General features: G+C 63.0%; 55 protein-coding genes and 5 pseudogenes (2 of these 60 only partly in view). 38 read left to right on the top strand and 22 right to left on the bottom strand.

The features are described from left to right. The 13 genes in view from XH80_RS36225 to XH80_RS36165 are tightly spaced (at most 56 nt apart) and all read left to right on the top strand, a layout consistent with a single transcriptional unit that may run on beyond the window. Positions 1-2,013, top strand: partial view of an FdhF/YdeP family oxidoreductase gene (locus tag XH80_RS36225; RefSeq protein ID WP_271602737.1) — the 3' portion only. It extends 282 nt beyond the left edge of the window; 2,013 of the gene's 2,295 nt are visible here — the last part of the coding sequence; its start codon lies off the left edge, out of view; it ends in the stop codon at positions 2,011-2,013. Positions 2,014-2,041: 28 nt separating this feature from the next. Next, positions 2,042-2,695 (top strand): cytochrome c3 family protein, encoded by a 654-nt coding sequence (locus XH80_RS36220; protein ID WP_271602736.1) that lies wholly within the window; start codon positions 2,042-2,044, stop codon positions 2,693-2,695. Beyond that, a complete protein-coding gene (locus tag XH80_RS36215; protein ID WP_271602735.1) occupies positions 2,683-5,517 on the top strand; it encodes a 4Fe-4S dicluster domain-containing protein in 2,835 nt (944 codons plus the stop codon). The genes XH80_RS36220 and XH80_RS36215 overlap by 13 nt, the downstream gene beginning before the upstream one ends. 2 nt (positions 5,518-5,519) lie before the next feature. Continuing rightward, a complete protein-coding gene (gene nrfD / locus XH80_RS36210) occupies positions 5,520-6,887 on the top strand; it encodes an NrfD/PsrC family molybdoenzyme membrane anchor subunit (RefSeq protein WP_271602734.1) in 1,368 nt (455 codons plus the stop codon). Next, on the top strand, positions 6,884-7,402 hold the full coding sequence (locus XH80_RS36205; RefSeq protein WP_271602733.1) for a DUF3341 domain-containing protein: 519 nt from the start codon (positions 6,884-6,886) through the stop codon (positions 7,400-7,402). Before nrfD ends, XH80_RS36205 begins: the two co-directional genes overlap by 4 nt. Positions 7,403-7,404: 2 nt before the next feature. Further along, the gene (locus tag XH80_RS36200) at positions 7,405-7,929 is read left to right on the top strand and encodes a c-type cytochrome (protein WP_271602797.1); all 525 of its coding nucleotides are present in this window, start codon (positions 7,405-7,407) and stop codon (positions 7,927-7,929) included. Beyond that, a complete protein-coding gene (locus tag XH80_RS36195; RefSeq protein ID WP_271602732.1) occupies positions 7,926-8,996 on the top strand; it encodes a hypothetical protein in 1,071 nt (356 codons plus the stop codon). Before XH80_RS36200 ends, XH80_RS36195 begins: the two co-directional genes overlap by 4 nt. After that, entirely contained in the window at positions 8,986-9,390 is a 405-nt protein-coding gene (locus XH80_RS36190) for a hypothetical protein (RefSeq protein WP_271602731.1), read from the top strand. Before XH80_RS36195 ends, XH80_RS36190 begins: the two co-directional genes overlap by 11 nt. Before the next feature lie 56 nt (positions 9,391-9,446). Further along, on the top strand, positions 9,447-10,160 hold the full coding sequence (locus XH80_RS36185; protein WP_271602730.1) for an SCO family protein: 714 nt from the start codon (positions 9,447-9,449) through the stop codon (positions 10,158-10,160). Next, positions 10,157-11,098 carry a cytochrome c oxidase subunit II gene (gene coxB, locus XH80_RS36180; RefSeq protein WP_271602729.1) on the top strand — a complete coding sequence of 314 codons (942 nt, stop codon included), beginning with the start codon at positions 10,157-10,159 and terminating at the stop codon, positions 11,096-11,098. Before XH80_RS36185 ends, coxB begins: the two co-directional genes overlap by 4 nt. Beyond that, entirely contained in the window at positions 11,091-12,764 is a 1,674-nt protein-coding gene (locus tag XH80_RS36175) for a cytochrome c oxidase subunit I (protein WP_271602728.1), read from the top strand. Before coxB ends, XH80_RS36175 begins: the two co-directional genes overlap by 8 nt. Further along, positions 12,761-13,405 (top strand): cytochrome c oxidase subunit 3, encoded by a 645-nt coding sequence (locus tag XH80_RS36170; RefSeq protein ID WP_271602727.1) that lies wholly within the window; start codon positions 12,761-12,763, stop codon positions 13,403-13,405. Before XH80_RS36175 ends, XH80_RS36170 begins: the two co-directional genes overlap by 4 nt. Further along, positions 13,402-13,701, top strand: coding sequence for a cytochrome C oxidase subunit IV family protein (locus XH80_RS36165; RefSeq protein ID WP_271602726.1), 300 nt, complete (start codon positions 13,402-13,404; stop codon positions 13,699-13,701). The genes XH80_RS36170 and XH80_RS36165 overlap by 4 nt, the downstream gene beginning before the upstream one ends. A 526-nt stretch (positions 13,702-14,227) precedes the next feature. Here the strand turns inward: XH80_RS36165 and XH80_RS36160 are convergent. Both XH80_RS36160 and XH80_RS36155 read right to left on the bottom strand, forming a co-directional pair. Then, positions 14,228-14,776, bottom strand: a pseudogene (locus XH80_RS36160) (ATP dependent DNA ligase); the annotation flags it as partial. A 79-nt stretch (positions 14,777-14,855) separates the two neighbouring features. Next, positions 14,856-15,242: an exonuclease domain-containing protein gene (locus XH80_RS36155; protein WP_271602725.1), complete on the bottom strand. Its 387-nt coding sequence runs from the start codon at positions 15,240-15,242 to the stop codon at positions 14,856-14,858. A gap of 216 nt (positions 15,243-15,458) precedes the next feature. On the opposite strand from XH80_RS36155, the gene ku (XH80_RS36150) reads away from it, so the two are divergent. The 3 genes and pseudogenes from ku (XH80_RS36150) to XH80_RS36140 all read left to right on the top strand — a co-directional run bounded on the left by ku (XH80_RS36150) (position 15,459) and on the right by XH80_RS36140 (position 17,319). After that, a complete protein-coding gene (gene ku / locus XH80_RS36150; RefSeq protein WP_271602724.1) occupies positions 15,459-16,388 on the top strand; it encodes a non-homologous end joining protein Ku in 930 nt (309 codons plus the stop codon). Next, a complete protein-coding gene (locus tag XH80_RS36145; RefSeq protein WP_271602723.1) occupies positions 16,385-16,720 on the top strand; it encodes a hypothetical protein in 336 nt (111 codons plus the stop codon). Before ku (XH80_RS36150) ends, XH80_RS36145 begins: the two co-directional genes overlap by 4 nt. Continuing rightward, a pseudogene (locus XH80_RS36140) lies at positions 16,721-17,319 on the top strand (HAD family hydrolase). It abuts the gene before it with no gap. Between the two features lie 56 nt (positions 17,320-17,375). Here XH80_RS36140 and XH80_RS36135 read toward each other — a convergent pair. From XH80_RS36135 to XH80_RS36125, 3 genes are all read right to left on the bottom strand, one after another. After that, positions 17,376-17,543: a hypothetical protein gene (locus XH80_RS36135; RefSeq protein ID WP_271602722.1), complete on the bottom strand. Its 168-nt coding sequence runs from the start codon at positions 17,541-17,543 to the stop codon at positions 17,376-17,378. 131 nt (positions 17,544-17,674) lie between these two features. Next, a complete protein-coding gene (locus XH80_RS36130; protein ID WP_271602721.1) occupies positions 17,675-17,977 on the bottom strand; it encodes a sensor histidine kinase in 303 nt (100 codons plus the stop codon). 279 nt (positions 17,978-18,256) lie between these two features. Then, positions 18,257-18,793: an RsbRD N-terminal domain-containing protein gene (locus XH80_RS36125; RefSeq protein ID WP_271602720.1), complete on the bottom strand. Its 537-nt coding sequence runs from the start codon at positions 18,791-18,793 to the stop codon at positions 18,257-18,259. A 400-nt stretch (positions 18,794-19,193) separates the two neighbouring features. Here XH80_RS36125 and XH80_RS36120 point away from each other — a divergent pair, with 400 nt between their 5' ends. The 3 genes from XH80_RS36120 to XH80_RS36110 all read left to right on the top strand — a co-directional run bounded on the left by XH80_RS36120 (position 19,194) and on the right by XH80_RS36110 (position 20,536). After that, a complete protein-coding gene (locus tag XH80_RS36120) occupies positions 19,194-19,427 on the top strand; it encodes a hypothetical protein (RefSeq protein WP_271602719.1) in 234 nt (77 codons plus the stop codon). A 341-nt stretch (positions 19,428-19,768) separates the two neighbouring features. Next, a complete protein-coding gene (locus tag XH80_RS36115) occupies positions 19,769-19,960 on the top strand; it encodes a hypothetical protein (protein ID WP_271602718.1) in 192 nt (63 codons plus the stop codon). Positions 19,961-20,293: 333 nt separating this feature from the next. Next, positions 20,294-20,536, top strand: coding sequence for a hypothetical protein (locus XH80_RS36110; protein ID WP_271602717.1), 243 nt, complete (start codon positions 20,294-20,296; stop codon positions 20,534-20,536). 274 nt (positions 20,537-20,810) lie between these two features. On the opposite strand, the gene XH80_RS36105 is transcribed toward XH80_RS36110, so the two are convergent. After that, positions 20,811-21,074 carry a hypothetical protein gene (locus XH80_RS36105; protein WP_271602716.1) on the bottom strand — a complete coding sequence of 88 codons (264 nt, stop codon included), beginning with the start codon at positions 21,072-21,074 and terminating at the stop codon, positions 20,811-20,813. 125 nt (positions 21,075-21,199) lie between these two features. Then, a pseudogene (locus XH80_RS36100) lies at positions 21,200-21,571 on the bottom strand (SOS response-associated peptidase family protein); the annotation flags it as partial. A gap of 103 nt (positions 21,572-21,674) precedes the next feature. On the opposite strand from XH80_RS36100, the pseudogene XH80_RS36095 reads away from it, so the two are divergent. From XH80_RS36095 to XH80_RS36070, 6 genes and pseudogenes are all read left to right on the top strand, one after another. Then, a pseudogene (locus XH80_RS36095) lies at positions 21,675-21,839 on the top strand (SOS response-associated peptidase); the annotation flags it as partial. Between the two features lie 88 nt (positions 21,840-21,927). After that, positions 21,928-22,067, top strand: a pseudogene (locus XH80_RS44155) (DUF3606 domain-containing protein); the annotation flags it as partial. A 191-nt stretch (positions 22,068-22,258) separates the two neighbouring features. Continuing rightward, on the top strand, positions 22,259-24,100 hold the full coding sequence (locus XH80_RS36085) for a glycoside hydrolase family 15 protein (protein ID WP_442869197.1): 1,842 nt from the start codon (positions 22,259-22,261) through the stop codon (positions 24,098-24,100). Beyond that, positions 24,097-24,969: a glucose 1-dehydrogenase gene (locus XH80_RS36080; protein ID WP_271602715.1), complete on the top strand. Its 873-nt coding sequence runs from the start codon at positions 24,097-24,099 to the stop codon at positions 24,967-24,969. The genes XH80_RS36085 and XH80_RS36080 overlap by 4 nt, the downstream gene beginning before the upstream one ends. Before the next feature lie 127 nt (positions 24,970-25,096). Next, positions 25,097-25,240, top strand: coding sequence for a hypothetical protein (locus XH80_RS36075; protein WP_271602714.1), 144 nt, complete (start codon positions 25,097-25,099; stop codon positions 25,238-25,240). A gap of 1,278 nt (positions 25,241-26,518) precedes the next feature. After that, entirely contained in the window at positions 26,519-27,961 is a 1,443-nt protein-coding gene (locus tag XH80_RS36070; RefSeq protein WP_271602713.1) for a DUF2254 family protein, read from the top strand. Positions 27,962-27,965: 4 nt separating this feature from the next. On the opposite strand, the gene cax is transcribed toward XH80_RS36070, so the two are convergent. Beyond that, positions 27,966-29,042 carry a calcium/proton exchanger gene (gene cax / locus XH80_RS36065; protein ID WP_271602712.1) on the bottom strand — a complete coding sequence of 359 codons (1,077 nt, stop codon included), beginning with the start codon at positions 29,040-29,042 and terminating at the stop codon, positions 27,966-27,968. Positions 29,043-29,435: 393 nt separating this feature from the next. Between cax and XH80_RS36060 the strand changes: the two genes are divergently transcribed. Next, positions 29,436-31,829 (top strand): membrane-bound PQQ-dependent dehydrogenase, glucose/quinate/shikimate family, encoded by a 2,394-nt coding sequence (locus tag XH80_RS36060; RefSeq protein ID WP_271602711.1) that lies wholly within the window; start codon positions 29,436-29,438, stop codon positions 31,827-31,829. Here XH80_RS36060 and XH80_RS36055 read toward each other — a convergent pair. Next, on the bottom strand, positions 31,824-32,372 hold the full coding sequence (locus XH80_RS36055) for a DUF488 domain-containing protein (protein ID WP_271602795.1): 549 nt from the start codon (positions 32,370-32,372) through the stop codon (positions 31,824-31,826). The two genes, XH80_RS36060 and XH80_RS36055, sit on opposite strands and share 6 nt — an antisense overlap. A gap of 215 nt (positions 32,373-32,587) precedes the next feature. Between XH80_RS36055 and XH80_RS36050 the strand changes: the two genes are divergently transcribed. Further along, positions 32,588-32,803, top strand: a complete 216-nt coding sequence (locus tag XH80_RS36050; protein ID WP_271602710.1) for a DUF2945 domain-containing protein — start codon at positions 32,588-32,590, stop codon at positions 32,801-32,803. Between the two features lie 24 nt (positions 32,804-32,827). Next, positions 32,828-34,582 (top strand): molybdopterin-dependent oxidoreductase, encoded by a 1,755-nt coding sequence (locus XH80_RS36045; protein ID WP_271602709.1) that lies wholly within the window; start codon positions 32,828-32,830, stop codon positions 34,580-34,582. A gap of 373 nt (positions 34,583-34,955) precedes the next feature. Here the strand turns inward: XH80_RS36045 and XH80_RS36040 are convergent, their stop codons facing one another. From XH80_RS36040 to XH80_RS36020, 5 genes are all read right to left on the bottom strand, one after another. Continuing rightward, entirely contained in the window at positions 34,956-36,161 is a 1,206-nt protein-coding gene (locus XH80_RS36040) for an ABC transporter substrate-binding protein (RefSeq protein WP_271602708.1), read from the bottom strand. A gap of 97 nt (positions 36,162-36,258) precedes the next feature. Beyond that, positions 36,259-36,957, bottom strand: a complete 699-nt coding sequence (locus XH80_RS36035) for an ABC transporter ATP-binding protein (RefSeq protein WP_271602707.1) — start codon at positions 36,955-36,957, stop codon at positions 36,259-36,261. Continuing rightward, positions 36,954-38,801, bottom strand: a complete 1,848-nt coding sequence (locus tag XH80_RS36030; protein WP_271602706.1) for a branched-chain amino acid ABC transporter ATP-binding protein/permease — start codon at positions 38,799-38,801, stop codon at positions 36,954-36,956. The genes XH80_RS36035 and XH80_RS36030 overlap by 4 nt, the downstream gene beginning before the upstream one ends. An 11-nt stretch (positions 38,802-38,812) precedes the next feature. Beyond that, positions 38,813-39,688, bottom strand: a complete 876-nt coding sequence (locus tag XH80_RS36025; protein WP_271602705.1) for a branched-chain amino acid ABC transporter permease — start codon at positions 39,686-39,688, stop codon at positions 38,813-38,815. Between the two features lie 99 nt (positions 39,689-39,787). Further along, positions 39,788-41,122, bottom strand: coding sequence for a substrate-binding protein (locus tag XH80_RS36020; RefSeq protein WP_271602704.1), 1,335 nt, complete (start codon positions 41,120-41,122; stop codon positions 39,788-39,790). A 251-nt stretch (positions 41,123-41,373) separates the two neighbouring features. On the opposite strand from XH80_RS36020, the gene XH80_RS36015 reads away from it, so the two are divergent. Together XH80_RS36015 and XH80_RS36010 are read left to right on the top strand one after the other, a co-directional pair. After that, complete coding sequence (locus XH80_RS36015; protein ID WP_271602703.1) at positions 41,374-41,988, top strand: hypothetical protein; 615 nt, start codon at positions 41,374-41,376, stop codon at positions 41,986-41,988. Between the two features lie 109 nt (positions 41,989-42,097). Then, complete coding sequence (locus tag XH80_RS36010; protein WP_271602702.1) at positions 42,098-42,589, top strand: MarR family winged helix-turn-helix transcriptional regulator; 492 nt, start codon at positions 42,098-42,100, stop codon at positions 42,587-42,589. Between the two features lie 151 nt (positions 42,590-42,740). On the opposite strand, the gene XH80_RS36005 is transcribed toward XH80_RS36010, so the two are convergent. From XH80_RS36005 to XH80_RS35990, 4 genes are all read right to left on the bottom strand, one after another. Next, the gene (locus XH80_RS36005) at positions 42,741-42,932 is read right to left on the bottom strand and encodes a hypothetical protein (RefSeq protein ID WP_271602701.1); all 192 of its coding nucleotides are present in this window, start codon (positions 42,930-42,932) and stop codon (positions 42,741-42,743) included. A 162-nt stretch (positions 42,933-43,094) separates the two neighbouring features. Further along, complete coding sequence (locus tag XH80_RS36000; RefSeq protein WP_271602700.1) at positions 43,095-43,331, bottom strand: hypothetical protein; 237 nt, start codon at positions 43,329-43,331, stop codon at positions 43,095-43,097. A 573-nt stretch (positions 43,332-43,904) separates the two neighbouring features. Beyond that, entirely contained in the window at positions 43,905-44,483 is a 579-nt protein-coding gene (locus tag XH80_RS35995; RefSeq protein ID WP_271602699.1) for a hypothetical protein, read from the bottom strand. Between the two features lie 190 nt (positions 44,484-44,673). Further along, positions 44,674-45,807, bottom strand: coding sequence for a DUF2235 domain-containing protein (locus XH80_RS35990; protein ID WP_271602698.1), 1,134 nt, complete (start codon positions 45,805-45,807; stop codon positions 44,674-44,676). A 342-nt stretch (positions 45,808-46,149) separates the two neighbouring features. On the opposite strand from XH80_RS35990, the gene XH80_RS35985 reads away from it, so the two are divergent. Genes XH80_RS35985 through XH80_RS35970 form a run of 4 tightly spaced genes read left to right on the top strand, consistent with a single transcriptional unit; the run spans position 46,150 to position 50,500 of the window. Continuing rightward, positions 46,150-47,208 carry a ComEC/Rec2 family competence protein gene (locus XH80_RS35985; RefSeq protein ID WP_271602697.1) on the top strand — a complete coding sequence of 353 codons (1,059 nt, stop codon included), beginning with the start codon at positions 46,150-46,152 and terminating at the stop codon, positions 47,206-47,208. A gap of 2 nt (positions 47,209-47,210) precedes the next feature. Then, entirely contained in the window at positions 47,211-47,828 is a 618-nt protein-coding gene (locus tag XH80_RS35980) for a hypothetical protein (RefSeq protein WP_271602696.1), read from the top strand. Between the two features lie 10 nt (positions 47,829-47,838). Further along, complete coding sequence (locus XH80_RS35975) at positions 47,839-48,516, top strand: AbiU2 domain-containing protein (RefSeq protein ID WP_271602695.1); 678 nt, start codon at positions 47,839-47,841, stop codon at positions 48,514-48,516. 46 nt (positions 48,517-48,562) lie between these two features. Further along, positions 48,563-50,500: a hypothetical protein gene (locus tag XH80_RS35970; RefSeq protein WP_271602694.1), complete on the top strand. Its 1,938-nt coding sequence runs from the start codon at positions 48,563-48,565 to the stop codon at positions 50,498-50,500. Between the two features lie 12 nt (positions 50,501-50,512). On the opposite strand, the gene ku (XH80_RS35965) is transcribed toward XH80_RS35970, so the two are convergent. Then, positions 50,513-51,439 carry a non-homologous end joining protein Ku gene (gene ku / locus XH80_RS35965; protein ID WP_271602693.1) on the bottom strand — a complete coding sequence of 309 codons (927 nt, stop codon included), beginning with the start codon at positions 51,437-51,439 and terminating at the stop codon, positions 50,513-50,515. A 138-nt stretch (positions 51,440-51,577) separates the two neighbouring features. Between ku (XH80_RS35965) and XH80_RS35960 the strand changes: the two genes are divergently transcribed. Genes XH80_RS35960 through XH80_RS35950 form a run of 3 tightly spaced genes read left to right on the top strand, consistent with a single transcriptional unit; the run spans position 51,578 to position 53,131 of the window. Beyond that, positions 51,578-51,973 (top strand): hypothetical protein, encoded by a 396-nt coding sequence (locus XH80_RS35960; protein ID WP_271602794.1) that lies wholly within the window; start codon positions 51,578-51,580, stop codon positions 51,971-51,973. Between the two features lie 25 nt (positions 51,974-51,998). Further along, positions 51,999-52,448: a hypothetical protein gene (locus XH80_RS35955; protein ID WP_271602692.1), complete on the top strand. Its 450-nt coding sequence runs from the start codon at positions 51,999-52,001 to the stop codon at positions 52,446-52,448. A 2-nt stretch (positions 52,449-52,450) separates the two neighbouring features. Beyond that, on the top strand, positions 52,451-53,131 hold the full coding sequence (locus XH80_RS35950) for an SOS response-associated peptidase family protein (RefSeq protein WP_271602691.1): 681 nt from the start codon (positions 52,451-52,453) through the stop codon (positions 53,129-53,131). A gap of 146 nt (positions 53,132-53,277) precedes the next feature. On the opposite strand, the gene XH80_RS35945 is transcribed toward XH80_RS35950, so the two are convergent. Then, positions 53,278-53,793 (bottom strand): hypothetical protein, encoded by a 516-nt coding sequence (locus tag XH80_RS35945; protein WP_271602690.1) that lies wholly within the window; start codon positions 53,791-53,793, stop codon positions 53,278-53,280. Between XH80_RS35945 and XH80_RS35940 the strand changes: the two genes are divergently transcribed. Further along, on the top strand, positions 53,792-53,950 hold the full coding sequence (locus XH80_RS35940) for a hypothetical protein (protein WP_271602689.1): 159 nt from the start codon (positions 53,792-53,794) through the stop codon (positions 53,948-53,950). The two genes, XH80_RS35945 and XH80_RS35940, sit on opposite strands and share 2 nt — an antisense overlap. 181 nt (positions 53,951-54,131) lie before the next feature. Here XH80_RS35940 and XH80_RS35935 read toward each other — a convergent pair whose 3' ends face one another. Together XH80_RS35935 and XH80_RS35930 are read right to left on the bottom strand one after the other, a co-directional pair. After that, a complete protein-coding gene (locus XH80_RS35935) occupies positions 54,132-54,602 on the bottom strand; it encodes a hypothetical protein (protein WP_271602688.1) in 471 nt (156 codons plus the stop codon). Between the two features lie 234 nt (positions 54,603-54,836). Then, on the bottom strand, positions 54,837-56,365 hold the 3' portion of the coding sequence (locus XH80_RS35930; RefSeq protein ID WP_271602687.1) for a hypothetical protein. The gene runs 826 nt beyond the window's last position; 1,529 of the gene's 2,355 nt are visible here — the last part of the coding sequence; the start codon falls outside the window, past its right edge; it ends in the stop codon at positions 54,837-54,839.

The raw sequence follows: 56,365 nt of genomic DNA, 5'->3' as shown, positions 1-56,365 counted from the left end.
TTCTTTGCCGAACACACGGTGAGCGACCTGCTCGCCTGGAGCGATTACGACCTCGAGCAGCAGGGCCGGCTGACGCATCCGCTGCGCTACGACAGCGCGACCGACAAATACGTCGCCTGCTCCTGGGATGAAGCCTTTCAGGCGATCGGGACGCAATTGAAGGCGCTCGATCCCAAGTCGGTGGTGTTCTACTCGTCGGGCCGCGCCAGCCTGGAGACATCCTATCTCTACGCCCTGTTCGCGCGCGTCTACGGCAACAACAACCTGCCGGACAGTTCGAACATGTGCCACGAGACGACGTCGGTCGCGCTCAAGAAGCTGATCGGCGCCGGGGTCGGGACCGTCGTGTTCGACGACCTCAGCAATTGCGATGCGATGTTCTTCTTCGGCCAGAACACCGGATCGAACAGCCCGCGCTTCCTGCATCCGCTGCAGGACGCGGCCAAGCGCGGGGTGCAGATCATCACCTTCAATCCGGTTCGCGAGAAGGGCCTGGAGTTCTTCGTCAATCCGCAAAGCCCGACCGAAATGCTGACGGGTCACAGCACCCAGATCAGCAGCCAGTATCACCAGGTGAAAGTCGGCGGCGATATCGCGGTCATCGTCGGCATCTGCAAGCACGTCTTCGCCGCCGACGATGCGGCCAAACAACAGGGCAAACGCGTCATCGATGCGCCCTTCGTCGAACAGCACACCCAGGGCTTCGATGCGTTCGAGGCCAAGGTCCGGGCAACTCCGTGGAGCGAGATCGAAACTGCCTCCGGTCTCAGCCGGGAGGTCATCGAAGGTGCCGCCCAGGTCTATGTCGAGGCCGACCGCGTCATCGGGATCTACGGCATGGGGCTGACCCAGCACGTGCACGGCTTCCAGAACGTCGCCATGCTGGTCAACATGCTGCTGCTGAAAGGCAATATCGGCCGCGACGGCACCGGGATCTCGCCGGTGCGCGGGCATTCGAACGTGCAGGGCCAGCGCACGGTCGGCATCTCGGAAAAGCCCGAACTGGTTCCGCTCGACAAATACGCCAAGCAGTTCGGGTTCGAGCCGCCGCGCGACAAGGGCATGAACACGGTGGAGACCTGCGAGGGTGTGCTCGCCGGCAAGGTCAAGGCCTTCGTCGGATTGGGCGGCAACTTCGTGCGTGCGATTCCCGAACGCGCCAAGATGGAGCAGGCCTGGCGCGACCTCGAGCTGACGGTGCAGATCGCGACCAAGCTCAACCGCAGCCACCTGATCCATGGCAAGGCCGCCTATCTGCTGCCTTGCCTCGGCCGCACCGAGGAAGACGTCCAGGCGAGCGGGCGGCAGGCCGTCACCATGGAGGACACGTTCAGCTGCATCCAGGGCTCGATCGGGCTGCGCAAACCGGCGAGCGAGCATCTCAGATCCGAGGTCGCGATCGTGGCGGGTCTTGCCAAGGCGACGCTGCGGCCCTACCCGAAGCTGACCTGGGATGCGTGGGTCGGCAATTACGACCTGATCCGCAACGAGATCGCCGAAACCTATCCGGACGAATTCCACGATTTCAACGCGCGGATGTTCACGCCGGGCGGCTTCTACCGCGGCAACTCGGCCCGCGAACGGATCTGGAAGACCGAAAGCGGCAAGGCTGAGTTCACCGTGCCGGACACGCTGACCTCGACCGGCTTTTCCGATGCGCCCGGCCGCTACCGGCTGCTGACCATGCGCAGCAACGACCAGTTCAACACGACCATCTACGGCTACAGCGACCGCCTGCGCGGCATCGAGGGTACGCGGGACGTGCTCCTGATGAATCCGGACGAGATCGCGCGCGCCGGCCTGCAGGACGGCCAGATGGTCTCGCTGGTCAGCGACGCCGAGGACGGCGTCGCGCGCGAAGTGGGACCGCTCAAGGTGACCCCGTTCAAGCTGCCGGACGGCTGCGTCGGCGCCTACTACCCGGAAATGAATCCGCTGATCCCGCTGTCGCACCACGACAAGCACTCCAAGACGCCGGCGGCAAAATCGGTCCCGGTTCGCATTCGCGCGTGACGGCACAGCTACGGCAGGGGGCCGACGGATGCAGCTTTTTCGTCCCGGCGCGAACACGATCGCCATGCTGGTGATCGCGGCGATTGGAGCAACTCCGGTGCTGGCCGTCGGCCTGTCCTATCAATTGATGCGCTCGCCCTATGCGACCGACCAGAACGTCACGCGGAACCAGCCCGTGCCGTTCAGCCACGAGCATCATGTCTCAGGGCTCGGGCTCGACTGCCGCTATTGTCACACCTCGGTCGAGAAGGCGCGCTTTGCCGGCATGCCGCCGACCGAGACCTGCATGACCTGCCATTCGCAGATCTGGACCAACGCGCGGATGCTGGCGCCGGTGCGCGAGAGCCTCGCCAAAGGCCAGCCGATCGCATGGACGCGCGTCCACCGGCTGCCGGACTACGTCTATTTCGATCATTCGGTTCACGTCGCCAAGGGCGTCGGCTGCACGACCTGCCATGGCGAGGTCGGACAGATGCGGCTGATGCGGCAAGCGGCGCCGCTGACGATGCAATGGTGCCTCGACTGCCATCGCAACCCCGCGCCGCATTTGCGTCCCGCCGAGGCGGTGTTCGACCCCAACTGGCACGCCCCGAAGGACCAGGCCGAGGCCGGCGCGAGGCTCGCCGCCACCTATCACATCCACACAGACCATCTGAAGGACTGCACGATATGCCACCGCTGACCGAACTGCCGACGCGGCCCGAACCGGCGCGGCGCAGCAAGCTCAACCGGCGCCAGGCCCTCAGCCTGCTCGCGACCGGCATGGCCAGCAGCCTCGCGGCCTGCAGCAAGCCGGACCAGCAGATCCTCCCCTATGTCCGGATGCCGGAACGGATCGTTCCCGGCGAGCCGCTGAAATTCGCGACGACGCTCGGACTTGCCGGACTAGGGCGCGGCGTCATCGTCACCGCGATCGACGGACGGCCGATCAAGGTGGAAGGCAATCCGCGCCATCCCGGCAGTCTCGGCGCCACCGACGTGTTCGCCGAGGCCGCGGTGCTGTCGCTCTACGATCCGGACCGCTCGCGCACCATCCTTCATGACGGCGCCATTGCGTCGCGCGAAGCGCTGCAAGGTGCGCTGGCAAGCCAGCTCGCCGACGCCCGCAATCGTCAGGGCGACGGCCTGCGGCTATTGACCGGCCGCACCACATCGCCGACCGCGCTCCGCCAGATCGATGCCCTGCTCCAGGCGTTCCCCGCCGCGGCGTGGCACGCCTACGACCCGACCGACGACGACAACGCGCGCCAGGGCAGCCAGCTCGCGCATGGCCGGCCGCTTCGCGGCGTCGCCGACCTCGCCAAGGCGCGCGTGATCGCTGCGCTGGATGCCGATCCGATCGGGCACGGGCCCGACCAGATCCGGCACGGCCGCGGCTTCGCCGAAGGCCGAAGCGATGCCAACAGCTTCTCGCGTCTCTATTGCCTCGAAAGCGGCTTCACGCTGACAGGCGCCAAGGCCGACCAGCGGCTGGCACTGCGACCCGAGGCCATCGAACGCTTCGCGATGAGTCTGGCGGGGGAGCTCGGTGAAGCTCGAGGGGCAACGGAGCTCCCCGAGCGCGAGCGCGCGCTGCTGCGCAAGATGTCGACGGACCTCAGCGCCCACAAGGGCGCAGCGCTCGTCATGGCGGGACCGACGCTGTCGAAGGAGATCCATGCGCTGGTTCACTGGATCAACGCGCAGATCGATGCACCAGTCCGTCTCATCGAGCCGATCGATCGCACGCCGTCGGGCCAGCAGGCCGCCACCCTCGAACAGCTCGCGGGCGATCTCGCGGCGGGGCGCGTGCGCCAGCTTGTCATCGTCGGCGCGAACCCTGTTTATGACGCGCCGGCCGATCTGCAATTCGGGGCGCGGCTGCAGCAGGCGCCGTTCCGTTTGCATATGGGCGACTATGTCGACGAGACGGCGGCACTCGCAACCTGGCATGTTCCGCAGCATCATGCGCTCGAAGCCTGGTCGGATCTGCGCGCCAGCGACGGCACCGCGAGCATCGTCCAGCCGCTGATCCGGCCGCTCTACGGCAGCCACGGCGTTCACGAGCTGCTGGCCTGGCTCGCCGGGGAGCAGGATGCGAGCGCCTACGACCTGGTGCGGCAGACCTGGCAAAGCGCGGCCACCGGCGATTTCGAGGCGTGGTGGAAGCAGGCGCTGCACGACGGCGTCATCGCCGGGCCCGGCGCCGCCGCCGTCAGCGCGGCCCCGCAACTACTGCCGATGCCGGGCGGCGACGCGCAGGACACGCACGCCGGCGGCATGACCCTGGTCCTGCGTTCCGATCCCTGCCTGTGGGACGGCTCCTTCGCCAACAACGCCTGGCTGCAGGAGTGCCCCAAGCCGCTGACCAAGCAGGTCTGGGGCAATGCGCTCGCGCTGCATCCCGACGACGCGGCAAGGCTCGGCATCGCCTCCGGCGATATCGTCACGATCGGCGCCGGCGACCGAACGCTCGACGTGCCGGTTCTGACCGAACCGGGGGCCGCCGCCGGCGTCGGCACGCTCACGCTCGGCGGAGGCCGGCACAGCGCGGGCGCGATCGGCAATGGCGTCGGCGCCAATGCCTATGCGCTGCGAAGCGCCGACAATCGCTGGCGCATTGCGGGCGTCTCGGTCACGCGAACCGGCCGCCGGGAGCCGATCCTCACGACGCAGAACGTGGTGCGGACGCCGGACGACGTTCGCGAACTCTATCCGCTGTACGAGCTCGGCCATACGCCGGCCGCGGCAGCCTCGGACGACCCGCCGAGCCTGATGCCGCGAACCATCCAGTCGAGCGACGGCCATGCCTGGGCGATGGTGATCGATACGTCGGTCTGCATCGGCTGCAATGCCTGCGTGGTGTCGTGCCAGGCCGAGAATAACGTTCCGGTCGTGGGACCGGAGCAGATCGCGATGGGACGCGACATGCACTGGATGCGCGTCGATGTCTACGATCACGGGGCCGCGAACGGGAGGCCACTCGGCTTCCAGCCGGTCCCCTGCATGCACTGCGAGCATGCGCCGTGCGAGCCGGTCTGCCCGGTCGCGGCCTCCGTGCACGATCACGAGGGCCTCAACGGGCAGGTCTACAATCGCTGCATCGGGACCCGCTTCTGCGAGGCGAATTGCCCGTACAAGGTCCGGCGCTTCAATTTCTTCGGCTACGCCGACGGCGAGGAGTACGCCAATCTCGGCGCGGACTCCTATCGCGGGCAGAAGAATCCGGAAGTGACCGTTCGCGCCCGCGGCGTGATGGAAAAGTGCACGTATTGCGTCCAGCGGATCAGCGGCGCGCGGCGCAGCGCGGAGCGCGACAATCGTACGCTCGGTCCCGACGAGGTGCGTACCGCCTGCCAGAACGCCTGCCCGACGCGCGCCATCAGCTTTGGCGACCTCAACCACACCGATGCCGAGATCAATCGCGATAAGGCCGATCCGCGCCACTATGCCCTGCTCGGGCATCTCGGCACGCGGCCGCGGACCACTTATCTGGCCGACCTGCGCAATCCCGCGGAGGAGTAGACATGAGCCAAGTCCTCGTGCCGCAGCAGCCGCCCGCGCATCGCTGGATTTCGGCGGAGCGCGCCGACGACGTCGCGATCACCCAGGCCATCGCTGACCCCCTGTTCACCGGATTCGGCAAACGGTGGTGGCTCGCGCTGCTCGCCACCGCGCCGTTCGTGCTCTGGCTGCTGGTCGCGATCGTCTGGCTGTTCTACCGCGGCATCGGCATCTGGGGCGTCAACTCCACCATCGTGTGGGGCGTGGCCATCGCCAATTACGTCTGGTGGATCGGCATCGGCAACGCCGGCACGCTGATTTCGGCGATGCTGCTGCTGACCAGGCAGCGATGGCGAGCCTCGATCAACCGCTTTGCGGAAGCCATGACGCTGTTCGCGGTCGCGATCGCCGGGCTGATGCCGATCATTCATCTCGGCCGGCCGATCTATGCCTACTGGCTTGCGCCCTATCCGAACACGATGGCGCTGTGGCCGCAATGGCGCAGCGCGCTGGTCTGGGACTTCTGGGCCATCGTCAGCTATCTGCTGTTCTCGATCCTGTTCTGGTACGTCAGCCTGATCCCCGACCTCGCCACCCTGCGCGACCGCGCGCCGCGGCGAGGGGCCCAGCTCGTCTACGGCGCATTCGCGCTGGGCTGGCGCGGCTCGGCGCGGGAATGGTCGCGGCTCCAGACGCTGCACAGCACGATGGCGGCGCTCGGCGTGCCGCTGGTCTGTTCGGTCCATTCGATCGTCGGCCTCGATTTCGCCGCGAGCCTCATGCCCGGCTGGCAGGAGAGCATCTTCCCGCCCTATTTCGTGGTCGGCGCGATGTATTCGGGCTTCGCGATGGTCGTCGTGCTCGCCGCCGCGATCCGCTGGGGGCTCGGTCTTGAGGCGATCATCACGCCCCGGCATTTCGACGCAATGGCCCGCATCCTGCTGATGGCCTCCATCGTGATGTTTTATTCCTACGCGACCGAATGGTTCATGGGCTGGTATGGCGGCGAGCATGCCGACCGCGCTGTGGTCCACTTCGAATTCACCGGCACCTATGCGCCGCTGTACTGGGCGCTCCTGACCTGCAACTGCCTCGTGCCGCAGCTGCTGTGGTGGCCGTTCGCGAGACGGTCGCTGCCGGTGCTCATCCTTGTCGCCATCGCGATCAACATCGGAATGTGGCTCGAGCGCATCCTGATCGTCTGGAACACGCTGTCACACGGCTACATGCCCGCGCTGTGGCGCAGCTTCCATTTCACGTTCTGGGACTGGAGCTTTCTGATCGCGCCGCTCGGCTTCTTCGCCTTCCTGTTCCTGCTCTTCATGCGGCTGATCCCGAGCGTGTCGATGTTCGACATGCGCGAACTGGCCCACGAGGAGGCCGCCGCATGACCGCGACCCTGGTGGCGCAGTTCCTCGACGCCGAAACACTGCAAGCGGCCTTGCGGCGCGTGAAGAGCACGGGCCATGCCGCACTGGACGCCTTCACGCCCTACCCGATCGAAGGGCTGGCGGAACAGCTCGGCCTCGATCGCTCGCGGATAAGGGTGGCGATGCTGATCGGCGGGCTTGCGACCGCCGCTTTCGCGTTCGGCCTGCAATGGTACAGCGCCGTGATCGACTATCCGATCGACAGCGGGGGCCGGCCGCTCAATTCCTGGCAGGTGTTCCTGCTGGTCCCCTTCGAGGTTGGCGTGTTTGCCGCCGCCCTCACCGGCGTGATCGCCTTTCTGCGGTCGTGCCGCCTGCCGCGGCTGCACGATGCCCTGTTCGAAATCCCGGGCTTCGAGCGCGCGACCCAGGATCGCTACATCCTGGTCGCCGCCTCCGAAGCCGATCCCAGCGATTTGCGGACGGTACTCACCGAGGCCGGCGCGGTCGTGGTGACGGAGCTGCGCGCGCCATGACGATCCGCCGGCTGCTCTGCTTGATGATGCTGCCCGCCGCGCTCGGTGGCTGCGGCGACCACTCGATGACGCAGCAGAACCGCTACGGCACGTTTACGAAGGCGGCGCTGTTCAGGGACGGCACCGAGGCCCAGGTCCCGCCACAGGGCGCGGTCGCGCAGGGCGAGCTCGATCGCGCGCGGCAGGTCGCGACGCCGCCGCCCGTCGACATGGCGCTGCTGGCGCGCGGCCGCGAGCGTTTCGGCATCTACTGTTCGCCCTGCCACGGACTCTCCGGCCATGGTGACGGCATGATCGTGCAGCGCGGCTTTCCCGCCCCGCCGTCGTTTCATTCGACCCGGCTGCGCGCCGCCGACGCCCGGCACTTCCTCGACGTGATCACCAACGGTTACGGCGCGATGTATTCCTATGCCGCGCGCGTCGAGCCGCGCGACCGCTGGGCCATCATCGCCTATATCCGCGCGCTTCAGCAGTCGCAGCGGACCGATATGACCGAGGTCCCGCAGCTGAGGAGCAAGCTGCCATGATCGCGGCATCGCATAGGCAGACTCTGTCGGCATTCGGCAACCGGCATGCGGCGGCCGGGCTTGCGCTGCTGACGCTCACGGCCGCGCTGGTGCTCGTTCTCGGGCGCCTGGCTATTTATCCACCCCTGCTGCAGGGCTGGCTGCTGGCGTTCGCCATCTGGAGCTGCGCCCCGGTCGGCAGCATGAATTTGCTGCTGATCCACCGCCTGACCGGCGGGGTCTGGGGCATTGCCGCTGCACCGGTCCTGCGTCCGCTCGCCGCCATGATGCCGCTCGTTGCCATCGCCTTCGTTCCGGTGCTCGCCACACTGCCGGCAGTCTATCCTTGGGCTGCGGATCCCGGCGAGATCAAGCCGGATGTCGCGGCCTGGTATCTGAGTCAGGCATCCTTCATCCTGCGCGCGGTGGTCACGCTGGCGGGATGGTCGGTTCTTGCGCTGATCTTTGCGTCCGGCTTCGGCGGGAGGCTATTGGCCGGGCTCGGCCTCGCCTTCTTCGGGCTCACCATCAGCATGGTCGCGATCGACTGGTTCCTGTCGGTCGAGCCGCATTACGTGTCCACCGCCTTCGCATCGATGATCGCGATCCAGCAGTTGCTGGCGGCGCTCGCCGTGCTGGGCGTCGTCGGGATCGCCAATGTCGCAGGCCGGGCGAGGAGCGATATCGGCAAGCTGCTGATGGCCACGCTGCTGGGCGTCGTCTATATCAACTACATGACTTTCGTGGTCGCCTGGTATGGCGATCTGCCGCACAAGGCGGCGTGGTTCCTCAAGCGCGGCAGCGACACATGGGCTGCGGTGCTGATCGCAACCTTCGTTATTGGCGCGGTTCTGCCGTTCACGATGCTTCTGCTCGCGGGCGTACGCGCCAGCCGTGCCGGCCTGCGTGCCGTCAGTGTTCTCCTGCTGCTCGGGACCGGCCTGCACTTCGCCTGGCTGATCCTGCCCGCGTTTGCCCGGCAACCCGCCGTCGCCCTGGCCGGCCTTGGTTCGCTCGTCATCCTGACCGCGTCTTCCATGCTGTTCGGTCGAGGCCTCGCATTCGGAGGCGGGCGCCATGCCGGTTGAGGAGATGGGACATCGCGCGCTGCCGCAGCCGCCCGACGTCGACAACCGCGTTGTGCTGGCGGTCGTCGGCGGCTTCCTGCTGTTCGTGACGGCCGCGATTGCGGGCGTCCTGCTGTTTCTGAACGCGCAGGTGCCGAGCGCCTTCTTCCCGCGCGTGGAGCGGCGGTTTCCGGCGCCGGCGTTGCAGACATCCCCGCAGGTCGACCTCGCGCGCTTCGAGGCCGAGCAGCAGGCCCGGCTCTCCGGCTATGCCTGGGTCGATCGCGATCACAAACAGGCGCGCATCCCGATCGATCAGGCGATGGAGCTCGTCGCCGGCCGTGGCCCGCATGCCTATGATGCGATCGGGGATCGCGACGCTCAACCGCCCCCTGCCAACGGAGGCAAGCCATGAGGCGGGCTCTCCTCGTTCTGTCGCTGGTGCTGTGGCCAGCGCTCGCGCGGGCCGGATTGACCGAGCAGGAGATCGGGCGCGTCGCCTTCGATCCGCGAGCCGATGCGCATGTCCCGCTCGCCTTGCAATTCACCGGTCTCGACGGTCGTCCCGTGTCGATCGTCGATGCGATCGCCGGGCGTCCGACGCTGCTGATCCCGGCCGACTTCACCTGCCGGCAGATATGCGGGCCGGCGCTGACGATCGCCAGCTCTGCGTTGCAGCAGAGCGGGCTCGCCGCGGGTCGCGACTACAGCCTCGTCATCGTCGGGATCGATCCGCGCGACAGCCGCGATGACGCGCGGCGCTTCACCGAGGGGCAGATCGGACAGGCCGGGACCTCCGTCCTGACCGGATCACACGAGGCTGTTCGCACGCTGCTCGACAGCATCGGTTATCATATCGCGTTCGACCGCAGCCGCGACGCCATTTCTCATCCAGCCGCGTTCGTCACGCTCGCACCGGACGGCCACGTCGTCCGCTCGCTCTCCAGCCTCGCGCTGCAGCCCGCCGATCTGCGCCTCGCGCTGCTCGAGGCCGGCGACGGACGCATCGGCGGACTCCCCGGCCGGATCGCGCTGCTGTGCTATGGCTTCGATGCGGTGCACGGCATCTATACCAGTAGGATCGCCACGATCCTGCAGCTGATGGGGGCCGCGACGGTCGCCGCGATGGCGGGGCTGATCGGGCTGCTGCTGGTGCGCGGCAAACGCCGCGGAGCTTCGGCATGAACTCGTTGTTCAGCCTGCCCGAGGCCAGCACGCACGCCGTCGCGGTGGATCACATCTTCTACCTCTTGCTGGTGCTGTCCGGAGCGACTGTGGCGCTGGTGTTCGGGCTGATCCTGCTGTTCGCCGTGCGCTACCGGCGCGGATCGAAGGCGAAGCGCGGCCCGATGCCGGAGATTCTCGGCCGCGAGCTCGAGATCGGCTGGACGCTCGCGACGCTCCTCACCTTCGCCTTCCTGTTCTGGTGGGCCTCCTCCGCCGACCTCAGCAGCCTCGCGGCACCGCCGCATGCGCTGGAGATCCACGTGGTCGCCAAGCAGTGGATGTGGAAGACGCAGCACGCGAACGGGGCCCGCGAGATCAACGCGCTGCACGTGCCGCTGCACCAGCCGGTGCATCTGCTGATGAGTTCGCAGGACGTGATCCACTCCTTCTTCGTGCCCGCGTTCCGCGTCAAGCAGGACGTGGTGCCCGGCCGGGACACCGACATCTGGTTCGAGGCGAGCAAGACCGGCACCTTCCCGCTGCTCTGCGCCGAATATTGCGGCACCAACCATTCGGCGATGCGCGGCGAGATCGTCGTCATGCGGCCGGAGGATTATGCCAAATGGCTGACCCACCAGCCGGAAGGCGACGACCTCGCCCATGAAGGCGCCAAACTGTTCGTCTCGCAGGGCTGCTCGGGCTGCCATGCCGCCTCCTCCAACGTTCACGCACCGCGCCTTGCCGGCCTCTATGGTCGCGCGGTCCAGCTCGCCGACGGGCGCACCGTCACCGCCGACGATGCCTATCTCCGCGACTCCATCCTGCAGCCGAAGCGCGACGTCGTCGCCGGCTTCGAGCCGATCATGCCGAGCTTCAAGGGGCTGCTCGACGACGGCGAGATACAGAGTCTGACCGCCTTTATCCGCTCACTCGGGGAGGAGCCGCCCAATGACTGATGCCCTGCTCGCCGGAGAGCTGCCGCTGCCGCCGCGCCCGGATTATCTGCGCCACGGCTCGACCGTCTGGTCCTGGCTTTCGACCACCGACCACAAGCGCATCGCGATCCTCTATGCGGTGACCATCACCATCTTCTTCTTCCTCGGCGGCGCCGCGATAACCGCCGTGCGGCTCGAACTGTTCCAGCCCAATGGCTGGCTGATGACCTCGGACAGCTACAACAAGCTGTTCTCGTTCCACGGCATCATCATGGTCTGGTTCTTCCTGGTGCCGTCGATCCCCAACACTTTCGGCAACTTCCTGCTGCCGCTGATGATCGGGGCGCCGGACGTCGCCTTCCCGCGCCTCAATCTGTTCAGCTGGTACCTCACCATCGCGGCCGGCGCGTTCACCGTCTACGCCCTCGTCGCCGGCGGCGTCGACACCGGCTGGACGTTCTACGCGCCCTATTCCTCGATATTCTCCAACACCCACGTGTTCGCGGCGGCCGCCGGCGTGTTCGTGGTCGGCTTCGCCAGCATTGCCACCGGCGTCAACTTCATCGCCACCACCCACATGCTGCGCGCGCCGGGCATGACCTGGTTCCGGCTGCCGCTGTTCGTGTGGGCGATCTACGCGACGTCGCTGATCATGGTGCTCGCAACGCCCGTGCTCGCGATCTCGCTGCTGCTGGTGATCGCCGAGCGGGTCTTCGGCTTGCCGATCTTCGATCCCACGCGCGGCGGTGATCCGATCCTGTTCCAGCACCTGTTCTGGTTCTACTCGCATCCGGCGGTCTACATCATGGTGCTGCCGGCCATGGGCGTGGTGTCCGAGATCATCCCCTGCTTCGCGCGGCGGCGGATCTTCGGCTACGACTTCATGGTCTATGCCATGCTCGCGATCGCCGGCATCGGCTTCTTCGTCTGGGGACACCACATGTTCGTCTCCGGCCAGTCGCCGCTGGCGAGCCTGGTGTTCTCATTCCTCTCCTTCATCATCGCCGTGCCGTCGGCCATCAAGGTGTTCAACTGGACGGCCTCGCTCTATCGCGGGCAGATCAGCTTCGAATCCCCGATGCTGTATGCGCTCGGCTTCGTCGGACTGTTCACCACCGGCGGCCTCTCCGGGCTGTTCCTCGCCTCGATCCCGGTCGACGTCCACGTCACCGACACCTATTTCGTGGTCGCCCATTTCCACTACATCATGGTCGGCGGCTCGGTTTCGGCGTTCTTCGCCGGCCTGCATTTCTGGTGGCCGAAGGTGACGGGCCGGCTCTATCCCGAGAGCTGGGCGAAATTCGCCGCGATCCTGATGTATGCCGGCTTCAACATGACGTTCCTGCCGCAATTCTTCGTGGGCTATCTCGGCATGCCCCGGCGCTATCACACCTATCCGGCGGAATTCCAGATCTACAACGTGATGTCGTCCGCCGGCGCCGCAGTGCTCGCTGTCGCCTATCTGCTGCCGCTCGGCTATCTGACCTGGTCGCTGTTCTACGGCGGCAAGGCCGCCAGGAATCCGTGGGGCGCGACGGGCCTTGAGTGGACCACGAGCTCGCCGCCGCCGCCGAAGAATTTCGACTGGCAGCCACGGGTCGACCGGGCGCCCTACGACTATCACACCGAGGGCATGTCGGCGGGGACCGATCCGCCGGAAATGCAGAACGCGAGAGAGACGCAATGAGTGACGAAACCGCATCGCTGCGCGAGCCCTGGCTCGATTTCGCCCGCCAGCGCGAGGCCGGCAAGTTCGGCATCTGGGTGTTCCTCGCCAGCGAGACGCTGTTCTTCGGCGCCCTGATGCTGACCTACATGGTCTGCCGGATCGAGCATCCGGAGGCGTTTGTCGCGGCCGGCCGCGAGACGAACATCTGGTACGGCACGATCAACACCGCGGTGCTGCTGACCAGCAGCCTGACCATGGCGGTCGCCGCGCAAGGCGCGGAGAGCTACGCGCGGCTGCGGCGGCTGGTGATCGCGTGCCTGATGCTGACTGCGCTGCTCGGCCTCGCCTTCATCGTCATCAAGGGCTTCGAATATAAGGAAGACATGGACAAGCATCTGGTCCCGGGGGCGGGATTTGCGCTACCGGAGCGAGCAGCGCAGCTGTTCTATGGATTTTATTGGCTGGTCACGTCGGTCCACGCCATCCACCTGTCGATCGGCATTGCGCTGGTCGGCCGCCTGGTCTGGGTGTTGCTCCGCCGCGAGCTTCCGGTGACGGAGAATCCTGAGATCGAGGTCACCGCGCTGTATTGGCATCTGGTCGACATCGTCTGGATCTTCCTCTATCCGCTGATCTATCTGCCGGGACGTTCGTCATGAGCGAGCCAGCCAATTCGGGTCCTACTGTCCGCCGCCTGTGGACGCGCAATCTGGTGATCTGGGCCGCCCTGATGGCGCTGCTGCTGCTCAGCCTCGTCGGCGCCTACATTCCCATGGGGCGGATCACGACCGCGAGCGGCATCGTCATCGCGATCGCCAAATCGATGCTCGTGGTCCTGCTGTTCATGGAGCTGGCCTCTGCCAAGCCGCTGATCCGGCTCGCCGCGATCGCCGGACTGGTGTTCCTGACCGCGATGTTCGCATTGACCTTGTCCGACATCCTCGCTCGTCCCTGAACTTTGGCAGCGAGCTGCGCGCGCGATCTCGTTCTCGCGGCGCGATTCGCCGGAGTTTTGCCAGATCGCTCCACCCGCTTGCCCGAGAGGGCGCAGGGAAGGCCGCGATCAAGACGACCTCGAGATTGCCCCTCAGGAATAAGCCGGGATGAGCGACGGAATATTCCTCTCATGTAATGAGAGCGCACTCGCCCAAATCATGTTTGAGCCTTAGCACCCGCGTCCGGCGCGTGCTTCGGTGCTATCCCGAGATGCAATTTTGTTTACAAGAAAGAGCCGCCATGAGCGTTAGTGTGCAACTTCACTATCTGCCCCTCTTCTGAACAGCAGTCTAAGGCATCCTTGACTCGACCTGTTTCAAAAGATCAAGCTGATCGACAGTTCCGCTATGGGTCTTGGGTGCGTGCAAACGGTTAGGTCGGCACGCGGCCACACAGCCAGGGTCACTAGCGGCGTTCGACCGTAATCCGTGCTATGTCCGCATGATGCGTGGAAGCCGACATCAGTGAGGCTATCAACAGGCTGTTCAAAGGTCTTCGCGCAGCCCTTTGAAGAACGGGTGCCGAACCTTCCCCTCGGCCGACTTCGCGCGATACTCGACCTCGGCCTTCAGCTTGGGCTCGACCCAGACGCCTTTGTGCGCGACCCGCTTCGCGAATGCCTGCGTCTTCCGGACGAGCGGCTCCAGACGTCTCCGAAGCTCCGCGGTGGAGGCCTTGTCGAAACCGTGGTCGACCTTGCCCGCGTAGACGAGGTCGTCACCGTTGCGACGGCCGACGTAGAGGCCGTCCCACTTCGAGCCGTCCAGGGCGAAGCCGGCGATGGTCAGCGTCTCCCGCTGGGCGCAGGTCTTCTTCACCCAGTTGTTGCCGCGGCCGCTGGCGTAGGTGCTGTCGCGGACCTTCGAGACCACTCCCTCAAGTCCGAGCTTGCATGCGTGGGCGAACATCTCGGCGCCCTCGATCTCGAAGCTTTCGCTGAACTGGACATCGATCCCAGCGATGATCTTCTTGAGCTCTGCCTTCCGCTGGTGGAGAGGAAGCTTCCTCAAGTCGCGGCCGTTCAGGTAGAGCAGCCCCAAGCCATGCCCTCGAAGACCGGCCAGTACCGTTCGGCGAATTTGCGATCGAAAGCGGAGTTGTGGGCGATCGTGATCACGCCGTCTTCGACGAAGGCCAAGACCGCGTATCGTCGATCCTGTGACCGGCCACCATCTCGTCGGTGATGCCGGTCAGGGCCGTCACCTCGGCCGAGATGGGACCACTGGGCTCGTTGAAGGCGGAGAAGACATCCCTGACGCCGACGATGCGGCCGTCAGCCAAGTAGTCGAACTTGACCATACCGAGCTCGATGATTTCGTCCTTGCGGTGATCGAGGCCGGTCGTTTCGGTGTCGAGCAGGACGCCGGTCTTGACCTCCTGCCCGTTGGCCGGGGGTGTACGTCGGTCTCGCGACCAGGCGCCGCAGAACGCGGTAGTCCGCCGACCGGCCCAGTGCGTCGGCCATCGCGGCCAAGTCCGCCGCGTCCAAAAACGTTGCATCTCGGAGGGGCTGCGGCAGCACATTCATCGGCCCGACAATACCGACCAAAACCTCCACGAGGTACCCGAAAAACAGGCGATTCACGACGTTTTCGGACGCACCCGGGCGCGCTGCGGGCGGCTGACCAATTTTCCTGTTGGTCGGCGCGACGCATGTCGGAACCGGCAGGCCCCGTTCGTCTTGAATCCAGCACCGTCACCCGGAGTACCGCGTTCATGGCCCCCCGCGCCAACTGGAAAGGCTTCCTTCGACTATCCCTCGTCACTTGCCCGGTGGCCCTTTATCCGGCCACGTCCGAATCTGAGAAGATCTCGTTCAACCAGCTGAACCGGGCGACCGGCCACCGGATCAAGTACCTCAAGGTCGATGCCGACACCGGCGACGAGGTCGCCACCGAGGACATCGTGAAGGGCTACAAGGTCGACACGGACACCTTCATCGAAGTCACGAAGGAAGAACTCGAGAACGTCGCCCTGGAATCGACGCGTACCATCGAGATCGACGAGTTCGTCGACAAGACCGACATCGACCCGCGCTATCTAATCCGTCCCTACTACCTCCGTCCGGACGGCAAGGTCGGTCACGACGCCTTCGCGGTGATCCGCGAAACCATCCGCGAGATGGACAAGGTCGCGATCGGCCGCGTAGTGCTGACGAACCGTGAGCACATCATCGCGCTGGAGCCACTGGACAAGGGCCTGATGGGGACGCTGCTGCGCTACCCCTACGAAGTCCGCGATCCGAAGGAGTATTTCGACGAGATCGATGACGTCAAGGTCACCAAGGATATGCTCGATCTGGCGAGACACATCGTCGAGCAGAAGGCCGGCAATTTCGAACCGGACAAGTTCGAGGACCAGTACGAAACCGCCCTTGTCGAGCTCATCAACCAGAAGCGGGCCGGCAAGCCAATCACCCCGAAGGAGCGCCCGCGCGGCGAGAACGTCGTCGACCTGATGGACGCGCTGCGCAAGAGCGTCGGCGGTGCCGCGGCGGACACCAAGGCCCAGAAGAAGCCGGCCAAGAAGTCGAAGAAGGCGGCGGCCGGCCAGAAGGAAATGCTGATGCCGATCGCCGGCAAGAAGCCCGCGAAGGAAGCGGCTGCGAAGAAGCCGGCCGGAGCGGCCCGGCGGAAGTCGGCGTGAAGCATCCGGTGACACCGGACGGCCGCTACTTCGTCGTTCGCGGCCGGCTTTGGCGGATGTCCAACCCCGGCATCGGCGAGGACGAACGATCGAAGCTGACGAAGCGGCTCATGACGGCCAGGCGGGCTGTCCGGGACGCCAAGGCGCAGGAAGATCCGAAGGCCGAGGCGGCGGCCCATCGTGCCGTGGACCTTGCCAAGAGAGCGCTCGGTGAGCGAGGCCCCGTCTGGTGGGACGATGGTTCGCCCGACCTCAACCGCCACATGGTGAAGAACACGACCTACGCCGACTGGTATGCGAAGACAGGGCGGTCCGGCCCCGGAGGATCCTGAATGCTCAAAGCCGCCATCTTCGACGTGGACGGAACCCTTCTCGACTCGGTCGATCTCCACGCGCTCGCCTGGCACGAAGCCATGGTGAAGTTCGGTCACGACGTCAGCTTCGAGCAGGCGCGGAGCCAGATCGGCAAGGGCGGCGACAAGCTGATTCCGCACTTCCTCACGGCCGACGCGCAGCGCGACCACGGCAGGCAGATGGAGGAATGGCGCGGCAAGCGCTTCAAGAGCGAATATCTGCCGCTGGTGCGTCCCTTCTCCGCGGTCCCGGACCTGCTGCAAAGTAGCTTGATATCGCCGGCATCGCGGACCTGGTCGACGTCACGACCAGTTCGGACGACGTAAAGGAATCCAAGCCGGCACCCGACATCTTCGAGGTCGCTCTGGGCAAGCTCGGCATCGGAGGCGCAGATGCCGTGGCGATCGGCGACACACCCTACGACGCCGAGGCAGCGGGCAAGGCCGGCATCCGGACGATCGGCGTGCTCTGCGGCGGGTTTACCGAAGCAACGCTGCGGCAAGCCGGATGCGTCGAAGTCCGCCCCGGGCCGGCAACGCTGCTGGCCTGCTTCGCGGATTCAGCCCTCGCGAAGTAGCCGCCCGATCGAGCCGACGGCTTCGCGTCGGTGCCGGTATCTCCGGCACTGGAGAGCTAGGCGGTATGGCCTGGATCGACGTCTTTCGGCATGTTCTTTTCCTGCTGCGGGGTCATCTTCGTCGGGCTTTCCTTGCCGGGCTCGCCGCGAGGCCCCAACTGCTCGCGCTGCAGGTCTTCTTCCGAGAAATCGGGTTCGCGGCCGTTGATCGGTTGGTCAGGCATGTCTTTTCCTTGGCAACAGGGCGCAATCAGACACCTCGTGCCGAACCGAAGTGGGCGGATGTCTGTGACTGGCAAGAAAGGCCGGAGGAAATCGTTCCTCGATCCGGGCCCCGACAGTCGGATATGCGATGTCAGGTTCTTGGGAGCCGAAAGGTGAAGGTCGTCCCGGCGACTTCAGTCGAAGTCACGGCGATCGTGCCGCCGTGCGCCTCCGCGATCAGCCTCGAAATGTACAGTCCCAATCCTAGATGCGGGTGCCTTCCGGGCCCCTCCACCTGGCCGCGCGTCCATGACTCGAAGATGGTCTTTTGGACGTCGGGAGGAATCGGCGAGCCGGAATTGTGGACGCTGATCTCCACGAACGCCGGATCGTGGCCGGCGATCGACCCAGTGACTGGTCTGGAAGTGTCACCGTACTGGATGGCGTTCGACATGAGGTTCGACAACGCCTAGCCGAGGCGCCCGGCATCCCAAAGTCCGTTCGGATCGCCTTCGATCGTGACGTCGATAATCCGGTTGTGGTGGACGCTGCGCAGCTCGTCGGCGATCGTCTCGCTCAAGACGGCCAGATCGGTTTGGGATCTCGAGACCGGGATCTCCGTGCCGAAGGACGAGCGCGTGAGATCCAGGAGATCGTCCAGGATGCGCGTCGCCCGATCGGTCGATTTGATGAGATCGGAGACGACCTTCGCCTGCTTGGCGGGATCCGCGCCTCACGACCTTTCTATCCAGCGCGCCCCCATAGATGCGGCGCTCAAAGGGTTGCGGAGGTCGTGTCCGAGAACGCCGAGGAACAGGTTCCGCGAATTGTTGATGGTGGTCGTGTAGTGCGCGACCGTTTCCGCCACGACCTGGTCGATCGCTTCGTTGAAGCGGGTAAGGTCGACGACGTCCGCCTCGACCAGCGGCGCACGTGCCGTCCATTGTTTGACCACGCTCGCCCGCAACGCCCGATATTCCGAAACCATTTGATCGATGTCGAATCCATCCGCGAGACGCAGCGCGGCATGAATTTCCGCGGCGCTTTGGCGGAAGGATCCGTTCTTGTCTCCATGTCCTCGCGCCTTGTCGAACTGTTCAGCGGGTGTCTGCTGGGACTCGAGATCCGCGGAAACAAACTTCAGGATGTCGACGACATGATCCTGAAGGGCGAGTTTCGACATCCCGTCGCTCGCCGGCGACCGTGTCCGGGCGAATTCGATCCACTCCCTGACGATGGCGGCCTCGTTCTGCCGGATGAAGTTCGCCAACCTCAAATGTCCCGCCGGCTGTCGCTCTTGACCCACCAAAAAAGGCCTCCGGAGTCACCTCTCTGACGAGACGGTAAAAGCCAATAGTTCGCTCTGCATGCGAACGAACAGACGACGGATCCGTTCCTGTCTCTCCGCAGGCACCAGCGATCGTTGGTCTTTCCCATAAGGGTTCTATCGCGATCGTGCCGCTCGGGCGCCCTCGCGCCGTCACGTCAGCGACAGCCGCCGGACGGGTCTCCATGGGCCTCCGATGTACTCCCAGATCAGCAGACCTGGAACTGAAGGATTGCGATGTGCTACCTTTCCGTTCGCAGCGTGTCATGAGCAATATCGACACACAGGAGGTGACCCGGCGTGTACGCTCCGGATTAGTTCACACTCGCAGGCATTCGTCCCGATGATCTACAATTTTTCGATCCGCGATGCCCATGGCGGCCTCCCGGAAGCTGTTGGCTGCATGATGTTGCCCAATTATGATGCGGCTCGGGAGTTCGGCAACGCCGTAGTCTGGGACATGCTGTTCGGCAATTCCGACCCGCACTTCGACTGCACGATGTCTGTGGTCGAGAACGAGCGGGTCGTTTGCTGTACGCCGATTTTCGAAGTGAAGCGGAAATGTCCGGCAGGGTAAGTTCCCAGTCAAATCGCCCACAAATGGCTCGCCGAGCGGCCTTTATGGGCGCACACTATGGGCGTCACAGCCCGGATCGTGGCATTCACCTATGATGAGAACGCCGGTTGCGCTCCCGCCTTCCCGCTGAGGAAAGGAGCGCACCGTGAAAGAACGGCGTCATTTCACGCAAAAGTCGTCGCCTGAAAATCGGCTGGCTTTGTTCGCCAAGCCCCGCGCGAGAAGGCTTCGCCTCCTGGACTTGGAGCAGGGCAGAACGAACTGCTCTGCGAGGCCCACCAAGCCGAGACGACGGCGCGCCTCGGCGATTGGGTCCGCCTTCAGGCGGCGAAGTCGCATCCATGATCGATTTTCAAGCGGCTATCGAAAAGCTGCGAACGGATGCCGCAGAGGCCGCGGTCATCCGCGACTCGGCCGCAGATGGCCCTAAGCGCGCGGTGTTTGATCGTCTCCAGGAACATCTCAACCGCCTTGCCGACGAAGTCGAGCGGGCAATGAAGTCCGGAGCCGTCGGCAGCACCGAAAAATCTTGATGGTCGGCGACGTATAGCCAGTTTGTGAATTGGCCCGCTCAGGTCCAGCGAATTGACGAGGAAGCCGATTTCAAATTTCGCGCTGCAAACTTATTAAATGATGCGGCACAAAGGCGCCGTAGGTGCGTTGATTAGCCATCGCCGCCCTGCCCTTGGCTTTTATCGGTGATGCGAACGCCTGGTAGCGCTCCCGCCCCTTCTAGCTGAAGGAGCGCGCCATGGGCACGCGGCGACGTTTCAAACAGCTTTTATCCCTAAATGAACGTCTTGAGCAGGAAGAGAAAAGCTTATGCGCAGTGCCCAGCAGTTGGAGACTGCAATGCATGTCGATGAATGGATTTCTTCACCCGGCCTGCAGGCGCCCCTTTGAGCGAAAAACCGCCACCGGTCGTGATCCATGTCGAGAACCCGACTGCGTTTTCGGGCAAGGGAAGCGTAATCATCCTCGAGCTGGTGGATGAAGCTGCTGCTCTGAGAGTCGCGCGCAAGATCGCCGAAGAAACCGGCCGTCGCGTGACGGTACGCAATGCCGATCTCTTGCTGATTGGCATCATTCCCGCCGTCGCCACTCATTGAGGTTGATTGCCGTGAAAGTGGGCGGTGGCTATCTTGCAACTATGTCCGACTCAGAAATTGCGCGATTTCGCGCCCGTGCCGAAGAATGCCGCTCTCAAGCCGAACGGTCGGTGAGACAGACCGATAAAGACGCTTGGCTAAAGATGGCCGGCGAGTGGGACCAACTGGCGCAAGACGCCGAGCAATTGCGTGACAAGTAAGGCAGCCCGCTGACCCGGACATCGGCGACCGGCGGCTTGATGGTAATCTCCTGGTCATCCGCACGTCTTCGCGATCATTCGGCTGGACACTCCGGACAGGTATCGCCGATCGAATCCAGCACTTCGCGCACCTTGGCGACCGCCTGAGCCGGAGACAAGCCGTCAGGCGGTTCCTGGCCGGCGATTTTCAAAGCATGCTCGCGCGCATGGGGGTCAGCCCTGTCCTTGGCCCAGCCATGCTCCTCGCATTCGTGGATGGCGCCGGCCTCCTGCAGCACGTCGATCGCCCAGCCGCGCAGCGTCCGGATCGCCGGCCATCGTTCTTTCGTCATCGGCATCGAGATCACTCCTGCCGGACGAATCCTTCGGCCCACCCGATCGTTCCCGGCGGTTAGCACCGGTCAGGGCTTCGCCGTTGGCGGGGCTTCCGCGTGTCCACCTCTTCCGTGGCCTGTGAAGTACCCTAAGCGTCAGGCGCCGGGTCTTCCTTGACGCCGCGGGCCACGATCCGCAGCGCCCCCTCCGGGAGGGGCCGCTGCAGCTTCAGCGCCACGTCGGCTGGCGCGGTCATCCAGGTCTCGACTTCGTCGGGCGTCGTCAGGATCACGGGCACCGCCTTGGGGTGGATGGCGCCGACCTCGGCGTTGGGCTCCGTGGTCAGGAACGCGTAGAGATCGTTCGTGGTCTCGCCTTCTTTGACCTTTCTGACCGATGTCCAGCTGGTCCAGATGCCGGCGAAACAGAGGAGCGGTCTGGTTTCGTCGAGCGCGAACCAGATGTCGCCGCCTTCGGCCTTGTTGAACTCGCTGAATGAGTTAAACGGCACCACGCAGCGGGCCAGAATGGCTTGAGCTTCTCTTATCGCCTGGGTTATTCGCGGCTCGAAATCGAATACTCACGCTGCAAGACCAAGCGGGACGTCGACCTGGCCGCGCTTCGCCATGGACGCGACGAAGAAGCGCGCGGAGAAACTGCAGCCCAAGGGCAAGCCGGTGGATTTCAAGGAATTGCTCCGGATGGAGCCCGACGGCGGCACGACCAACATCCGGAACGTGACGTCGAAGCATTGGACTCGCTGGCTAGGGCCGGAGCACCGCTATGTCGAGCTTGGCCCGAGGGACTGCGAGAAGACGATCCACGATCTGCTGGTTCTCCACGATGAACGGCTTTTACGGGCGATGGAAGAGGAACATGAGCGATAATCTCACTAAGCGGGACCAGCGGGCCGGAGCAAGATCAACATGCACGAAGACTTCGAGGTCAAGTATTGGACCAAACAGCTTGGTGTCTCGAAGGACGAGTTGCAGAAGGCCGTCGACAAGGTAGGTAACGGGCCCTCCATTCAAATGCCGGTGCTGGGAGTGGCGAGGGCCAGCAGACCTGTCAGGGCGGCGATACAGCGACGTGCTGCTCCTATCCGGTTCTGCTTCCGCGTTGCCAACTAGACGAAAGTAAATGCTAGGGACCTTCTGAACGTGGAACTGGAGGGCGCGGCTTTCCATTGACCATCAAGAGTGTCCTGATGGCCCGAATCGAAGATTACGCGCTTATTGGCGATTGCGAGACCGGCGCACTAGTCGGGCGCGACGGCTCGATCGATTGGCTCTGTTTCCCGCGGTTCGATTCCGATAGCTGCTTCGGACGGCTCCTGGGAGATGAGAAAAACGGATATTGGAGCCTTTGCCCAGTCGACGGATATACGAACGAACGCCGCTACCTACCAGGCACGCTGATCCTGGAAACCGTCTTCGCGACGGAGACGGGCCGTGCACGCCTCGTCGACTTCATGCCCCCGAAGACGGGCGCGTCGAAGGTCGTCAGGATTGTTGAGGGCCTTGAAGGATCCGTCGAGATGGGGAGCGAGTTGGTCGCACGGTTCGATTATGGGGTCACTGTACCCTGGGTGAGCCGCTTGGAGGATGGTGCGGTCAGCTTGGTCGCGGGCGCGTCCATGCTGGTGCTAAGAACGGAGGTGCCGCTGCACGGCAAATCGATGAAGACAGTCGGCGCGTTCGCCGTCAAACCGGGCCAGCGCGCTGCCTTTGTTCTTTCCTACCAAGCATCGTATGAAGATCCAGCCTCCCCTGACGATCCGTGGGTTCTCCTGGATCGTACAAAAAGTTTCTGGCGCGATTGGTCCAGCCGCTGTGAAGAGGCGGGGCCCTATTCGGACCAGGTTCTGAGATCTCTCATAACTCTCAAAGCCCTGACGTTTGGACCGAGCGGCGGCATTGTCGCTGCGGCCACAACCTCGCTTCCTGAGCAAATTGGCGGCTCTCGCAATTGGGATTATCGCTTCTGCTGGATCCGCGATGCCACGCTGACTCTGATGGCCCTTATGGGGGCCGGCTACTACGAGGAGGCGCGCGCCTGGCGAGACTGGCTCATCCGCGCCGTGGCGGGAAGCCCGAACCAGCTGCAGATCATGTACGCCGTCACAGGCGAGCGCAGGCTAACAGAGTGGGAGGTGCCTTGGCTGTCGGGATACGAGAACGCAAAGCCGGTGCGTATTGGGAATGCGGCCCACACCCAGCGCCAGCTTGATGTCTTTGGCGAGTTGTTGGACGCCTTATACCAGGCCCGCCGAGGTGGCCTCCCGGAGAACAAGCGAGCATGGGCGATCCAGTGTGCTCTCCTCGATCATCTGAAGGAAATTTGGAAAGAGCCGGATGAGGGTATTTGGGAAATGCGAGGTGGGGCCAAGCATTTCACTTATTCCAAGATCATGGCGTGGGTCGCCTTCGATCGCGCCATCAAATCGGCTGACGAGTTCGAAATGGACGGTCCCGTGGACGATTGGAAGGTGCAGCGCGCCGCCATTCAGGAAGATGTTTGTCGGCGCGGCTACGATGAACAACGAAAGACGTTCGTTCAGGTTTACGGTGAGTCCCAGCTCGATGCATCTCTATTGCTGATCCCCGCGGTAGGTTTTTTGCCGCCCGAAGATCCGCGGGTGATATCGACCATTGAAGCGATCGAACGCGAGCTGGTCAACGATGGCTTTGTGCAACGATACGATACGAAGGCGACCAAAGATGGCCTGCCGCCTGGCGAAGGCATGTTTTTGGCATGCAGCTTCTGGTTGGCGGATGCCTATCACATGATCGGCCGAGATGCTGAAGCCAAGGCATTGTTCGAGCGGCTTCTGGCTCTCCGCAATGACCTCGGTCTGCTGTCGGAAGAGTATGACATCGAGCAAAGCCGGTTGGTCGGCAACTTCCCACAGGCCTTTTCCCACATCGCTTTAGTGAACACCGCGCATAATCTCACGCACCGCGAAAGGCCTTCTGAACTTCGCGGTAGCAAGAAAGCGCTCCCGAGCAGGGGGAATGAAAGTAAGGACGCACCGAGGAGACACGTATGATAGAGCGGTCGATCGATTCTGGTGCCTCAGCCGCTTCCGAGGAGCGACCTCAAGCAACCGTGCCCTTTCCGATTGTGTTGGAAGGACAGCCTGCGCTGGTAACCGGGGCGAACTCGGGAATCGGGCGCGCGGTGGCCCTGGGACTCGCCGCCTCTGGCGCTGATGTAGTCGTCAACTACGTGGTCGACCCACAAGCGGCGGACGATGTGGCCCATAAAATCGAGGCGCTTGGCCGGAAGGCGATCACCATCAAGGCCGACGTCAGCAATGAGGAGGACGTCCGGTCGATGTTTTCCAGCGCCATAGGCCATTTTGGAACGCTACACATCGCGGTAAACAATGCCGGCTTGCAGCGTGATGCGCCGTTTCATGAAATGACGCTCGAACAGTGGAACAAAGTCATCGGCGTCAATCTCACCGGGCAGTTCCTCTGTGCCAGAGAAGCCGTGCGTGAATTTAAGAAACGAGGTGTGGTGAAGAACATCTCGGCGGCAGCAGGCAAACTCGTTTGCATGAGCTCCGTCCATCAGGAGATCCCTTGGGCTGGTCATGCGAACTATGCTGCCTCTAAGGGCGGCGTCATGCAGATGATGCGAAGCCTGGCGCAGGAAGTTGCTCCGTTGGCCATCCGGGTCAATGGCGTCGCGCCTGGAGCAATCCGTACACCGATCAACCGACCAGCGTGGGAAACCAATGGAGCCTTCGACAGCCTGATGACCCTGGTCCCCTATCAACGCATCGGCGAGCCCAACGATGTCGCCCGAGCGGTCACCTGGCTAGTTTCAGATGCGTCCGACTACGTGGTTGGCACCACCTTGTTCATCGACGGCGGCATGATGCTTTTCCCGGGCTTTGCAAGTGGGGGCTAGATAAAGCCGCACGGCACACTCTCAACCAAAGTGCAAGGGGCCGTCGGAACGGCTTGAGAAGTCGGGTATTAGGGCATGGGGCCTTGGGCAAGAGGAGGAATGAGCATTGCCAAATGGCGCGCGCGCAATGGCCGCAGGCAAGATCGCCCGCGAGGTAGCGAAGGCATTAACGTCCGCCCTGAAGCGTTCAGTCAGCTTTCCGAAGAAGGGCAGTAGAAAAGAGGAAAATGCACGTCGCCAGACCTCGCCCTTGCTACGCACCGAAAAGTAGCGGCAGCTCCTATGGCCATCTGGCTTACTGCGGGTCTTTGGGGGCTGCTAGGACCTCATCGTTGCTCCGGAAAGGGCATCAGCATCGCGATGCTCGCCGCTATCTTTCTGTCCAACTTCCCGGAGGGGCTTTCTAGTGCGCTCGGCATGTCGGGCCGCCGGCCGTTCAGTCACCTATATCTTTGGACTTTGGAGCGCGATCACGATCCTTTCGGGGGCTGCCGCCGCGTTAGGAGCAGCTTTCCTGGGCGGTGCTGCTGCTCAGGTCGTTGCTACCGCAAGTGCCGTAGCTGCGGGCGCTCTTCTCACGATGGTGGTGAACACCATAGTGCCGGAAGCTGCTGAAGGCGAACAGAGGCTGGCCGGCGTGCTCGTCGTTGTCGGCTTGCTTGCGGCCTTCACGCTTTCTAACGTCGGCGAAACGTAGAAGGGCGTTGGGCGCCTTCTGAATCAATCAGGTGTTGTCGGCCCACTGCCATTCAGGCGCGGCTTAGATGTCGGTCGCCGCAGCGTTAGGTGCGATTCGGGCTCGGGACTCGTCAATAGTCCGCACGAACCCAGCCGCCGGATCGAACATGAATGCCCCCAGAAGGGAAAAACCCATCGTAGCATCATTTCGCGCGCCGCCACTCAACAATGTTAACGATGCGAGAGGCCAGTTGGTCTGACCGACCTTTTGGAATTGCCTCCACGATGGACTTGCCTTCCAAGATCGGCCAATTCGTAAGGCTATCTTGGGATCAGGAACTCGCGTGTCGAGACCCCACGAGCCCATAGGCAGGTCGTCTTTCGATGTCTGGAGCCGTGCTCCTGCAGCCGGCGCCGCGGCCCAGGAGGATAAGCCACAAGCCGGCCAATCCGGATAGGGGTGAGAGCACCGTGGAGGAAAAGACGCTCGGCCATTTGCCCAATCCGCTGCAGAAGTATGGCGTGAAGTTCGCGGCTACTTACAGTTTCAGAGCGTCAGCATGTCCCTGATCGCATTGCGGGCTTCGCGCCGGTGCAGGTCGTTATCGGCAACTTCATTTACCCGACGTTGCAGGCCAGCCAATCGCTCCCTCCCGTCGCGATTATCGTAGCACTTGCGTTCTGGAGCTGGGTATGGGGTTGTCGCCGCGGCCTTGATCTCCGTTCCCCTAACCTCGGCACTTGTCATCGTTTGCGAGCACGGGCGAAGCACAGCCCGGAGCCCGACTACTCTCGGTGCCGGAATAGCCGCCACGATCGGACCCATACACCCTCGATAACGTTGAGAACTTCTCAAGCCGGATGTAGCCGCATGATGCCAGATCACCACGAGGACAGATCTCCCCTCACCGGCACGCTGGTTCGGCTGGCCGGCTCGCTGCGCTCCGCATTCGAAACCACCCGTCGGGCGTTTCTTGAATTTCTGACGATACCAACGCTGGTCATCGCCGGTTTTCTGTTGCTTGCTCTACTCACCTTCGTACTGGATCGGGGCCGCCTATCGAACAGCAGCAATGATGCACAACAGATTTGGGGCGGACTGTTCAGCGATGCGCAGGGCGCGCGCAATTTTCTTGGCGTCATCGCGTCGAGTATCATAACGGTAACGTCGATCACGCTGTCGTTGTTGCTCATCGCGGTGCAACAAGGCGCGGCCTCCCTGACCAGCCTCGTTTTCGACCAGTTTCTACGTCGCCGGACCAATCAGCTCTATTTCGGCTTCTTCATCGGTCTGGCGCTTTATGCACTGATCGTTCTGGCCAGCATTGAACCGCGCCACCAGCCGATTTATGGCGTGGCCCTGGCTGGCCTGCTGACGGTCGTGGCTCTCTACATGCTGATCCTTTTGACCTACACGACCATCAATCAGATGCGTCCGGTCGTTATTATCAAATCGATCCATGATCACACCCTCCTTGCGCGCGAACGTCAGCACGATCTGCTCCGCGCTACGCGGCGGTCGCCGCAGAACCCGGGCCTTATAACGGAACGCCTGAATACCACGCGCAGCGGCTTCCTGACGCGAATTGATGTCGCTGCAATCGACGACGCCCTGCCAGCCGATGTGGAAATCGTCATCCTGGTCTCGATCGGCGAATACGTCGCATTCGGCGATCCGATCGCGGAGATCAGAGCGTCGCAGCCGACCTCCTCGAAATTGAAGGCGACCGTCGGAGAGGCGATCATGCTCGAAGCGCAACGCGATCTTGACTCCGATGCCGTGTTTGGCATCGAACAGCTCATGACGATCGGGTGGACGTCGATCTCGACCGCGAAGTCCAATCCGGACCCGGGACTGTTGACCATCTGGAACCTGCGCGACTTGGCGGCACGCTGGCTCGCAACGGACGTCTCCTTCGGGGCAACGGTCGAGGTCGATTCCGGCACGGTTGGGGGCGTGGTCTACGTTGACAATCTCCCGGTACGACTGATGGAGGCGTTCGAGTCGCTGATTGTCGTCGCATCGGAGTCGATGCAGCATCAGAGCGCCGCGCAGATTTATCGAACGCTTGCCAGCCTGTATCCGCGCCTGCCGCTGGACCTGCAACGTCAGTCCGAGGATTGCCTCATGCGCTCGCTGTCCGGGTTGGGCGACCACATTTTGACCCGTGAGCTGGCAGCATCGCTGTCAATCCTCGTCGACGCCCTGAGCATGTCTGGCCCCCCTGAATGCGCAGGGGCAATTGCGCTGGCTCGGGACAAGCTGGCGGCGAGCATCGGCCAGCTTAATTCACGGTCGAGCCGAACGCCGTGACTTACTAGGCGGGCCCGGTGAAGAAGAAGGACAACCCGAACAGAACGTAGACCCCGAGAAGCAGCAGGCCTTCAAACCAGGTCGTTTCCCCGTCTCGGGCGATGGCGTTGACGATCAGAGCGGTGCTTGCGATGGCGAAGAGATACAGCGGATTGGAAAACACGAGGCTCAACGGATGACCCATGAACCATGAAATAATCACGAGGAGTGGTGCTACGACCAACGCCACCTGGATCGCCGAACCAACGCAGATACTGAGAACCAGGCCCATCCTGTCCTTATGCGCAAACCAGGCCGCGGCGAATAGATCAGCAATTGTTCCGACCAAGCCGAGCACAATGACACCCAGAAAGAGGGGCGAGAGCTGCAATTTGGCAGCAGTCTCGCTCAGCGAGCCGGATACCAGTTCGGCTTCAAACGCGATCGCAACTGTCGCAGCAATAATGACCGCAAGAGAGCGCATGAGGCTCCAGTCGGCCTTGCCGGGAGACGTCTCGGCTGAAAACACATCCCGATGTGTGATCAGCGTGTATATTAGGTTTGCCACATACAGCAATAGCAGGACGGCTGAAACGCTCAGGCTCAGTTCCTCATCGGTGACACGCAGCGCGCGCTCGTGACCGGCGATCTGGCCAGTATAATTGAACACTGCGGGAAGCAACATCGCGATGACGACGAGGACGAGCAGAGTGGAGAGCAGCCCCGCTCTCCTGGGATTGAAACTCTGCCGCTCTCGCGTCGCGCCCCCGATCACGATGGCCAGCCCCAAACCGAAAAGACTTGTACCGATGATGGATCCGGTAATCTGCGCCTGAACCACGGCCGTTTCGCCACTGGCAAGCACGAAGAGCGCCAGCACGAGCTCTGCGATACTGCCGAAGCTGACGGTCAACAAGCCGCCTATAGCCGGTCCAACGCGCTCTGCCAGCTGCTCTGTGGCGCGGCGAATCCATTCGGCGAGGACCGCAACGGCGATAACAGCCGCGGTGAAAATCCATACCGAAGGTGCGCCGACAAGATACTTCAGCCCGAGGGATATGGGAACGCAAACGAGCAGGAAGGACAGAACCACCGTCTTCACATCGTACCTTCAATCAGCTTGTGAAATCTTCGTTCTTCGTCCCACTCACAAGCGACGACATTGCACCGGCACATGTGGAGAGCACGCGACCGATCCTTGGCTACGGCGTTGCCGGATAACCCTTGGTCATCGATAGGGTTCAACCTCAGGAAGCTTTCAAATCGGTAATGTCTAAGTCTGCAAATCAGCGGCTGGCAGGTGTCCTGTCATCTTCGGCTGCAGATGGCCGCTCGCGGGTAGCCGCATGCGCAGAACTTCTCGTGACGCGGGGGCCGGCCTCCCCCAACTAATGGACCTAGCAGTCATTGGAACGCGCCTCGTTGCGCGCTGTTTCATGCCATCGGGACTGTTGCGCGAGATCATTCGCCCGTCCCACAACGTTTCGGAATTTGCATGTCCAGCCGCGCCATCCGTATCGCCCTTTCCACTCTTTTTGCTTTGGCCGGGCTTTGGCTTGGCGTCGGCGGCCTCTGGCTGGTCACGCTAGGCGGTTCATATTCTTATCTCGCACAAGGGTTGGCCCTGATCGCGGTTGCGGCTCTCATCATGGCCCGCAATCCGTTGGCATTTTGGGTTTACGCCGCGCTTCTCTTGCTCACGATTGTTTGGGCCCTAGTCGAAGTCGGGCTGGACTGGTGGCAGCTTGCGCCGCGTGGGGATTTGGTCTTCCTGTTTGGACTCATCCTGATGTTGCCATGGCTCGCGCGATCGGTTCGAACCCGGCCGCACGGCTCTTTCCTCAGATCGGGACGAGCGGCTCTTGCCGCCTCGCTCGCCGTCAGTGTGGCGATCGCTCTGCTCGCCGTCTTCACGCCGTCGCACGATCTGGCGGGGACTTTGCCGGAACGAAGCGCGACCGATCGTGACGCGCTGGGGCCGGCCGCCGGAAAGGACTGGACCGCCTATGGCGGAAGCCAGGCCGGGCAGCATTACTCGACGCTGGATCAGATCACGGCGCAGAACGTCGGAAAACTGAAGGTCGCGTGGACCTTTCATACCGGAGACGTGCGCGGTAAGAAGGATCCGACCGAAACGACATACGAAGTCACGCCTCTCAAGATCGGTGACTCCGTCTATTTCTGTACACCCCACGATCTCGTCTTCGCGCTCAACGCGGAGACCGGCGAACAGAAGTGGCGATACGATCCGAAAGTCGCTGAACCTCCGTACCAGAGCACACAGCACCTCACCTGCCGGGGCCTGTCCTATTCCGACGGCACGGCGCCAGACGCGACGGCGACGGCGACAGCGCCAGCGAATGCCACGGCTTCGGCAGATTGCGTCAAGCGCCTGTTCCTCCCGACCGTGGACGGACGGCTGATCGCGCTGAGCGCAGAGACCGGCAAGGTCTGCCCCGGGTTCGGCGGCCCGGATGGCTTCGTGAATCTGTGGCAAAACATGCCCAACGTGAAAACCGGATCGTATTATTCCACATCCCCGCCGATCATAGCCAAAAGCCTGATCATCGTCGGCGGCGCGGTCAACGACAATGTGTCGACGGCCGAGCCTTCCGGCGTGATCCGCGCCTTCGATGTCAATTCTGGCAAATTGATCTGGAACTGGGACAGCAGGAAACCGACGGACACCGCTCCTATCGCAGCGGATCAAACCTATTCCGCGAACTCCCCGAACAGCTGGAGCATATCCAGCTATGATCCCGCACTTGGCCGGATCTTCATTCCGATGGGAAATCAGCCGCCCGATCAGTTCGGCGGCAATCGCGACAAGAACGTCGAGGCCTATTCGTCCTCGGTCGTTGCACTGAACGCCGAGACCGGAGCGGTCGACTGGGTTTTCCAAAGCACGCATCATGACCTCTGGGATATGGATGTGCCTGCCCAGCCGGCTTTGCTCGACCTGACCATTGCGGGTAGCACCGTTCCCGCGCTGGTCGAAACCACCAAGCAGGGCGAGCTTTTCGTGCTCGATCGCCGCACCGGAAAACCATTGCTGCCGGTTAGGGAAGTGCCCGCGCCCCAGGGCGCCGTTGCCGGCGATGTCACCGCACCGACTCAGCCCGTCTCCACCTTGTCGTTCAACCCGACGCCGCTGACGGAAGCCTCGATGTGGGGGCTCTCGCCGTTCGACCAACTGGCGTGCCGGATCGCCTTTCGCTCCATGCGCTATGAAGGACGCTATACTCCACCGTCCCTCAAGGGCTCGATCGTCTATCCTGGAAATTTCGGGACGTTCAACTGGGGCGGTGTCGCGATCGATCCGGAACGGCAGGTCGTATTCGCGATGCCGGTCTACCTCGCCTTCACATCGACCCTGAAAGCGCGCACTGACGCCACCAGCCGAATCGTCAGCAAACCGGATGAAGCGCCGTTCAACGAGAATTTCGGAGCGCCCTATGCCGCCAAAATGGGAGCATTCCTCTCTCCGATCGGGCTGCCATGTCAGGCTCCGCCTTGGGGCTACGTTGCCGGTGCCGACCTGACGACAGGCAAAACATACTATCGTCACGTCAACGGAACGGTGCGGGACTTGTCGCCCATTCCTCTGCCTTTCAAGATGGGCGTTCCGGGAATTGGCGGCCCGATGATCACCCGGGGCGGCGTGGCATTTCTGAGCGGAACGCTGGATTATTTTGCCCGAGCGTATGACGTCACCAGCGGCAAGAAACTGTGGGAAAGCCGCTTGCCGGCCGGCGGGCAAGCTACGCCCATGACCTACTGGTCGGAGAAAAGCGGGCGCCAGTTCGTGGTGGTGGTCGCCGGCGGCCACGGCTCGACGGGTACCGAAGCCGGTGATTCCATCATTGCCTACGCGCTCCCCAAATCATAATCGCGGCTCCTCAGGATAGACCACCGTTCCATCGTTGCGTACGACGGCGCCGGGCGTCAGACCCGCCACATCGACATGCGATTTTCCGAGAATGTGCATCACTTGCTCGCCTGCGGCCAGAAGGTAGTCCGCGATGATCCGGCGGTGGCAACGCCACCAAACCGCTTCGGCGCACATGACGACGCAGCGTTGCTCCGCGCCGCGTTCGCGGAGCCGCGTCAGCCCGGTCGCGAATGGCGCCGTCAGAGCATAGTCTGCGTAGTTTCGAAAGCTGCGTACGCGCCAGTAGGTGTTGGGCGAAGATTCCGAGTCGCGGGACTTTCCCCGCAGGCCACCGAGCTCGCTGATATGCTCATAGCCGATCTGCCACGGCGCCAGCGCGTCGGGGAGGCTCTGCTGATTGAACTGCGGATTGGTGCGCGACCGGGGCATCGACCTGACGTCGATAACGAGGCCGACGCCCGACTCTCGCAAGAGATCGACAAATTCGATGATCGTCCTGGTCGAGTGGCCTATGGTGAAAAAGCTGTTCGTGGCGTCGATCCAAGTGGCGAAGGCGCGTGACGGCCGGCCTCATCGTTGATCCTAAGCGTCCGATGCGGGAAACAGAAGCGCGCGTGAGATTAGTCGAAAGATATTCCGCTTTGAGGGAACCGACAGGAAGTGCACCGGTTGGAGCCTATGCCGCTCAAGTAGATATGCACTCATTGCGAGAATTGCCTCTTGGCAGTTCTTTTGCGGCATCGGATTGAACTACCGTGCCGAGGACCTTCAATACCCATGATCGCGTGAGTTGGAACTCCGAGGCGGGGCGCGTCAGCGGCGTGATCACCCGCGTGCATACGCGCGCGTTCAAGGTCAAAGGCTATACCCATCATGCGAGCGCAGACGATCCGCAATACGAGATCAAGAGCAGCAAAACGGACCACATCGCCTTTCACAAGGGTGCCGCGCTCACCAAGCTTGATGATTGACGTCCCCATTGTCAGGCGCGCTCGATGATCGGAAACGATCGACCAGTGCCCGCGCGTCCGCCGTCTTCGCTGGCCGAACCACTTCGTGCCAAGCTTAGCGATGCCGACGATCGCATCCGCCTCAATCACTGGATGCCTCCGCAGAACGGGATCGCGCCCCGGATCCGCATTGGGCGACGCTGGATCAACACGCTGTGGGGCCTGCCGATTGCCGTCGCGGCGATGCTCTGCCTGGTCGCCTTGGCTCAAAGCCTGCGCGAACTTCCGGACGTAGAGGCGTTCATCGGGCAGCATCCCGGCATTGCGCAGGCCGCGCCCTCGGTTGATTCGGGATTCCCATGGTGGCTGCAGCTTCAGCACTTCCTGAACATGTTTTTCATGCTGTTCATCATGCGCGCTGGCCTGCAAATTCTGGCCGACCATCCCCGGCTCTATTGGGGCCGTGATTGCACGCCGGGGAGCGACTGGTTCCGCTTCCAGGTCCCGGTGCCAAAAGGGCGTGTTTGGACCGCCAAGGACGATTCCGTGACCCTGCCGACCTGGCTCGGCATTCCCGGCCTGCGCCATAGCCTCGGGCTATCGCGCTGGTGGCATTTCTCGGTCAACTTGCTGTGGCTGATCAACGGCGTTGCGTTTTATGCGCTGCTGTTTTTCACCGATCAGTGGCGCCGGCTCGTGCCGTTGACCTGGGAGGTCTTCCCGGCCGCGCTGTCCACGGCGATCCAGTATGCGTCACTGAACTTTCCGGTCGATCATAGCTGGACCCGCTACAACGGCCTCCAGCAGCTCAGTTATTTCATCACGGTGTTCGTCGCAGCGCCGGTTTCGATCGTGACTGGTCTGATGCAGAGCCCCGCGATCTCCAACGCGCTAGGATGGTTCGGCAGGCTGTTCAACCGGCAGGCGATGCGGTCGGTTCACTTCATCTCCTTTGCTTGGTTCGTGGGCTTCATCCTCGCCCATGGCGTCATGGTGTTCGTCACCGGCATCAGACAGAACACCAACCATATGTTCGGCGGCGTGGATAACGCGTCATGGACCGGCTTTCCGCTGTTTGTGATAGCGATGGTCGTTCTCACGATCGCTTGGCTTCTGGCCTCGCCCTATACCATCCGCCATGCCCGTCTGGTCCAACGTGTCGGCGCGTACACGATCGGTTGGATCATGGGATTAGCCGAAAGCTGGGATGCGCGCTCCCAGCTCACGAAGCACGATATCTCTCCTTACTTCTGGCCCAACGGCACAATGCCCAGCTCCAACGAGTTTGACGATCTCGTCGCGGACGAGTTCGCCGGCTACAGGTTGCGGATCGGCGGGTTGGTCGAGGCGCCTCGGGAATTGTCTCTCGCCGACCTCAAGGCCATGCCCAAACAGGACCAGATCACGACGCATTTCTGCATCCAGGGCTGGTCGGGTGTCGCCGAATGGGGCGGCGTTGCCATGCGCGACATCCTCGCTCTGGTGAAGCCGACGCCCGAGGCTCGCTACGCTGTGTTCTATTCGTTGGCCGACGGCGCCGACGGCGGACGCTATTATGACGTCCACAAGATCGAGAACATGCGCCATGCGCTGACGATCCTCGCCTACGAGATGAACGGCGCGCCCGTCAGCGTCCTGCATGGCGCTCCGTTGCGCCTGCGATGCGAGAATGAGTTGGGTTTCAAGATGGTCAAGTGGATCGCGGCGATCGAATTCGTGCGTGATTTCGCCGATCTTGGCGCGGGCCAGGGAGGCTATAATGAGGATCACGAGTTCTACGGTTATCGCATGCCGATCTGATCGCCCCCCGGGATGACGAGTTCATCACGACATAAAGGAGCTACGCGTGGCCCGCGAAAACCCCGATACCTCCAGCGACGGGAACCAGCGTCAACGTGCTCTGTCCAGATGGGACGACACCAGCGCACGGCGTTTAAAAGCGTCGGCGCACTGAAGCCGCCCCCGGAACGGGTTCTGGCGGCATCGCCAGCCCGTCATGGGCGGAGGGTGTCTTCAAGCGTCAGCATTTCCTTCTGGCCAATCTTAGAATTCTTCCCCGTGTGGACAACGGCACGGCCGGCGGGCTTGGGGTCGCGCATTCCGCACTACGAGCAGGAGCGCACCCGCGGGTGCGCTCCTGTTTATACGACTGCCGAGTTCGGAAACGGGGGGATCAGTGCGTAACCAGCGGACAGGCCGAGTCGGATAACTTCCCGAACGCCTCTTCGCCCGACATAGTCTGTACCAGCTTGTAGTAGTCCCAGGGTTGCTTGGATTCCTCGGGTTTCTTGACCTGCATGATGTACATCTCATGCTCCATCAAGCCGTCGGCGCGGATCTTGCCGTTGCTGGTGAACATGTCGTCGATCTTCATCTTCTTGAGCTCGGCCATCACCTTCTCTGAGTCGGTGGTGCCCGCAGCCTTGACAGCGTTGAGGTAGGTCATGGTTGCCGAATAGTAACCCGCCTGGTTCATGGTGGGCTCGCGTTTGGTCTTTTCGTAATAGCGCTTCGCAAAGGCGCGGGTCTTGTCGTTGAGATCCCAGTACCAGCCAGTGGTGAGATAGAGGCCCTGCGCGGCCTTGAGCCCGAGGCTGTGGATGTCGCTGATGAAGGCCAGCAATGCGGCCGGCTTCATCGTCTTGGCGATGCCGAACTCGTCGGCGGCCTTGATCGAGTTGGTGAAATCGTTGCCGGCGTTGGCGAGTCCGAGTACCTGGGCGCCTGCGTTTTGCGCCTGGAGCAGATAGCTCGAGAAGTCGGACGTGGAGAGCGGAACGCGCACGGCGCCGATCACCTTGCCGCCATTGGCTTCGACCACCTTCGAGGCGGACTCCTGCAATTGGGTACCGAAGGCGTAGTCGGCCGTGAGGAAGAACCAGGTCTTGCCGCCCTGCTTCACCATGGTCTTGGCGGTGCCGTTGCCGAGTGCCGTCGTGTCGTAGACGTAGTGCACGGTATAGGGTGTGCAGTCCTTGCCGGTCAGTGACGCACCGGCAGCGCCGATAGCGATGAACAGAATCTTCTTCTCCTTGGCGACATTGTTCATCGCCAGGCTGACCCCGGTGTTCGATCCGCCGAGAATCATCGTGACGCTGTCGCGGTCGGCCCATTCGCGGAATTTCTGGGCCCCAACGTCGGGCTTGTTCTGGTGATCGGACACGATGAACTCGATCTTGTTACCGAGCACGCTGCCGCCAAAATCCTCGATCGCCATCTTGGCCGCCTCGACCCCGCCGGGGCCGATCACGTCGGCATAGAGGCCGGACATGTCGTCGATATCGCCGATCACGACCTTGTTATCGGTCGCGTGTGCAGTCGTCGCTGCTATGGACGCTGCAAGCAACCAGGGGATCGTCCTTACCGCAATGTATTTCATTTGAAGCGTTCCTCTCTTTGAAGTTGGGCGCGACGTTGTGAAGACTTTGCGTCAGCTCCAATTGGCATTTCGTCACGTCGCCCTCGGGCGGAAACAATTAGACGCCGAGAAAGCGTTGGAGCAGTTCCGGCTGCGCCTTGAGCTCCTGCGCCGGCCCCTCATGCACGATGTGGCCGTTGTTGATGATGTATATCCGGCTCGCCAGCGCTAATGTCGCTGCCAAGTTTTGCTCGACCAGAACGATGGTCTGGCCGGCGGCCGCGAGCTCGCGGCATGCGTTTACGAGATCGTGGACGATGACAGGCGCCAATCCTTCGAACGGCTCATCCAGCAGCACGATCTTGGGATCGCGCACCAGCGCCCGCGCAATAGCCAGCATCTGCTGCTCGCCGCCGGAAAGCTCGTTACCGCGGTTGCCGCGACGTTCTTTCAATCGCGGAAACATCTCGTAGATGCGGCCGAGCGGCCAGCGTTTCGGCGCGGTGATCCCGGCGAGAGTAATATTTTCTTCCACCGACAGGCTGCCGAAGATCCGGCGCTCCTCGTGCACCAGCTGCATGCCCGCCTGCGCGATTTTGTGGCTCCTGCGTCCGGCGATGTCGATGCCGTCGAATTTCACGACGCCGCGGCGTGGCGTCACGACGCCCATAAGGCTCTTCAACGTCGTGCTCTTGCCCGCGCCGTTGCGGCCGAGCAGTGCCACCACTTCGTGACGCTCGACGCGCATGGCGACGTCGAACAGGATGTGGGAATCCCCGTAATAGCTGTTCAGGCCGTTGACCTCGATCAGGCTCATGCGGCGATCTCTCCGTGCACGCCGCCGAGATAGGCTTCCTGCACGGCGGCGTTGGTCTTGATTTCCTCAGGCGTGCCGGAGATCAGCACGCGGCCCTCCTGCAGCACGGTCACGCGCTCGACCAGCTCGAACAACGAATCCATGTCGTGGTCGATGATGATCATGGTGCGGCCGCGCGCGATCGATTTGAGCAGCTTGACGGTCTCGACCCGCTCGCGCGGGCTCATTCCCGCAAGCGGTTCATCGAGCAGCAGCAGGCGCGGTGATGTCGCAAGTGCGAGCCCAATCTCCAGCCTGCGCTTCTCGCCATAGGCAAGCTCGGACACGGGCGTGTCGGCGCGGCGGGTCAGGTTGACCAGCGCCAGCGTGTGCTCCACCTGTTCCGTCAGGCCCTTGACGCCGGCGAGCGTGCGGAGCAGGTCTAGCCGGAATTTTCCGCGCAGCTCGGCGAGGGCTGCGATTGTCAGGTTCTGCCGCACGGTGAGACCCGTGAAGAGCTGGTTGAGTTGGTAGCTCTTGGTGAGCCCGAGCTGGCAGACGTCGGTGACCTTCAATCCCGTGATGTCGCGCCCCTCGAACACGATCCGGCCGGAGGTCGGCGCGATCTCGCAGGTGAGCATCTTGAAGAAGGTCGATTTGCCGGCGCCGTTGGGGCCGATGATGCCGCGCAGCTCGCCCTGATCGACGCTGAAATCGATGTCGCTGTTGGCAACGAGGCCGCCATAGCGCTTGGTCAGGCCGGTGGCTTTCAGGATCGGCCCGGAATAGGCGGGGTGCTCGACCTCCTTGGCCTGCATCGGCGCCGGTGGAGGTTGCAGCCTGGCCTCGGTGTCAGCGGCGTCCTGCTCCATCTCCGCATCCGTCTGCTTTCGCTTTCCCGAGACGAGGCGGTAGAGATCGGCAAGGCCGCCGATGATGCCGCCGCGCAGGAAGCAGACCAGCAGCACGAACACGACACCCAGCACCAACTTCCAGGCTGCGCCGAGGCCCAGTGCGGACTGCAGGAAGTCCTGAAGGAACAGCCACACCGTTGCTCCGACCAGGGGCCCGAACAGCGTGCCTCTGCCGCCGATGGCCGTCTGCATCACGAGCTGGCCGGAGGTGTCGAAAGTGAAGGCATCGGGCGGCATGAAGGCCTGGAGCACCCCCAGGAGGCCGCCGGCGAAGCCCGCGTAAGCGGCTGCGATCACGAAGGCGGTCAGCTTGTAGCCATGAATATTGTGCCCGACGGCAGTGGCGCGCAGCGGATTGTCGCGGATCGCACTCAGAATCGCGCCAACCGGCGAGCGCACGATCCTGAGGGCGATGACGACGCCGACGAAGTAGCACAGTGCGATGAACTGATAGAGCGACCAGCCATTGGTGAAGTGGATCGTGGTGAAGCCGAGATTGAAGCTCGGCGTCGGCACGCCGGGCAGCCCGTTTTCGCCGCCGGTGAAATCCGACAGCGGATTGAACTCGACGAAGAAGAACACCTCCGCGATCGCCACCGTGATCATGGCGAAGTAGATGCCGGTGCGGCGCAGTGCGATCAGGCCGATCAGATAGCCGGTCGCCGCCGCCGTGATCATGCCGATGACCAGCGCACCCAGCACGTTGCTGAAGCCGGTGCGCGTCAGGAGGTAAGCGGCGACGAAGCCGCCGGTGCCGTAGAAGGCGGACTGTCCGAACGACAGCAGGCCGGTGAAGCCGAACAGGATGTCGAAGCCGAGGCCGAAGAGGCCCCAGACCAGGATCCGGTTCACCGTGTTCGGCGCGAAGCCGAGATGAGGCAGCACGAAGGGAGCCACGATCAGGCCGATGGCCGTCAGTGTCTCGATCAGGAACGGGCGTTGCTTGAGCATCAGCGGATCACTTACTCGCGGCCCTGCACGCCGAGCAGGCCATGCGGTCGCACCACAAGCACGAGCGTCATCGCCGCAAACAGCATCACATAGGCGTAGCCGGGGTTGAACATGGAGGTGACGCTGATGATCTCGCCGGCGATCAGGCCGCCGAGAATTGCGCCGGGGAACGAACCGACGCCGCCGATCACCACCACCACGAAAGTCTGGACCAGGATGTCGTCACCGATGCCCGGTGTCAGCGACACCACCGGCGCGTTGACGATGCCGGCAAAGCCGGCGGCCATTGCGCCGATGCCGAAGACCACCATGAAGACGCGATAGACATTGATGCCAAGCGAATCCACCATCACCGAATCCTCGATGCCGGCGCGCACAATCATGCCCAGCCGGGTCCGGTAGAGGACGATGAACAATGCGCCGAGGGCGATCGCGACGATGCCGACGACGGCGAGGCGGTAGGTCGGATAGAACATGAAGCCGAGATTGGTGATGCCCTGGAATAGCGCCGGCGGCGGCACCAGTTGCGACTGGCTCGAAAAGATCAGGCGCACGAGCTCGACCAAGCAGATGCCGAGCCCGAAGGTCACGAGCAGCTGATCCTCGTGCGGGCGATGATAGAAGTGACGGATGATGACGCGTTCCATCACGACGCCGAGCAGCATCACGAACAGCGAGCCGGCGATGACGGCGAGGATGAACGATTCCGTATATTGGTAGGCGACGTAGCCGGCATAGCCGCCGATCATGAACATCGCGCCATGCGCGAGGTTGAGCACGCCGAGCGTGCCGTAGATGATGGTCAGGCCGGAGCTGATCAGCGCGAGCAAGGCGCCGAGGGCAAGCCCGTTGAAAAGCTGCGAAACGAGATTGGGCCAACTGATCATGCGACGATCGCTGATGTGACGCGCGGTCAAGCCGCGTCAAAAAAGGTGACGCCGCAGGTTCAGAGGGTGGCCTACGGCGTCACAGGGGTTAACTCGGGCTCAGGTGTAGTCGCCGAGATGGCAGCCGAAAGCGTCCGGCTTCTGCATCAGGCCTTCACCCGGAACGATCTCGACGACGTCGTACCAGTCTTCCTTGTTCTTCATGTCCTTCTGCTGCTTGCCCTTGACGATGATCACCGGGCGAACGCACTGGTGATCTTCGGGGCGGTAATGCACGTCCCCGACCAGGGAGGGGATTGTATCGCCCCTCTCATAGGCCTTGATCACGTCGGGCGGATTGAAGCTGCCGGCCTGCTCGCACATGCGGGCCCAGTGCGCGAAGCTGACATAAGCGTTCTCGGCGCCCCATTCCGGCTTGTAGCCGTACTTCTTCTCGAAGGCCTCGTTGAAAATCTTGGCCAGCGGGAACTTGTCTTCGATCGTCCACCAATAGTCGGTCGCGGCATAGACACCCTGCATCAGGCCGCCGGTCTCGCGCGCGATGAACGGCACCTGGTAGGGGACCACCAGCTTCATCTTGTCGAGCACGCCGAACTGCTTGGCCTGCTGGGTCGAGAGCACCGCGTCGTGGCCCCAATTGACGTTGATGAGCACGTCGGCACCAGAGTTCGCGACGTTCAGCAGATAGGAGGAATAGTCGGGAGCGCCGAGCGGGGCGACCTGGTTGGTCACGGTGGCCCAGCCCGCGGTCGCGAGGAAATCCTGCATCGACTTGGTGACGGTGTGGCCGTAGGTGTAGTCCGGCGTGAGATACGCGGCCTTCTTGCCCTTGCCGAACTCCCGCACCATCACCGGGCCGATCGCGGCGGCGGCGGTCTGGCCAAAGAAATTCTGACGGACGCCGTAGCGCACGCAGTCCTTGCCGGTGGTGTCGTTCGAGCCGGAGATGCCGCACACGAACAGCACGTGCTCGCGCTGGGCGAGCTTGTTCAGCGCGACCGCAACGGCGCTCGACGTGCCGCCGGTGATCATGATCGCCTTGTTCTCGCTGATGAAGCGCTGCTGCGCCTGGACCGCTTCGTTCGGCTTGGCGGCCGAGTCGGCGACGCCGAATTTCAGCTCCTTGCCGAGCACGCCCTTGCTGGTCTTGGGCGAGATCTTCTTGATCAGCTCGTGGCCTTCATTGATGTGCTCGATCGCGAGCTGATAGCCCTTGAGCTCGTCCTCGCCCTGCACGGCATAGGTTCCGGTGCGCGGCACCGAGATGCCGATGAAGGCGGTGGAACCCGACACGCCTGTGGGATAGGAGCCGATCGCCGGTTTGTCCTCGGCAAGGGCCGGCATCGCCGGCAGCATCGAGCCGCCGATGAGTCCCGCCGTGGTCTGGAGCAGGCCACGGCGCGAAAGGCCGCGGCGGATGAGATCGTCAGTCATGGTCGTTTCCTCCGAACATCGTTCTTGTCTGCAGGCAAAACACGACTTGTCCGGCGGCGGCCGGCCTCACAGGCCTGCCCGCGCCGGGCACGTCACATCCGCGTGTAGCTCTCGGACGCAAGCATTGCTTGTGAACGCCTCCTGTCAATTTCGTCTTTGGTCGAACGACGAAAATTATGTCGTGAAAACATATCGTATAACGATATATATTAGTCTTTGTGAGTACGAGGCTGGCGGGTTCGACGAGAGAAATGGCGCGGCAGACGACAGTGGCGGGTGCCCGGAAGCGACGATCCTGGCCGCAGGCGGCACAGCGGCCTGAGGCGGCGCGGCCCGCGGAGGGCAATGACCAGCGCGCGACGCCGCAGTCCGGCGACGCACCCCGCACGTCCGAGCCGCGCAATCGGCCGGCCGGCGGGCGAGGATCGGCCGTCGGCTCCGCTCAGGCGAAGCGCGCGCCCGTACCGATGAAGACGTTGAGCGTGCGCGCACAGAATGTCCTGAAGGAGCTCGCGGTCGAGCTCACCGGCGAGCAGCCGCCGAAGGGGAATTGGTCGCCCTCACGCGAGCTGCTGCTTGCCCTGTCCGCGGAACGCCTCGCGACCGCGCGCAATTGCGGTCCGCATACGATGCGGGAGATCGTCGATTGGGCGCAGGGCTGCGGCGTCACCATCAAGCCGCTGATCCCGCCCGGTGGCTCGCTGTCGCAGATGTGGGCGGAGCTGATTGCCAACGCGTCGGCAGGTAGCTTGACCGGCGCGCAGATCGCCGGCGCGCTTCAGCGCTCGATCCGGCGGAAGAGCGTCCGCATCCCGATCGCGTTTCAGGGCATCCTGGTGAAAATCCTGCTGTCCAGCTTCGAATAGGCGATCGGATAGCTGTGCATCCGCGACACCGGCCGGTTGGTCCGGCTATAGCTGCTTGCTACTTTAAGCTCAGTCTCCCGCGACGTCGGGCGGCATGGTCGAGGTGGGTATGGTTCAGGCGAAGAAGGCGCAGCGGTCCAAGGTGGTGACGTCCGCCGGGCGCACCGGCGGCACGATGCGTGCTTCCGATTACGCAGCGCTGGCGCAATTTCGCTACCAGATCCGGAGCTTTCTGGCATTCAGCGAGGCGGCGGCTGCCGAACAGGGATTGACGCCGACGCAGCACCAGGCGTTGCTCGGCATCAAGGGTTTTGTCCGTCCCGGTCCCGCGACCGTCGGTGATGTCGCGCGGTTCCTGTTGATCCGGCATCATTCCGCTGTCGAGCTGATCGATCGACTGGCCAAGCTCGGGCTGGTCAGCCGCGTAGCCGATCCGGAGGACGCTAGGCGTGTACATCTCAAGCTGACCAAAAAGGGCGAGCAAAAGCTCCAGGCGCTCTCGCGGAAGAATCTCGAGGAGCTTCGCCGTGCCGCGAGCCCGGCGCTGAATCGCCTGCTGAGGTCGTTTCGGAACTCTGACGGGCCGAATTCAACGGGTTAAGCCCCGAGAAGGCCACGTCTACTCCGGCTTGACTGACGCCTAGGATTGCCAGCATCGGCTGCGCTTCCGCCTCCTGGACGACTGGCTTCCAACCTAACGAATTGCGTTCCTGACGGATTTGGAAGGCCACCTCTCCCGTCTCGAAAGCAATCTATCTGGTGAGCAGGCCTGAAATCAGCGCCGCGGCGCCGAGGCCCAGAAACGACAGAGTGACTGGAGGGTACAGGACCAGAGCGGCTTCGAAGCGAAGGAATTTCGGTTGATCGCCAGTCCGACTCGGGAGCCCAATGAGGATCAGGACGCCTGCAGCTGCAATCATGACAGCTCCGATCAGGATGTCCATGTTGGCCTCTTTCCACATGCCGGGGGGCAAACAACGCGCGGACAACAAGGATGCCAGCGAACTGTCCGTCGTGGAAAGAGTGAACAGACGCCAGCTTGAGCAGGACGGCGAGCGCGATGCAGGGCGGGATCGTCCAGCGGGCGATCATCAGCAGCAGCTCGGTCACCGTCGCCCCCGCCGGCCTTCCCGTCGTGGTAGACGCTGCCTGTCGTCGGGACGAACGGTCACGATGACACCGTGCTCGATAATGTAGGCGTTGCCGTCGCTGCGGAGGACCTTGGCGCCGCACGCGGCTGCTGCGGCGGCGACCGCGAGGATCTCGGCGCGGATGATGTCCAGGTCCAGCCCCTCGACCCGCTCCAGGTAGCGGATGATGTCGGAGACCTGGACGTGCGTCACACGTCACTGGTGACGCGCAACCATATTTTGATGGGCCGTCGGCAGAAACGTTCCTCTGGGCGGTTTGTTGGGCGCAATCGCCCATACGTGCTGGCGCCGTTGATTGCGGACAGGAACTTCGGTGGCACCCAAAAGTGCCGCTTGACGCCAGATTTCGGATAACAAACCTTATGCGAACTTACGTGGTTTGGAATGCGTCGCTTGTTGTTGCAAAATTGTCGTTCGCGTTGGATTTTGGCACTAGGCGTTGCCTGATTTTGACACTGGGTCCGTTGCAGCCATTGAGGCTTTCGGCGTCTTTGCCAGAAGCCTCAATGGACTCCTGTTCTCAAGAGACGGGAATTTGGCACTGAGGGTTAGGATAAGGCGGCTCGAGGCCAGCCACAGCGTTGGATGGTATTCGTCGGCGGCGCAGGTCTGCGCGCTGTTCCGGATTGGCTGCGTCCCGGAATTTCGCGCGCCAGAGTGGCCGTACGAGGACCGACCAATCAAGGCGACCGTGAAGGTCGATGACCCTCCCCACTCCCAGGCGCCCAGTGCTTGGCGCTCGCATTTTGGGTAAGGGACGCGACGTCAGGTGTTACGGAGGCCCGGTGTCTCGACGAAGAACGGATAGCGAATACCCTCGATGACCGGCGCGTCGGAAACTTTCGCCACCACCGTCATCGTCAGTTCGGAGCCGACGTGCCGCTTGAAGATCGCGGCGGCGAAACCAAATGCGAACTCCGACAGGTCGTTCGCTACCGGCGCCATCTCGCCGAACAGCTTGCGGTGGGCCTCGTTGACGTCCGGGTCGCCCAGCGCCTCCGCCATGCCGTGGACGACCACGTAGTCCGAGACGAAGAAGAAGGTGTTTAGTAGCGCGCTGTTGAAGTAGACGGCCCAGTCTGCCTCCTCGCTGTCGGCCTCGCCGGCCGCCTTCGCAAAGGCCGCGTCGACATCGTCGATCGCGGGATGGTGGAAGGCGAAGTTGTTGCGGATCGTCGAGAGACCGCTCCCCTTGCCGAAGCGCTTTTTCAGCCGGCCCAACGCCTCGGCTGCCGGTCCGTCCAACAGCGGCAGGAATTCCCTGCCCAGCGGCCGCTTGAGGAAACGGTCCTCCACCAGGCGCCAGGCCTCCCACATCGCGCCGATCGTGAGCCGCACGAACACATGGGTCTGCGCACCTTGGAGCGCTGCTTCATAGGATCTTCGGCATCGCTGTTGGTCAGGACGATCACCAACTTCCAGAGTGCGTTCACCTGGTTCGACGCGTGGCCGAGCGCGAGGAAGAGCGCGCGTTCCTCCTTCGCCATCCTGCGCAGCAGGTCCTTCGGGACGTCCATTCTCAAGATGTCGAGCGTCAAGGCGCGCTCACTTTCGGATCATCGGTACGGACCGCGCCGGCGATCCCGGCAGGATCGACGCCCTTCGCCTTCGCCCATAACAACAGGTTCTCCGGGCGATACGACCCATCGGCACGCCAGCGGTCGAAGACCGAGCCGTCGACGGTCTCGTTGATGCGCGAGGTCGTGGCCTGCGTTCCTTTGTCCGGCGGCAAACCGACGGGCCGGTAGAACGGTCGCGAGACGAAACGATAAAAGCCCCAAGCGAACTCGCGGTAGGAATCCGTGACGGGCGGCGCGACCTGCGAGACGTCGAGCGAGACTTCATTGCGGAAGACGAGCCCCAGACCGGCCGCCTTCTCCATCAGCCACTTCAGCGGTCGCTGCGCCAGGGCGTCGCTCGCGTAACCGCCGCCGACGTTGGCATGCGCGCCGACGAACCAGCGCTGCTCGACCTTGTCGATCTGCCGTACAGCGGCTCCTTCGTGCCCGACCCTATCCGTCCTGGTCCAGAATGTGGGCTCAAAATTCTTCCGGTGCTCGTCCAGCGCCAGCGCGTGGAAGGCGTACTCGTTGTCGAGCCTCAGATGCGTGTCGAGAAACCGATATTTGCGCACCTTGGCCGCCATGCTCCACACAGGAAGGCCGAGCGAACCGACGGTATCCCACACGCCGACGAACTTGACCTTGGTGGGTCGCGAATAGGCCGTCAGCCAGCGCTCCTCGAGCGAGGCACCGTCCGGCAGCGGCTTGCCCAGCAGCGACCTGATCGTCGGGGCATCGTAGATGCGATACCGCGCGTAGAGCTGCTCGATGGACAGCGGCGCGCCGAGCCCGAGGACACCGCACTTGCAGATCAGGCCCGACAGGCTGCGCGCCGTATACGCGCCGCGGCTGAAACCAAAGATGAAGATCTCGTCGCCGTCGTCGAAATTCTGGATCAGCCACGTGTAGGCTTCGATAATCTCGTCGTCGATACCCCACCCGGTGACGCCGCCTCGCGCCGATTCGCCGCGCCGGGTGCCGACCCCCTGTGAATAATAGACGCGCTGGTCGGCAGTTTCGGCCGTCAGCGATCTCAGACGCCAAACGTTTGTGTTGTTGTTCAGCGTGTTCCAGGTACCGTCCAAGAAGATCGCGAGGCGCTTCATGAGATCTCTCCGATAACGACCTACAAAATCGCGCTCGGCATGGCGTCATCGTGGCCTGTGCCGTCGAGCGCGTCGCCCAAAGTCGACTGTGGGCACCCCTGCGAATCAAGCCAGTCCGAAGTGATCTGGCAGACCAAGAGTCAACGAAAAAAAATTCGATTCCCGCAGGAAAGTACGCGCACCGAACCTTGCCGAACTGCCGCGTCACTACAACGTGTTCAACCGTCAGTTTCATTTATTCCTATAAGATTCGAGAAGATGCAATGGACCCGCGCATCACCTACTTCCCAGTCGGTACAGCGTAAGGGGGAAAATGCGCTCTAGATGTTGGGGGAGGCCAGAGTGGCCGACTACTACGAAATTGATTTCAGGCAGGTCCATACCGCCAAGAGCGGCGACGCGATCGGCATCCGCTACCAGATCGGCGATGGCTGGACCGTCCACCTAGTGGATGGCGGCTACACCAGCACCGCACCCGAGGTCGCGAATTTCATCCGCCAGAGCTACGGCACCAACCGGATCAACCACGTCGTCGTCACCCATCCCGACAAGGACCATGCCGAGGGGCTGGCGCCGATCCTTGAAAATTTCGATGTGGGCGCGCTTTGGATGCTGCGGCCGTGGGAATACGCGGGGATGCTGCTGCAGTATTTCCCGAAGTATCAGTCCGTCCAGGCGCTGGTGAAACGCTTGCAAGACGAATACCCGTACATCCATGAGCTGGAGAAAATCGCTCGGCGGCGAAACATCCAGATGTTCGAGCCGTTCCAGGGCGAGCGCATCGGCGCGTTCACCGTGCTTGCGCCGTCACCTGCGCGCTACCTGCAGCTCATCATCCAGTCCGAAAAAACGCCCCAAGCACCGGTCGGAATCCTCGCCGGCCTGATGCAAGCGGCTGCACCCTTGATCCGTTACGTCAAGGCGGGATGGGGCAGCGAGAAATTTTCGCCCGAGCCCACCAGCGTCGAGAACGAGATGAGCGTCATCCAGTGCGCAACCCTTTGCGGCGATCGGATCGCGCTGACCGGCGACGCCGGCCGCGATGGGTTGACCGAGGCCGCCGACTTCGCGGCGAAGATCGGCTTTGCGCTCCCGGTGAACAAATTCCAGACCCCGCATCATGGCGGTCGGCACAATCTGTCGAGCGACGTGCTCGATCGCTGGGTCGGCCCTCGCCGTGTGCAGCCTGTGACCGAAGGGCAGGAGCTGTTCACCACCGTGATCTCGTCGGCCAAGGAAGATACGGCGCATCCCCGCAAAGCGGTTTTGCGCGCGCTGCGGCATCGCGGCGGCTTCATCATGACCACCGAAGATGCGCCCTGCATCATGCAGCGAAATAGTACGCGGACCTTCACCACGGTGAAGAATGTCCCGTACCCTGACGAACAAGAGGAAGACTGACGGTGAACAAGCCCACCTTCTACGAACAGGTCGGCATCATTATTCCCGGCTCCGTGTTGGTGTTCGGGCTGGTGCTGTTCTATCCGGATCTAAGAATTCTCACGACGAAAGACGCCTTCTCGGTCGGTGAACTGGGCCTGTTCGTCTTGATTGCCTATGCTGCCGGTCATCTGGTGGCAGCGATCGCAAACGCCCTGGAGAGCCTGTTCTGGGGCGCGCTCGGCGGCATGCCGTCGAATTGGGTAGTGCGCGATCCTCCGTCGTTGCTCTCGACTGAACAGGTCGAAAACCTGCGGGGCAAAGTCGGCACGCGGCTCAATATCACTATCGCCAAGATGGCCGGCTTCGATCGCAAGAAGTGGTGGCCGATCTCTCGTCAGATTTACGCCGATGTCGGCAAGAACGGGAAGACGGAACGCATCGATACCTTCAACGGCAACTACGGGCTCAATCGCGGACTTGCGTCGGCCTGTTTGGTCTTGACCGTCGTCGCGCTGGCGCACGCCTACTGGCTCATCGCGGCAGGCCTGTTCCTCGCCGCTTGCATCTATGGCTACCGCGCATACCGATTTGGGGTGCACTACGCACGCGAGCTGTATCTTCAGTTTCTCGTTCTCTAAGACAGACAAAATGACCGGTGCGGAAATCGAGCAGCGCAATATCGATCTGATGGGCGAAACTCTCGGGAAGCAGTACTCGGTGCTCTTCCGCGAGGTCGCCGCGCTGCACTTGTACTGGAATGAATTTCTCGAGCTGTTCGCCACCAACGACGAGCGGATTGTTCGACTGAACCAGGCTGCGCCGACGTTCTTTCAAATGCTGCAAGACCAGCAATTTGAGACGAACATGTCTCATCTCGCCCGATTGACTGATAGCTCTGCAACCGGGACAAAGCAGAACCTGACGGTCCGAAACTTGCCGGATTTGGTCAACGATCAGGGGCTAAAGGATGAGCTCCTCAGGCACGTCGACGACGTGGTGAGCAAGACTGAGTTCTGCCGAGATTGGCGAAACAGGCGCTTCGCCCACAACGATCTGCTTCTGGCGACGCAGGATCGGAGAGCAAAGCCGCTCCCGACCGCGACCAAGGAGAAAATCGCCGACGCGCTCAAAGCTCTGTCGGACATGATGAACGTCGTGGAGCGGTTCTATCATAAAGGTCTTTGCAGCTTTGGCGATGTCATCTCGCACAAAGGCGCGGGATCGTTGCTGTCTATCCTGGGATTCGGCATCAAGGCCCGCGACCAGATGCTGGATGAGTTGAAGCAAGGCAACTACACGATGGGTCAGTCACCGGACAGCATCTAGGTTTCGCATCATTTGCCCTATTTCCCCCGCATAGGATGGAGGTCCAGTGATCGCGGTCGGCGGCTCCTGTCCGGAATGCATCGAGAACCAGGCCGACGTCCGGGATCGAACCATGGCATCGGCCGCCCAACACCCCATATGGAGCACACCACCCCGCATCACCGCCAAGCTGCGCCCCCGTGGAGCTTTCGTGAAGACCCCCGGCCTCATACTTCCGAAAACCATCCAGCGACCGTCGTCGAAGATGACATCGAACGAGATCGGTGTCTTCGTGCCGCCCGAGGCCCTGCTCCCTGGGATCGAGGCCACCGAAGCTGCGATGCAGGAGTTGCTGCGGCCGCTCGGCCGCGACGCCGTGCTTGTGGCCTGTGCCAGGCTGAACACGGTGGTGAGCGGGACAGGCGTGCCTGACATCAAGGCGCGTCAAGAACGAGCGATCGGCATGATCTGCAGCGATGAAGATCTGCGCCGCATCAACGAATTCGCCCGGGGCCGCCCTCCCGGGGATCTTCCGATAGTATTCTTCCGCGGCCAGCTTCTCGAATTGATGCGCTGGGCCGTCCGCTGCTGCCCCGCGACCGCCGGCACCGAGTCCCTCGACGAGCCTGCGGCGAGGAGCCGGCTGCTGCAAGCCGCGCTGATCGCGAGCAAGTTCTGGGGCGACAGGGTGTTCGCCGGCCGGTTGTCCGCCACACTGCCGGTGGACGACGCCCGCGAGCAGGCTCTTGGCGCGTTTCGCCGCGGGCTTGAGGAATCGATGATCGCTCCGCATCTGGGCACCACGCTCGGACGCGGGTGGGCACTCTTTTCCCGGCATTTTCCGCAGCATTATCCCGGCTTCGCCGCCGAATTCCTCACTGCGACCGGCCTGACCGTCGAACAATATTTCACCTGCGTCACCGGGCTCGCCCTGTATCTGCCCTTCGATTCGCAGGGTGGGGCGCTCTTCAATGCGAGTACCGTTGCCGACGCGACCGCCTATCGAGAAAAGTTCGCAGCCTACATGGCATCGGAATCCCAGACTCCGGAAGAACTCGCGGTCACGCTCTGGGACCGTTTCGCCGAACGCGGTTACCGGGGCCTGCGCGAGCGACCGATTCTTCGCCTGGCCAACGGGCATGCCATCATTATCGACCCCGTCTTCTTCAGCGAGAAGATATCGGTCGGGCCCCTGTTCCATCTGCTTCCTCGCGGCAAGGCCAACGAGATCTTTGGCGCTTTCGGCATGGCCTTCGAGGACTATGCGAACGGCATTCTGCGGCGCATGTATCCGGACCGGCCCGGGCTGGCCTCGCGCCTTCAATGCGGCGTGACCGCGTGCGATCGCGACGGGCGCGACTTCGAGATCGATGCCGTGCTCGACTACATCCCGCAGACCGTAATCTTCGAGCAAAAGGCAGCCTGGCTGAAGGACGAGGTGGTGCTCGGCGACATCGACCTGTGGATCGAGCAGATACGTTCTCGCTACGGGATCGCCGCCGTCTCGGCGGACGGGAAGCAGGAGCGACCCAAGGGCGTCGCGCAACTGGCGCAAATCGTCCGTCGCATTCTCGACGGGAATTGCGGAGCGGCGCAGCCGCATTTCGACGGGGTCACCGTGATCCATCCGGTCTTGCTGGTCCACGATACGCGCCTGAACGCGCCGGCCTACGGCACCTTTCTCGATTCCGAGTTCCGTCGCCTGCTCGGGGCTGTCCCGCAGGGCAAGCGCGTGATGCCCTTGGCCATCATGACAATTGCCGATCTCGAGAACCTCGAATCGTCGGTGGTCGAATTCGGCATGCGGCAACTGCTCGCGGACTACGCGGACGCCCACCCAGAAGGACTCGTCTCGCTGCACAACTTCATGGCCAATGACGAGCGGTATGCGGAAAGGATCAAGCCAAGCGCGCAACTCATGGCCGACTCGGAGCGCCTGATCCGGCTCGCGCAGCGCGAGTTGTTTCCCAACTCTCCGGACCTGGAGACGGACGGGGCAAGCTGAGGACTCCGACGGTCAGGCCGTCTTGCGGTGCGGTCTCGCTGCCGGCTTTTTAGCGGCTGCTTCCTTCGTCTGCTTCTTGCCTTGGATCGGCATCAACATCTCTTTCTGGCCCGCCGTCACCTTGCGCGGCTTCTTGGCGGGCTTTACTGACTTCGCCGGCGCAGCCTCCCGACCGACGCTCTGCCGCAGCGCCTCCATCAGATCGACTACGTTTTCGCCTTTGGGCCGCTCCTTCGAGCGGATGGTCTTGCCTGCGCGCTTCTGGTTGATCAGGTCGACCAGCGCGGACTCATAGTGGTCCTCAAATTTCTCGGGGTCGAACGTGCCCGCCTTCTGGTTGACGATGTGCCTTGCGAGGTCGAGCATGTCCTTGGTGACTTTGACGTCCTGGATCTCATCGAAATACTCCTGCTCGCTGCGAACTTCATACGGATAGCGCAGCAGCGTGCCGACCAGGCCTTTGTCCATCGGCTCGAGCGAAATGATGTGCTCGCGGTTGGTCAGCACCACGCGGCCGATCGCGACCTTTTCCATCTCGCGGATGGTCTCGCGGATTACGGCGAAGGCGTCGTGACCGACCTTGCCGTCGGGACGCAGGTAGTACGGACGGATCAGATAGCGCGGGTCGATGTCTGCCTTGTCGACGAACTCGTCGATCTCGATGGTCCGCGTCGACTCCAGCGCCAGCTCCTCCAGCTCCTCCTTGGTGACCTCGATGTACTGTCCTTTATCGAGTTCGTAACCCTTGACGATGTCTTCGTTCGGCACCTCGTCACCCGTGTCGGCATCGACCTTCAGGTACTTGATCCGGTGACCGGTCGCCCGATTGAGTTGGTTGAAGGAGATCTTCTCGCTCTCCGACGTCGCCGGATAGAGAGCGACGGGACAGGTGACCAGCGAGAGGCGGAGAAAGCCCTTCCAGTTGGCGCGCGGGGCCATGATACGCAGAACTCCAGTTCGGGCGGCTCGGATTCAAGACGAACGGCAGGGCCTGGTTCCGACAGCCCGCATGACCCCGGCGGGATATTTTTCTCGCCTCCCATCGACAGCAATGTTCTTGTTATGTTCTATATGCGGATGAGTAATCGACCCGCGAGCTGGCGCATGCCCACACCCAAGCAGATGGACAAGATGGCCTCTCTCGTCGGCAAAAACATGCCGCGGAAGCCCGGATTGGCTCCCGACGCCGATCTGCCCGCGGAATACTGGCAGGCGCTGCTGGACGACCCTCGCGCCGAAGCGCGACCAGCCCCCTCCGGAGCGGCGCTGCGGCTGAGCCAAATTCCTCAACATATTCTGAGGGTGGGGTGCCGCCGCTGCGCCAGGGTGGTCGAGATCCAGACGGTGGACGCCGTGCGTCTCTATGGTCGGGAAGCGCTCTGGAAGGATGTCGCGCGCCGGCTCTTGGACAATACCTGCACCGAGCGGACAGGGCGACATGAGGAGGACGGCTGCTGGCCTGCCTTCGAGTAGTCGCCGGCGCGGCCGGGATGCTGCCATGGCACCGAAACACCACCCGACTCCTCTCAGTGGCGGCGATCGCAAGGCGCTTGCCAAGGAGCTCGGCCGCTCGCGCGCGATGACGACGATTCTCGCGGGGCAGGCCGCCGAAGCCCGTGCCAAAGGCGAGGCCCTTATCCGTCAGGCCGACAAGCTGCTCTGCGAATCGTTCAACGAACGTTTGTGGTCGGACGGCGGCCCGATCGACCCCTCGCCGACGGTCGACCAAGCCATAAACGGGGGCTTCGCCTCGCTCGAGATCGAATGCTCGCGCTGCAAGACCCGACGGGACGTCGATTTGGCGGCGCTGCGCCATCCGCCGACCACGTTCGTGCACGAACTGGCCGGCCGGCTCCGCTGCAGCAAATGTGCTAAGGCCGGGCGGCGACCGTCCGCCACGCTTCTGCAACTGATGTCGCGTCCCCGCCAGGCTGCTCCGGAGACTTGACCGTGTGCAATCTCTACTCGATGACGAAGAACGTCGACGCGATCCGTCGCTTGTTCGGGGCACTAAACAGCCGCGTCGGAAACCTGCCGTCGCTGCCGGGCATCTTTCCGGACTACCCGGCGCCGATCGTACGCAACGGGGCCGACGGGCGCGAGCTTGTCACGGCACGTTGGGGCATGCCGTCCTCGGCGAAGGCACTCATGGATGCGACGAAGAAGCGCGCAGAGAAGCTCGAGGCCAAGGGCAAGGCAGTGGATTTCAAGGAGCTGCTGCGGTTGGAGCCCGACAGCGGCACGACCAACATCCGCAACACCAGCAGCGGCCATTGGAAGCGTTGGCTCGGACCGGACAATCGCTGTCTGGTGCCGTTCACAAGCTTTAGCGAATACGACACCATCGACGGCAAGAAGGTTCCCGTGTGGTTCGCTCCCGACGAGAGCCGTCCGCTGCTCGCGTTCGGCGGCGTCTGGACGAACTGGACTTCGGTGCGCAAGGCAAAGGAGGGCGAGGTCACGGCCGACGTCTTCGGCTTTCTGACCTGCGAGCCGAACGTCGAGGACACTTCATGCAGCGACTTCAGCGGGCTCGTCGAGAGCCTTCGCAGAGTCGAGGGAGGCCCTCATGATCGCTGGCTGCAAAGAGCTCAGGATGGGCCTTCTCGTCGGCGTAAAGCACGATCCTGAGCGCACGGAGGAGCCGACCCGGCAGAGGCCTCGCCGGCATGGTTAAATTCGCTTCTGAGGCGCCAAAGCGCGGACCAGGCGCTGTCCAAGCTTTTCCACAACTATCAGCGATGGCCGAGCTCGGACTCCATCGCATCCACCCTCGGCTAGAGAACGTAATCCATATCCAGCCATAGCGTATCCGCGCGGAATAGCGTCGGCATTGTCACTGCTCCCCATGCAGCAGGTGGCTGTCCGCCGGTCGCCGGACCAGATGGGTTTGGGCTCGATCTCTCCGCTCTCACCCCGGATCTCCCTGCGAAACTTGTGCGCCAGCAGGTGCATGTGCCGGCGCGCTCGCCGTCGGTGAGGCCGGCGCTGACGATATCCATGTTCTCTCCTCCGTCAGGTAAGCCCGCGGCGCGGTTGCCGGATTGCGTGAATTGGCCGAGAAAGTTGTCGAATCCTTCCCGGCTGAAATTGCCGTCGGCGATGACGATCTCCGCGGCGCGCTCGGTGAACAGCGCCGGGTCGAGGCCGGTCTCGCCGTTCATCCTGGCTTCGATGACCGCTGAGAGGCAGGCGTTGGCGACGACGTACGCCGGAGGCTCTCGCTCCCCCGCGAGGCGGGCCCGGTACGCCGCTATCCTGTCCTTGCCTGTGCGCTTGCGCGTGCTGTCCATGCGCATTTTCACCGGTGACGGCGTCATCAAACGATCCAGTCGATCATGCGCGGAAATGGAAGAAGCCCTCGCGGGCGTCTTCCTGGCGGAAGGACGCGAGGGCTTCATGTGCGGCCAGAGTGGAAGCTCGACCGGCAAGCAGTACGATCGTGCTTGACTCGGAAAGGGTCAACAGGCGAGGAAAAAAAGGCCCGGAGGCCATCGCCAGCGGGGCTTCGAGTCTTGTCAACCCAAACAGCTCGGGGGTTGGCCTGAGCTGCCTTGAATCTTCACAAGACTGACGATCGTCCTGATCCGACTACGGTCAAATCCTATAGTTTGTTGACGAAGCTCCGCGATCAGAACGGCAGCCTGCGCCCCTCGTCCCAAATCGGCGGGCAGGACTCGTCGGCTTCGCCAGCTCGATCGCCTGGGTCGACCATGCGGGTCCGCAGCCGGCGCATCGTCTTCCGTACCTCTTTCGGATCGAATCCCCTGGCTTCCAGATCGCTGAGCGCCCTTCGGATCAGGTCGTAGTCGAAGCTGGTAAATGTATCGCTCCACGACGTGGTCGCCAGCGCCACCGCAAGCGCCATGCCAACATCGTTGGCCGTCGGAGCCCGGCGCCTGTCCATCTCGCTGCGCCAGCGCGCTGTCCGCAGACGCTGCTGCGCGCGGCGGACCTCGACGGGCTGACGTCGACGACGCGGTTTCACGAATACGGAGTCCGGCCTGTCGGGGTCGCGCTGAAAATACGTGCCCCGGGCCTCATCCATCTCCTGGATCAGGTCCACGTCCTCCGGAGTCAGCTTGCGTCTGATCGTTGCCATCGTTGCCTCCTCGTCCCGGCCGGGTCGACCGATCGGCTGCGCCAGGGTTATCCGGGGCTGCGCAGCAAGGGTCAACCGACGAGGGAAGGCCGGAGCCTTCTCGGTCGGCGCACGGAAGGCTCTGCCAGCATGGGCCCGGAGGTGTTCGACGATCTGGATGAGAGATGAAGGCGCTGAGCCGGAGGCCCGGAGGCTGTGCCACGGACGACCGGACGCCGGGATCAATGCCGACGCTTAAGACCAGAATGCGGAGCCGACCGTCGACGACGGCATGGTCGGCACGTCTTCATCACGCCGCCTCCGAGACGCTTCGCGCCACGACTCCACTGCACGCCGCCAGGTTTCCAGGATTCGCCGGGCGTGTTGACCGGCCAGCATGGCTGGGTCGACGGGTCCGACCGGTCGACGGCGCACCAAAGGGAGGGTCGACATCGGGACGGAGGCGCCGGATTCGGAGGCCGGAAGGCAGGCCGGCTCGCTGTCGACGGTCTGGCTGCCCTGGGAAGCGGAATCTTCAACTTGGTCCGAATTACGTACTGCTTGATATCGTGAAGCTTGTGAGACAACGGCAACGACCTCGTCGAAGCGTCGGTAAGCCGTTGCACGCGATACGTTTCCCGACTTGACGAGAGCCTTCACGATCTCCGCCTTGGCGTCGCCGATCTCCTCGATCGTGAGACCGAGCGACAGCCGGCGCTGGATCTCCTCGGCAATGAGACCGCAGTTGATCAGCCTCTCGTTGGCGCGGGACACCTTGCCGGCTTCGGACCGGTGTGCGTTCCTGAGCGCCTCGCGCTCCTCCGCAGTTTCCCGCGTGAGTCCGCTGTCCGCGTCGCGACGCTGGTTGCGGTAAGTGTCCCGCCCATGGTCGCAGAACTGACCGGTCTCGGACGGGACCTGGCCGAGATCGACCACGAATCCGCGCTGAGCGGCCAGAACCTGGCGAACGACGCGTCCGTCGCCGTGCAGCTCGATCATCCGCTTGGTCACCTCGCCGTCGACGGGGTTGTACAACCAGTCGACGAATGCGCCATTAGAACGGAGCGCCGCGAGGAAGGCTGGATCCCGGCGGCGCTGTGCCGCCTTGATGACGAGCCTGCGGGCTGCGATGCCGTCATGCCAGAGCGCGTTCGAGAGCTCGGCCTCGACGTCGTTCTCGCGCTGAATCTTGATCTGCCGGGCGCGCCGCATCATGGCACGCTCGTCCGGCGTGATCGTCGGCAAGAAGCCCTTCCATTCAGACATCGTGCAGAAGGAATCGTCGTTGCAGGCGATGCTCCAGCCCGGCGCGAGCGCGTTCTTGACCTTGTCGCTGTTGTGGTGGCCCGGGTCGGCGCCGAGTTCGATGAGCTTGTTGACGATGCCGCGCTGGATCATCTGGTGCAGCGTCTTCTGCTTGTCGATATTCTTGGCGCCCTTGCGCGGGATGACGCGCGAACCCGGAGGCAGCAGCCAGATCAGGTGGGGGTTCTCCACGCCCTGCCCGTCCGACTCCCGGGCGCGGTAGACGATCAGGTTGGGCATAAACTCGGGCGGCAAGAACTTGCGGATCGCCTTCCAAAGCGCCTTGACGCTGCGCCACCAGCCGTCCAGGTCGACGACGAAGTGGCAGCGCCTGGCGCGCGCCAGCTCGATATAGGCCCTGTCTCTGATCTGCATCCGCGAGAGCACGCCTCCGATCGAGCTCTCGACCTTGCCCTTGTCTTCGCCGAAAATCAGATCCTTCGGCAGCGCGGAGTTGAACAGCGCGAGCGAGATGCAGA

Origin of the sequence: Bradyrhizobium sp. CCBAU 45384 (assembly GCF_028128665.1) — a bacterium.
GTDB classification, from domain to species: domain Bacteria; phylum Pseudomonadota; class Alphaproteobacteria; order Rhizobiales; family Xanthobacteraceae; genus Bradyrhizobium; species Bradyrhizobium manausense.
This window is presented reverse-complemented; position numbering and strand designations above follow the sequence as displayed.

Coding starts and splice junctions, on each gene's coding strand:
- XH80_RS36075 (WP_271602714.1), top strand. CDS start 25,097: ATGGCCGCAGGCAAGATCGCCCGCGAGGTAGCGAAGGCATTAACGTCC.
- XH80_RS35945 (WP_271602690.1), bottom strand. CDS start 53,793: ATGGACAGCACGCGCAAGCGCACAGGCAAGGACAGGATAGCGGCGTAC.
- XH80_RS36020 (WP_271602704.1), bottom strand. CDS start 41,122: ATGACTGACGATCTCATCCGCCGCGGCCTTTCGCGCCGTGGCCTGCTC.
- XH80_RS35990 (WP_271602698.1), bottom strand. CDS start 45,807: ATGAAGCGCCTCGCGATCTTCTTGGACGGTACCTGGAACACGCTGAAC.
- XH80_RS36045 (WP_271602709.1), top strand. CDS start 32,828: ATGATCGGAAACGATCGACCAGTGCCCGCGCGTCCGCCGTCTTCGCTG.
- XH80_RS36005 (WP_271602701.1), bottom strand. CDS start 42,932: ATGGACATCCTGATCGGAGCTGTCATGATTGCAGCTGCAGGCGTCCTG.
- XH80_RS36080 (WP_271602715.1), top strand. CDS start 24,097: ATGATAGAGCGGTCGATCGATTCTGGTGCCTCAGCCGCTTCCGAGGAG.
- XH80_RS35975 (WP_271602695.1), top strand. CDS start 47,839: ATGACCGGTGCGGAAATCGAGCAGCGCAATATCGATCTGATGGGCGAA.
- XH80_RS36085 (WP_442869197.1), top strand. CDS start 22,259: ATGGCCCGAATCGAAGATTACGCGCTTATTGGCGATTGCGAGACCGGC.
- XH80_RS36155 (WP_271602725.1), bottom strand. CDS start 15,242: ATGCAACGTTTTTGGACGCGGCGGACTTGGCCGCGATGGCCGACGCAC.
- ku (WP_271602724.1), top strand. CDS start 15,459: ATGGCCCCCCGCGCCAACTGGAAAGGCTTCCTTCGACTATCCCTCGTC.
- XH80_RS35960 (WP_271602794.1), top strand. CDS start 51,578: ATGAGTAATCGACCCGCGAGCTGGCGCATGCCCACACCCAAGCAGATG.
- XH80_RS36110 (WP_271602717.1), top strand. CDS start 20,294: ATGGATTTCTTCACCCGGCCTGCAGGCGCCCCTTTGAGCGAAAAACCG.
- XH80_RS36010 (WP_271602702.1), top strand. CDS start 42,098: ATGGTTCAGGCGAAGAAGGCGCAGCGGTCCAAGGTGGTGACGTCCGCC.
- XH80_RS36115 (WP_271602718.1), top strand. CDS start 19,769: ATGATCGATTTTCAAGCGGCTATCGAAAAGCTGCGAACGGATGCCGCA.
- XH80_RS36165 (WP_271602726.1), top strand. CDS start 13,402: ATGAGCGAGCCAGCCAATTCGGGTCCTACTGTCCGCCGCCTGTGGACG.
- coxB (WP_271602729.1), top strand. CDS start 10,157: ATGAACTCGTTGTTCAGCCTGCCCGAGGCCAGCACGCACGCCGTCGCG.
- nrfD (WP_271602734.1), top strand. CDS start 5,520: ATGAGCCAAGTCCTCGTGCCGCAGCAGCCGCCCGCGCATCGCTGGATT.
- ku (WP_271602693.1), bottom strand. CDS start 51,439: ATGGCCCCGCGCGCCAACTGGAAGGGCTTTCTCCGCCTCTCGCTGGTC.
- XH80_RS36195 (WP_271602732.1), top strand. CDS start 7,926: ATGATCGCGGCATCGCATAGGCAGACTCTGTCGGCATTCGGCAACCGG.
- XH80_RS35935 (WP_271602688.1), bottom strand. CDS start 54,602: ATGGCAACGATCAGACGCAAGCTGACTCCGGAGGACGTGGACCTGATC.
- XH80_RS36170 (WP_271602727.1), top strand. CDS start 12,761: ATGAGTGACGAAACCGCATCGCTGCGCGAGCCCTGGCTCGATTTCGCC.
- XH80_RS36120 (WP_271602719.1), top strand. CDS start 19,194: ATGATCTACAATTTTTCGATCCGCGATGCCCATGGCGGCCTCCCGGAA.
- XH80_RS36215 (WP_271602735.1), top strand. CDS start 2,683: ATGCCACCGCTGACCGAACTGCCGACGCGGCCCGAACCGGCGCGGCGC.
- XH80_RS36070 (WP_271602713.1), top strand. CDS start 26,519: ATGATGCCAGATCACCACGAGGACAGATCTCCCCTCACCGGCACGCTG.
- XH80_RS36025 (WP_271602705.1), bottom strand. CDS start 39,688: ATGATCAGTTGGCCCAATCTCGTTTCGCAGCTTTTCAACGGGCTTGCC.
- XH80_RS36220 (WP_271602736.1), top strand. CDS start 2,042: ATGCAGCTTTTTCGTCCCGGCGCGAACACGATCGCCATGCTGGTGATC.
- XH80_RS36035 (WP_271602707.1), bottom strand. CDS start 36,957: ATGAGCCTGATCGAGGTCAACGGCCTGAACAGCTATTACGGGGATTCC.
- XH80_RS36205 (WP_271602733.1), top strand. CDS start 6,884: ATGACCGCGACCCTGGTGGCGCAGTTCCTCGACGCCGAAACACTGCAA.
- XH80_RS36040 (WP_271602708.1), bottom strand. CDS start 36,161: ATGAAATACATTGCGGTAAGGACGATCCCCTGGTTGCTTGCAGCGTCC.
- XH80_RS36130 (WP_271602721.1), bottom strand. CDS start 17,977: ATGTCGAACGCCATCCAGTACGGTGACACTTCCAGACCAGTCACTGGG.
- XH80_RS36030 (WP_271602706.1), bottom strand. CDS start 38,801: ATGCTCAAGCAACGCCCGTTCCTGATCGAGACACTGACGGCCATCGGC.
- XH80_RS36060 (WP_271602711.1), top strand. CDS start 29,436: ATGTCCAGCCGCGCCATCCGTATCGCCCTTTCCACTCTTTTTGCTTTG.
- XH80_RS36175 (WP_271602728.1), top strand. CDS start 11,091: ATGACTGATGCCCTGCTCGCCGGAGAGCTGCCGCTGCCGCCGCGCCCG.
- XH80_RS36135 (WP_271602722.1), bottom strand. CDS start 17,543: ATGCCTGACCAACCGATCAACGGCCGCGAACCCGATTTCTCGGAAGAA.
- XH80_RS36015 (WP_271602703.1), top strand. CDS start 41,374: ATGGCGCGGCAGACGACAGTGGCGGGTGCCCGGAAGCGACGATCCTGG.
- XH80_RS35955 (WP_271602692.1), top strand. CDS start 51,999: ATGGCACCGAAACACCACCCGACTCCTCTCAGTGGCGGCGATCGCAAG.
- XH80_RS36105 (WP_271602716.1), bottom strand. CDS start 21,074: ATGCCGATGACGAAAGAACGATGGCCGGCGATCCGGACGCTGCGCGGC.
- XH80_RS35940 (WP_271602689.1), top strand. CDS start 53,792: ATGCGCATTTTCACCGGTGACGGCGTCATCAAACGATCCAGTCGATCA.
- XH80_RS36190 (WP_271602731.1), top strand. CDS start 8,986: ATGCCGGTTGAGGAGATGGGACATCGCGCGCTGCCGCAGCCGCCCGAC.